This is a genomic window from Sphingomonas sp. CFBP 8765, assembly GCF_014841445.1.
Taxonomy (GTDB): domain Bacteria; phylum Pseudomonadota; class Alphaproteobacteria; order Sphingomonadales; family Sphingomonadaceae; genus Sphingomonas; species Sphingomonas aerolata.
Map to the genome: position 1 here is coordinate 280164 of NZ_JACYTY010000003.1, position 57671 is coordinate 337834.

General features: G+C 66.4%; 50 protein-coding genes and 1 tRNA gene (2 of these 51 cut by a window edge). 25 read left to right on the forward strand and 26 right to left on the reverse strand.

Annotated elements, in window-relative coordinates; genetic code table 11:
• The 5 genes from IFT87_RS09910 to IFT87_RS09930 form a co-directional block, all read left to right on the forward strand.
• Window positions 1-381, forward strand: partial view of a class I adenylate-forming enzyme family protein gene (locus tag IFT87_RS09910; protein ID WP_037527376.1) — the end only. 1185 nt of this gene lie to the left of the window's left edge; 381 of the gene's 1566 nt are visible here — the last part of the coding sequence; its start codon lies off the left edge, out of view; the stop codon is at window positions 379-381.
• The gene (locus tag IFT87_RS09915) at window positions 378-1154 is read left to right on the forward strand and encodes a thioesterase family protein (protein ID WP_031440979.1); all 777 of its coding nucleotides are present in this window, start codon (window positions 378-380) and stop codon (window positions 1152-1154) included. The genes IFT87_RS09910 and IFT87_RS09915 overlap by 4 nt, the downstream gene beginning before the upstream one ends.
• Before the next feature lie 148 nt (window positions 1155-1302).
• Window positions 1303-1953, forward strand: a complete 651-nt coding sequence (locus IFT87_RS09920; protein WP_192008347.1) for a hypothetical protein — start codon at window positions 1303-1305, stop codon at window positions 1951-1953.
• Window positions 1954-2037: 84 nt separating this feature from the next.
• A complete protein-coding gene (locus tag IFT87_RS09925; protein ID WP_031395033.1) occupies window positions 2038-2757 on the forward strand; it encodes a response regulator in 720 nt (239 codons plus the stop codon).
• A gap of 52 nt (window positions 2758-2809) precedes the next feature.
• The gene (locus IFT87_RS09930) at window positions 2810-4126 is read left to right on the forward strand and encodes a sensor histidine kinase (protein WP_192008510.1); all 1317 of its coding nucleotides are present in this window, start codon (window positions 2810-2812) and stop codon (window positions 4124-4126) included.
• A gap of 42 nt (window positions 4127-4168) precedes the next feature.
• Here IFT87_RS09930 and IFT87_RS09935 read toward each other — a convergent pair whose 3' ends face one another.
• The 4 genes from IFT87_RS09935 to IFT87_RS09950 form a co-directional block, all read right to left on the reverse strand.
• The gene (locus IFT87_RS09935; protein ID WP_056406182.1) at window positions 4169-5458 is read right to left on the reverse strand and encodes an MFS transporter; all 1290 of its coding nucleotides are present in this window, start codon (window positions 5456-5458) and stop codon (window positions 4169-4171) included.
• Window positions 5458-7527, reverse strand: coding sequence for a M3 family metallopeptidase (locus IFT87_RS09940; protein WP_249403293.1), 2070 nt, complete (start codon window positions 7525-7527; stop codon window positions 5458-5460). Before IFT87_RS09940 ends, IFT87_RS09935 begins: the two co-directional genes overlap by 1 nt.
• A 195-nt stretch (window positions 7528-7722) precedes the next feature.
• A complete protein-coding gene (locus IFT87_RS09945; RefSeq protein WP_037529014.1) occupies window positions 7723-7941 on the reverse strand; it encodes a hypothetical protein in 219 nt (72 codons plus the stop codon).
• Entirely contained in the window at window positions 7938-8726 is a 789-nt protein-coding gene (locus IFT87_RS09950; protein WP_446740631.1) for a Crp/Fnr family transcriptional regulator, read from the reverse strand. Before IFT87_RS09950 ends, IFT87_RS09945 begins: the two co-directional genes overlap by 4 nt.
• A 68-nt stretch (window positions 8727-8794) precedes the next feature.
• Between IFT87_RS09950 and gntA the strand changes: the two genes are divergently transcribed.
• On the forward strand, window positions 8795-9493 hold the full coding sequence (gene gntA / locus IFT87_RS09955) for a guanitoxin biosynthesis heme-dependent pre-guanitoxin N-hydroxylase GntA (protein ID WP_183936358.1): 699 nt from the start codon (window positions 8795-8797) through the stop codon (window positions 9491-9493).
• Complete coding sequence (locus tag IFT87_RS09960; protein WP_037529011.1) at window positions 9486-10067, forward strand: DUF1989 domain-containing protein; 582 nt, start codon at window positions 9486-9488, stop codon at window positions 10065-10067. Before gntA ends, IFT87_RS09960 begins: the two co-directional genes overlap by 8 nt.
• Before the next feature lie 39 nt (window positions 10068-10106).
• On the opposite strand, the gene IFT87_RS09965 is transcribed toward IFT87_RS09960, so the two are convergent.
• Window positions 10107-10517 carry a (deoxy)nucleoside triphosphate pyrophosphohydrolase gene (locus tag IFT87_RS09965; protein ID WP_192008351.1) on the reverse strand — a complete coding sequence of 137 codons (411 nt, stop codon included), beginning with the start codon at window positions 10515-10517 and terminating at the stop codon, window positions 10107-10109.
• A 31-nt stretch (window positions 10518-10548) separates the two neighbouring features.
• On the opposite strand from IFT87_RS09965, the gene IFT87_RS09970 reads away from it, so the two are divergent.
• The gene (locus IFT87_RS09970) at window positions 10549-10764 is read left to right on the forward strand and encodes a Flp family type IVb pilin (protein ID WP_409349158.1); all 216 of its coding nucleotides are present in this window, start codon (window positions 10549-10551) and stop codon (window positions 10762-10764) included.
• Window positions 10765-10884: 120 nt separating this feature from the next.
• The gene (locus IFT87_RS09975) at window positions 10885-11058 is read left to right on the forward strand and encodes a Flp family type IVb pilin (RefSeq protein ID WP_031396231.1); all 174 of its coding nucleotides are present in this window, start codon (window positions 10885-10887) and stop codon (window positions 11056-11058) included.
• Window positions 11059-11134: 76 nt separating this feature from the next.
• Here IFT87_RS09975 and IFT87_RS09980 read toward each other — a convergent pair whose 3' ends face one another.
• From IFT87_RS09980 to IFT87_RS20700, 4 genes are read right to left on the reverse strand one after another with little or no spacing between them, the layout of a single operon-like run.
• Window positions 11135-12082: an acetyl-CoA carboxylase carboxyltransferase subunit alpha gene (locus IFT87_RS09980; RefSeq protein WP_037529007.1), complete on the reverse strand. Its 948-nt coding sequence runs from the start codon at window positions 12080-12082 to the stop codon at window positions 11135-11137.
• Between the two features lie 31 nt (window positions 12083-12113).
• Entirely contained in the window at window positions 12114-13064 is a 951-nt protein-coding gene (locus tag IFT87_RS09985) for a tyrosine-type recombinase/integrase (protein WP_192008354.1), read from the reverse strand.
• A 13-nt stretch (window positions 13065-13077) separates the two neighbouring features.
• On the reverse strand, window positions 13078-14976 hold the full coding sequence (locus tag IFT87_RS09990) for a hypothetical protein (protein ID WP_192008356.1): 1899 nt from the start codon (window positions 14974-14976) through the stop codon (window positions 13078-13080).
• On the reverse strand, window positions 14960-15094 hold the full coding sequence (locus tag IFT87_RS20700; RefSeq protein WP_260171443.1) for a hypothetical protein: 135 nt from the start codon (window positions 15092-15094) through the stop codon (window positions 14960-14962). Before IFT87_RS20700 ends, IFT87_RS09990 begins: the two co-directional genes overlap by 17 nt.
• 104 nt (window positions 15095-15198) lie before the next feature.
• Between IFT87_RS20700 and IFT87_RS09995 the strand changes: the two genes are divergently transcribed.
• From IFT87_RS09995 to IFT87_RS10005, 3 genes are read left to right on the forward strand one after another with little or no spacing between them, the layout of a single operon-like run.
• Window positions 15199-15738 (forward strand): shikimate kinase, encoded by a 540-nt coding sequence (locus IFT87_RS09995; RefSeq protein ID WP_031395245.1) that lies wholly within the window; start codon window positions 15199-15201, stop codon window positions 15736-15738.
• Window positions 15735-16835 (forward strand): 3-dehydroquinate synthase, encoded by a 1101-nt coding sequence (gene aroB, locus IFT87_RS10000; RefSeq protein WP_031439606.1) that lies wholly within the window; start codon window positions 15735-15737, stop codon window positions 16833-16835. The genes IFT87_RS09995 and aroB overlap by 4 nt, the downstream gene beginning before the upstream one ends.
• Window positions 16835-16975 (forward strand): DUF2256 domain-containing protein, encoded by a 141-nt coding sequence (locus tag IFT87_RS10005; protein WP_081874135.1) that lies wholly within the window; start codon window positions 16835-16837, stop codon window positions 16973-16975. The genes aroB and IFT87_RS10005 overlap by 1 nt, the downstream gene beginning before the upstream one ends.
• Window positions 16976-16988: 13 nt before the next feature.
• Here the strand turns inward: IFT87_RS10005 and IFT87_RS10010 are convergent, their stop codons facing one another.
• From IFT87_RS10010 to radA, 5 genes are all read right to left on the reverse strand, one after another.
• The gene (locus IFT87_RS10010; protein WP_031439607.1) at window positions 16989-17318 is read right to left on the reverse strand and encodes a DUF423 domain-containing protein; all 330 of its coding nucleotides are present in this window, start codon (window positions 17316-17318) and stop codon (window positions 16989-16991) included.
• Entirely contained in the window at window positions 17315-19078 is a 1764-nt protein-coding gene (locus tag IFT87_RS10015; protein ID WP_031439608.1) for a cation:proton antiporter domain-containing protein, read from the reverse strand. Before IFT87_RS10015 ends, IFT87_RS10010 begins: the two co-directional genes overlap by 4 nt.
• Window positions 19078-19566, reverse strand: coding sequence for an iron-sulfur cluster assembly scaffold protein (locus IFT87_RS10020; protein ID WP_037529006.1), 489 nt, complete (start codon window positions 19564-19566; stop codon window positions 19078-19080). The genes IFT87_RS10015 and IFT87_RS10020 overlap by 1 nt, the downstream gene beginning before the upstream one ends.
• Window positions 19563-20129 carry a CvpA family protein gene (locus tag IFT87_RS10025; RefSeq protein ID WP_031439610.1) on the reverse strand — a complete coding sequence of 189 codons (567 nt, stop codon included), beginning with the start codon at window positions 20127-20129 and terminating at the stop codon, window positions 19563-19565. Before IFT87_RS10025 ends, IFT87_RS10020 begins: the two co-directional genes overlap by 4 nt.
• Window positions 20130-20239: 110 nt before the next feature.
• A complete protein-coding gene (radA, locus tag IFT87_RS10030; RefSeq protein ID WP_031439611.1) occupies window positions 20240-21610 on the reverse strand; it encodes a DNA repair protein RadA in 1371 nt (456 codons plus the stop codon).
• A 124-nt stretch (window positions 21611-21734) separates the two neighbouring features.
• On the opposite strand from radA, the gene IFT87_RS10035 reads away from it, so the two are divergent.
• Window positions 21735-22886, forward strand: a complete 1152-nt coding sequence (locus IFT87_RS10035) for a glycosyltransferase family 4 protein (protein ID WP_192008358.1) — start codon at window positions 21735-21737, stop codon at window positions 22884-22886.
• A 25-nt stretch (window positions 22887-22911) separates the two neighbouring features.
• On the opposite strand, the gene IFT87_RS10040 is transcribed toward IFT87_RS10035, so the two are convergent.
• Window positions 22912-23202: a DUF2218 domain-containing protein gene (locus IFT87_RS10040; protein WP_037529002.1), complete on the reverse strand. Its 291-nt coding sequence runs from the start codon at window positions 23200-23202 to the stop codon at window positions 22912-22914.
• The gene (locus IFT87_RS10045; protein ID WP_426290763.1) at window positions 23199-23810 is read right to left on the reverse strand and encodes a PadR family transcriptional regulator; all 612 of its coding nucleotides are present in this window, start codon (window positions 23808-23810) and stop codon (window positions 23199-23201) included. Before IFT87_RS10045 ends, IFT87_RS10040 begins: the two co-directional genes overlap by 4 nt.
• Window positions 23811-23986: 176 nt before the next feature.
• Between IFT87_RS10045 and IFT87_RS10050 the strand changes: the two genes are divergently transcribed.
• The 3 genes from IFT87_RS10050 (at window position 23987) to IFT87_RS10060 (ending at window position 26328) form a co-directional block, all read left to right on the forward strand.
• Window positions 23987-25306 (forward strand): replication-associated recombination protein A, encoded by a 1320-nt coding sequence (locus IFT87_RS10050; RefSeq protein WP_192008360.1) that lies wholly within the window; start codon window positions 23987-23989, stop codon window positions 25304-25306.
• Between the two features lie 74 nt (window positions 25307-25380).
• Window positions 25381-26235, forward strand: coding sequence for a hypothetical protein (locus tag IFT87_RS10055; protein ID WP_192008362.1), 855 nt, complete (start codon window positions 25381-25383; stop codon window positions 26233-26235).
• Between the two features lie 17 nt (window positions 26236-26252).
• Window positions 26253-26328: transfer RNA gene (locus tag IFT87_RS10060), tRNA-Thr, on the forward strand.
• A gap of 33 nt (window positions 26329-26361) precedes the next feature.
• Here IFT87_RS10060 and IFT87_RS10065 read toward each other — a convergent pair.
• Both IFT87_RS10065 and IFT87_RS10070 read right to left on the reverse strand, forming a co-directional pair.
• Entirely contained in the window at window positions 26362-29364 is a 3003-nt protein-coding gene (locus IFT87_RS10065; protein WP_426290760.1) for a glycosyl hydrolase family 28-related protein, read from the reverse strand.
• A gap of 82 nt (window positions 29365-29446) precedes the next feature.
• Window positions 29447-29659 carry a helix-turn-helix domain-containing protein gene (locus IFT87_RS10070; protein ID WP_037529849.1) on the reverse strand — a complete coding sequence of 71 codons (213 nt, stop codon included), beginning with the start codon at window positions 29657-29659 and terminating at the stop codon, window positions 29447-29449.
• Window positions 29660-30025: 366 nt separating this feature from the next.
• Between IFT87_RS10070 and IFT87_RS10075 the strand changes: the two genes are divergently transcribed.
• The 3 genes from IFT87_RS10075 (at window position 30026) to IFT87_RS10085 (ending at window position 35219) form a co-directional block, all read left to right on the forward strand.
• Complete coding sequence (locus tag IFT87_RS10075) at window positions 30026-31372, forward strand: GntP family permease (RefSeq protein ID WP_342211149.1); 1347 nt, start codon at window positions 30026-30028, stop codon at window positions 31370-31372.
• 39 nt (window positions 31373-31411) lie between these two features.
• On the forward strand, window positions 31412-32089 hold the full coding sequence (locus IFT87_RS10080; protein ID WP_037529848.1) for a FadR/GntR family transcriptional regulator: 678 nt from the start codon (window positions 31412-31414) through the stop codon (window positions 32087-32089).
• Window positions 32090-32219: 130 nt separating this feature from the next.
• Window positions 32220-35219 (forward strand): TonB-dependent receptor plug domain-containing protein, encoded by a 3000-nt coding sequence (locus IFT87_RS10085; protein WP_244654941.1) that lies wholly within the window; start codon window positions 32220-32222, stop codon window positions 35217-35219.
• 33 nt (window positions 35220-35252) lie between these two features.
• Here IFT87_RS10085 and IFT87_RS10090 read toward each other — a convergent pair whose 3' ends face one another.
• The 3 genes from IFT87_RS10090 to IFT87_RS10100 all read right to left on the reverse strand — a co-directional run bounded on the left by IFT87_RS10090 (window position 35253) and on the right by IFT87_RS10100 (window position 38472).
• Complete coding sequence (locus tag IFT87_RS10090) at window positions 35253-36653, reverse strand: methyl-accepting chemotaxis protein (protein WP_192008364.1); 1401 nt, start codon at window positions 36651-36653, stop codon at window positions 35253-35255.
• Window positions 36654-36658: 5 nt separating this feature from the next.
• Window positions 36659-38038 carry a sensor domain-containing diguanylate cyclase gene (locus IFT87_RS10095; RefSeq protein ID WP_192008365.1) on the reverse strand — a complete coding sequence of 460 codons (1380 nt, stop codon included), beginning with the start codon at window positions 38036-38038 and terminating at the stop codon, window positions 36659-36661.
• 122 nt (window positions 38039-38160) lie between these two features.
• A complete protein-coding gene (locus tag IFT87_RS10100; RefSeq protein WP_037529825.1) occupies window positions 38161-38472 on the reverse strand; it encodes a hypothetical protein in 312 nt (103 codons plus the stop codon).
• 525 nt (window positions 38473-38997) lie between these two features.
• Here IFT87_RS10100 and rplK point away from each other — a divergent pair.
• Both rplK and rplA read left to right on the forward strand, forming a co-directional pair.
• Window positions 38998-39429, forward strand: a complete 432-nt coding sequence (gene rplK / locus IFT87_RS10105) for a 50S ribosomal protein L11 (protein ID WP_031392847.1) — start codon at window positions 38998-39000, stop codon at window positions 39427-39429.
• Between the two features lie 4 nt (window positions 39430-39433).
• Window positions 39434-40126, forward strand: coding sequence for a 50S ribosomal protein L1 (gene rplA, locus IFT87_RS10110; protein ID WP_031439626.1), 693 nt, complete (start codon window positions 39434-39436; stop codon window positions 40124-40126).
• Window positions 40127-40210: 84 nt separating this feature from the next.
• Here the strand turns inward: rplA and IFT87_RS10115 are convergent, their stop codons facing one another.
• Both IFT87_RS10115 and IFT87_RS10120 read right to left on the reverse strand, forming a co-directional pair.
• Window positions 40211-41065, reverse strand: a complete 855-nt coding sequence (locus IFT87_RS10115; protein ID WP_037529824.1) for an oxidoreductase — start codon at window positions 41063-41065, stop codon at window positions 40211-40213.
• Window positions 41066-41160: 95 nt separating this feature from the next.
• Complete coding sequence (locus IFT87_RS10120; protein WP_192008366.1) at window positions 41161-43665, reverse strand: PhoX family protein; 2505 nt, start codon at window positions 43663-43665, stop codon at window positions 41161-41163.
• A 403-nt stretch (window positions 43666-44068) separates the two neighbouring features.
• Between IFT87_RS10120 and rplJ the strand changes: the two genes are divergently transcribed.
• Together rplJ and rplL are read left to right on the forward strand one after the other, a co-directional pair.
• A complete protein-coding gene (rplJ, locus tag IFT87_RS10125; RefSeq protein ID WP_031392843.1) occupies window positions 44069-44584 on the forward strand; it encodes a 50S ribosomal protein L10 in 516 nt (171 codons plus the stop codon).
• Between the two features lie 64 nt (window positions 44585-44648).
• Window positions 44649-45023 carry a 50S ribosomal protein L7/L12 gene (rplL, locus tag IFT87_RS10130; RefSeq protein WP_031392842.1) on the forward strand — a complete coding sequence of 125 codons (375 nt, stop codon included), beginning with the start codon at window positions 44649-44651 and terminating at the stop codon, window positions 45021-45023.
• Between the two features lie 207 nt (window positions 45024-45230).
• On the opposite strand, the gene IFT87_RS10135 is transcribed toward rplL, so the two are convergent.
• Together IFT87_RS10135 and IFT87_RS20870 are read right to left on the reverse strand one after the other, a co-directional pair.
• Window positions 45231-46574, reverse strand: coding sequence for a hypothetical protein (locus IFT87_RS10135; protein WP_192008367.1), 1344 nt, complete (start codon window positions 46572-46574; stop codon window positions 45231-45233).
• A 126-nt stretch (window positions 46575-46700) separates the two neighbouring features.
• Window positions 46701-47978 carry an EAL domain-containing protein gene (locus tag IFT87_RS20870; protein WP_192008368.1) on the reverse strand — a complete coding sequence of 426 codons (1278 nt, stop codon included), beginning with the start codon at window positions 47976-47978 and terminating at the stop codon, window positions 46701-46703.
• A gap of 550 nt (window positions 47979-48528) precedes the next feature.
• Between IFT87_RS20870 and rpoB the strand changes: the two genes are divergently transcribed.
• On the forward strand, window positions 48529-52710 hold the full coding sequence (gene rpoB / locus IFT87_RS10145; protein WP_031393738.1) for a DNA-directed RNA polymerase subunit beta: 4182 nt from the start codon (window positions 48529-48531) through the stop codon (window positions 52708-52710).
• Window positions 52711-52909: 199 nt separating this feature from the next.
• Window positions 52910-57196, forward strand: coding sequence for a DNA-directed RNA polymerase subunit beta' (rpoC, locus tag IFT87_RS10150; protein ID WP_031393739.1), 4287 nt, complete (start codon window positions 52910-52912; stop codon window positions 57194-57196).
• Window positions 57197-57309: 113 nt separating this feature from the next.
• Here the strand turns inward: rpoC and IFT87_RS10155 are convergent, their stop codons facing one another.
• On the reverse strand, window positions 57310-57671 hold the 3' end of the coding sequence (locus IFT87_RS10155; RefSeq protein WP_037530885.1) for a metallophosphoesterase family protein. It continues 403 nt past the right edge of the window; the window shows 362 of its 765 coding nt (coding positions 404-765); the start codon falls outside the window, past its right edge — the gene reads right to left on this strand; the stop codon is at window positions 57310-57312.

The following is a 57671-nucleotide window of genomic DNA, read 5'->3' on the forward strand; positions in this document are numbered from 1 at the left end:
TATATCCGCCACGGCGATGTCGGTCGGTTCGACGAAGACGGCTTTCTTATCTTGATGGACCGCAAGAAGGACCTGATCATCTCGGGCGGGTTCAACATCTACCCCTCCGACCTCGAGGCGGTGCTTGGGCAGCATCCCGACGTCGCCGATTGCGCGGTCATCGGCATGCCGTCCGAGGCGTGGGGCGAGACGCCGGTCGCTGTCATCGTCCCTCGCTCCCCAGCGGCGAACCCGGCGGAAATCCTGGCGTGGACCAACGCGCAGCTCGGCAAGACCCAGCGCCTGTCGGGCATCCATCCGGTGAGCGAACTCCCCCGCAGCGCGATCGGCAAGGTGCTCAAACGCGAGCTGCGCGATTCCCTGACGGGGACGGCGGCATGACCAGTCTGCGACAGGCGATCGAGGCGCTGCAGCCGATCGAGGGCGGCTGGCGCGGGACCGTGCCGGACAATTGGCTGCAGGGCCGCACCGCCTATGGCGGGTTCTCGGCCGCGCTCGCGCTGCATGCGGCGCAAATGTCGGACACCGATCTGCCACCGCTCCGCTCGGCGCAGGTCGCGTTCATCGGCCCGCTCTCGGGCGACATAACGATCCGCGCAACTCGATTGCGACGCGGCCGCAATGCCGCGTTCGTCCAGGCGGACGTCGAGAGCGCGGCGGGGCTCGGGCTGCGCGCGACCTTCGTCTTCATGGGGCCGATCGCCTCGCGCGTCGACCACCACACCGGCACCGCGCCCGCCTTCGCGGTACCCGACGCCGACACCGCGACCTATCGCGGACACAGCGCGGTCGCCTTCTCGCGCAATTTCGATCTGCTCGACCGCCGCGACGACAGCGTCGGCCCCGCCGAATGGCTGCGCTGGGTCCGGCTGGCGGAGCGCGACGGGCTCGATCCGATGGTCGAACTGATCGCGGTCGCGGACTGCCTTCCACCCTCCGCGCTCAAGCTGCTCGGCGGGCCGGCACCGCTCAGCTCGATGACCTGGCTGCTCAACATCCTCGGCCCGCAACCAGTGACACGCGATGGCTGGTGGCTGCTGCGCGCGACGACCGACTATGTCCGCGACGGCAGTTCGAGCCAGTCGATGGCGATCTGGAACGCGGAAGGCCTGCCGATCGCCGAACAGATGCAGAGCGTCGCGATCTTCGCCTGACCGCCACGTCAGGTCGGCCGCGCGCGGATGTGACGTGCACGATACAGATTGCGACAGTTTATCCGTCACCTGACAAAGCGTCGCGACAGCCGATCGTCATAACCGGGACATTCGATGGGGATCAGCCCCGTCCGACCGGAGATACGCGATGCGCAAGACCCTGCTCACGCTGGCGCTGACCGCCAGCAGCTTTGCCGCCACGGCATGCGGCGCACAGTCCGCCCCCGCCGACCGCGCCGACGCCGCCGCCACCAGCGCCGCCAACCGCGCCGCGCTGCAGACAACCATCGCCGGCCAGGCGCAGGCGGCGCCCGAGACTGCCCCCCGCGCATCCGGCCCGCAGCGCGCAGGCCGGATGCGCGGTGGGCCGATGATGCAGACCGATACCGATCGCGACGGCGTCCTCACCCGCTCCGAAGTCGTCGCGCAGGCGGAGGCGCAGTTCGCCCGATTGGACGCCGACGGCGACGGCATCGTGACGGCGGCCGAACGCCAGGCGGCTCGTGAAGCGATGCGCGACCGTCGCGAGGCCCGGATGGCGGCACGTGGCAAGACGCTCCCGCCCGAGCGGGCAGGCATGGCAGACGGCAGGAAGGGCCAGATGATGCGCGGCAGGCGCGCCGGCGGTGACGGCGTGCTCACACGCGCCGAGTTCATCGACCGTGCCGGGCAGCGTTTCGACCGGATGGACGCCAATCATGACGGACGGCTCGACGCCGGCGAGCGGCCCGATCGCCGTGCGATGCGCCATGGTCGCGGGCATCGGATGGACCGGCCGGGCGGCGATACCGATCAGTAATCCGCCTCCCTGCCCTCACGCGCCGGACGGTCTGCGATCGTCCGGCGCTTCCTTTGGACACGCACCATGCTAGACGTCGCCCCCATGGGAGACATGCCGCATCTGTTGCTCGTCGATGACGAGCGTTCGATCCGCGAGCCGCTGGCCGCCTATCTGACCAAGCAGGGATTTCGAGTCACGCAGGCGGGCGACGCGGAGGCCGCGCGGACGCGGCTGACCGCCTATGCGATCGACCTCGTCATCCTCGACATCATGATGCCGGGCGAGGACGGGCTCAGCCTGTGCCGCCACATCGCCGCGACCAGCGACGTGCCGGTCATCCTGCTGACCGCGCGCGCCGAGGAAACCGACCGGATCGTCGGGTTGGAAATGGGCGCGGACGACTATGTCGTGAAGCCCTTCTCGCCGCGCGAACTCGCGACGCGCGTAAAAGTCGTCCTGCGCCGCGCCACCGCGGGCGGCGCACGCCAGCATGCGCCCGAGGCCAATTCCTACGCCTTTGCCGGCTGGGTGCTGAAATCGGGCGAACGCGCGCTGGTCGACCGCGAAGGCGTGTCGGTGCCGTTGTCGACCGGCGAGTACAACCTGCTGCTCGCGCTCGTCACGCGACCGCGGCAGGTCCTGACCCGCGACCAGTTGCTCGATCTCACCCAGGGGCGCGAGGCCGCGGCGTTCGATCGCGCGATCGACAATCAGGTCAGCCGGCTGCGTCGCAAGATCGAGGCGGATGCGAAGACGCCCGAACTGATCAAGACGGTCTGGGGCGGCGGCTATACGCTGGCGGCAGAGGTCATCCGCCTGTGATCGCGCACCCGTGACGGCGTCCCGACCCTGGCCGCGCAGTCTGGCAGGGCAGATGGCGCTGCTGATTGCGCTCGCCCTGTTCGTCGCGCAGGCGATCAATTTCGGGCTCATCCTCCGCGACCGGACCGAATTTCGTCTCGCCCAGGCGACGCGACCGGTGGCGACGCGGATTGCCGACGCGCTCGAACGCGAGGCGCATGCCGGGCGACCGCTGACTGCCGACCGCGGCCGGGTCCGTCGCCTCACCGCCAATCCGCTCGCCCCCTTCGCCTATCAGCGGCATCCGGAGGTCGCGGCGGAACTCCGTCGCCAGCTTGCCGACCAAGGGCTGACGGTGGGCCGGATCGATACCGGTCTGCGCCCGGTTTCCGACGACGATGCCGGGTCCCGGCGGCGGGAGGGTCGTCGCAACGCCGACCGGCGGGGCGACCTGCAGGGCCCCACGCTGGTGATCGCGGTCGAACAGCCGGGCCGCGGGTGGCTGGCGATCACCGCGCCGTGGCCGCAGCCGGGCTGGCGGCTGCTGTTCGCACTGTTGAGCCAGACCGCGATCCTGTACGTCATCGTGCTGTTGCCGGTGCTGTGGATCGTCCGGCGGATGTCGCGCCCGTTGCGCGATCTGCGTGCTGCGGCGGAGGCGTTCCGGCCAGGCGAGCCGGGTATCGCGCTGTCGGTTCGCGGCCCCGACGACGTCGCCGCGCTGGTCGGCGCATTCAACGCGCTGCGGCTGCGCGTCACCGCGATGCTCGACGAGAAGGATCGGATGCTCGGTGCGATCGGCCATGACCTGCGCACGCCGCTGGCAGCACTGCGTGTTCGCATCGAGTCGGTCGAGGACGACACCGATCGCACCCGGATGGCGGACACGATTGCCGAGATGAACCGCACGCTCGACGACATCCTGTCGCTCGCCCGGCTCGGCCGTCCGAGCGAGCCGCCGACCGATGTCGATCTGGCGGCGCTGGTCGACGCGGTGGTCGAGGATTTCCGCGATATCGGTGACAATGTGACGTTCGTCGAGGCGGGGCGGCTCCGGATGCACCTGCGCCCCTCGCTGATCCGGCGAGCGGTGCGCAACCTGATCGAGAATGCGGTCAAATATGGTGTGTCGGCGGAGGTCCGCGTCGAGGCGGACGCGCGCCGCGTCGCGATCGTCGTCGCCGATCAGGGACCCGGGATCCCCGAGGATCGCATGGGCGACGTGTTCGACGCGTTCACCCGGCTGGAAACGTCGCGCAACCGCGAAACCGGGGGCATCGGACTAGGCCTTGCGCTCGCCCGCGCCATCATCCGCGAGGCCGGCGGCGAGATCCGTCTCGTCAACCGCACGGGCGGCGGCCTCGACGCGATCATCGAACTCCCGCGCTGACCGGTCTTCCCCCTCCCCACCGGAGAGGGGGACAATGCTCGCCTAGTCCTCGACGATCTGGCTGTTGGTCCGCGTATCCTTCATCCGCAGATACACGATCAGCGACACCGCGATCATCCCGGTCACATACCAGTAGAAGCCGCGCTCGAACCCGGAATCCTTGAACTTGAGCGCGACATATTCGGCGGTCCCGCCGAACAGCGTGTTGGCGAGCGCGTAGGGCAAGGCCACGCCCAGCGCCCGGATGTGTGCGGGGAACAGCTCGGCCTTCACGACCGCGTTAATCGAGGTGTAGCCCGTCACGATCAGCAGCGCCGCCATGACGAGCAACCCGGCATAGATCGGGTTGGTCGCGGTCTCGAGCGCGGTGAAGATCGGATAGGTGAACAGCACGCCTGCAATGCCGAACGCGATCATCAGCGGCTTGCGGCCGACCCGATCCGACAGCCCGCCCGCGATCGGCTGGAGCAGCATGAACACGAACAGCGTCGCGGCATTGATCTGGCTCGCGACCTCGCGGCTGAAGCCGCTCGTGTTCACCAGGAACTTCTGCATGTAGATCGAGTAGGCATAGAAGGCGAGCGTACCGCCTGCGGTCAGCAGCATCACCGTCATCGTCTCACGGGGATGCTTGGTGATCAGCTGGAGGAAGCCCGACTTGGGCTTGCCGTCGCCCGCCTCGGACTTGGCATTCTCGAAGCTCTGCGTCTCGGCCAGCCCGCGACGAATGTAGAACACGACCACGGCGAGGACCGCACCGATCGCGAACGGAATGCGCCAGCCCCAGGAATCGAGTGCCGCCTCGCTCATCGTCGACTGGAGCACCAGCAGCACGCAGATCGCGAGCAGCTGTCCGGAGATCAGCGTGACATACTGGAACGACGAGAAGAACCCGCGGCGATCCTTGCCTGCCATTTCGGTCAGATATGTCGCCGACGCGCCATATTCACCGCCGACCGACAACCCCTGCATCAGGCGTGCGATCACCAGCATGATCGGCGCGAACACGCCGATCGTCTCGTATCCCGGCGTGCAGGCGATGATCAGCGACCCCGCGCACATCAGCGTCACCGCGACGGTCAGCCCCGCCTTGCGGCCGTGGCGATCGGAATAGACCCCCATGATCCATGCGCCGATCGGCCGCATCAGGAAGCCGACGGCGAAAATCGCCGCCGCGCTCAGCAGCTGCGCGGTGCGATCCGTCGACGGGAAGAAATGCGGCGCGAAGTAGAGCGTGAAGGCCGAATAGACGTACCAGTCGAACCACTCGACGAGATTGCCGGTCGATCCGCCGATTATCGCTTTCAGGCGCGTTTTCTGATCGGGGGCCATTATTTCGCGTCCTGTGCGGCTTGAGTTGGGGCAAAGCCGCGCTTCTTGAGCAACGCGTTCACATCCGGGTCGCGACCGCGAAAGGCGCGATACGCCTCGGCACGATCGGTCTCGTTACCCGTCGACAGAAGGAGCCTTGCGAACTTGTCCGCGGTCGGCTTGTCCCAGGGGCTGCCCGCCTCCTCGAACGCGGCGAACGTGTCCGCGTCCATCGTCTCGGACCAGAGATAGCTGTAATAGCCCGCCGAATAGCTGTCGGACGAGAACAGATGCTGGAACTGCGGCACGCGGTGCCGCATCACCAGCTGCTTGGGCATGCCGATCTCGGCGAGCGTCGCCGCCTCGAACTTGTCCGGGTCGATCACGCCATTGGCCACGGTGTGGATCTTCATGTCGACGATCGCCGACGACAGATATTCCGCGGTGGCAAAGCCTTGGTTGAACGTCCGTGACTTCTCGATCTTGTCGAGCAGGTCCTGCGGCATCGCCGCCTTGGTCTGGTAATGCCGCGCATATTTGTCGAGCACGTCACGGGTCAGCAGCCAATGCTCGTTCACCTGGCTCGGATATTCCACGAAGTCACGCGGCGTGCCTGCAAGGCCCGGATACTGGACGTTCTGCAGCATCGCGTGGATCGCATGGCCGAATTCGTGGAACAGCGTCTGCGCATCGTCGAGGCTGATCAGGATCGGCTCGCCGGGTGCGCCCTTGGCGAAATTGTTGTTGTTCGACGACAGCACCAGCTGCGCCGGGGCCAACCCGCGCTGCCCGCGATAGGTGTTCGCCCAGGCGCCCGAGCGCTTGCCAGTCCGCGCGAAATCGTCGCGGTAGAACAGCCCGACATCCTTGCCGGCCTTGTCCGTCACGCTCCACACACGCATGTTCGGCTCGAACACCGGCACCGTGCCGGTGATCTCCTTGAAGTTCAGCCCGTATAGCCGGTTGGCGGCGTAGAGCGAGCCTTGGATGATGTTGCCGAGTTCGAAATACGGTTTGAGCTGCGCCTGGTCGAGATCGTAGCGGCTCTTGCGGACCTTCTCCTGATAGAAGCGGTAATCCCAGGGCTCGATCATCAGCGACGTGCCGGCGACCTTCTGCATGTCGGCGACTTCCTCGGCGACGCGTCCCTTGGCGGCGGGCCAGACACGCATCATCAGGTCCATCGCCGCGGCGGGCGTCTTGGCCATCGTGTCCTGCATCCGCCAGTCGGCATGCGTCTTGAACCCGAGCAGATGCGCGCGGTCGGCACGCAGCTTGACGATCTGCGCGATCGTCGCGTTCGTGTCGTTGGCATCGCCGTTATCGCCGCGATTGACGAACGCGCGCCACACCTTCTCGCGCAGGGCGCGGTCGGTCGCGTAGGTCAGCACCGGATCGACCGCCGAGCGCGTGTTGACGATCGCGAAGCCCGGCAGCTTGCGCTCGGCCGCCGCGGCCTTGGCGACGGCCTTCACGCTGTCGGGAAGCCCGGCCAGCTGCGCCTCGTTGGTGACCGAGATCGCCTTGCTCTCGTCGGCGAGCAGCTTCTCGCCAAAGGTCGAGAACTGCGTCGCGAGCTGCTGGTTATACTGGGACAGCTGCGCCTTCTGCGCATCGTTCAGTTTCGCGCCCTGGCGCACATAGCTGTCATAGATCCGCGTCACGAGCCGGATCTGCTGCGCGTCGAGGCCGCTCGAATTGCGTGCGTCGTAGATCGCCTGGATCCGCGCAAACAGCGGCTTGTCGAACGTGATGGCATCCGACGCGGCGGAGAATTTGGGCGACCATTCGCGGTCGAGCTTCTGATAGGCGGGCGTGTTCATGTTGCCCGTCATCACGCCGAACAGCGTCATCACCTGCCCGTAGCGCTTGCCCGCAAGCTGCATCGGCACGATCGTGTTCGCGAAGCTGGGCTTGGCCGGGTTGTCGGCGATCTTGCGATATTCGGCGGTGCGCTCCGCCAGCGTCGTCTCGAACGCCTGCGGGAACAGTTCGGGGCGGACCTTGTCCCAGGGCGGTACTCCGCCGGCGGGGCCGGTCCAGTCGGCAAGCAGCGGATTGGCGGAGGGCGCGACCGCGGTCTGCGCCATGGTAGATGCTGACGCCATCAATGCGGCTGCACTGATTGCGAGGGGTAGAAAATGCACATGGTTCTCCCGGACGATGTTGACGCCATCATAGAGACAATGTGCAGATGCGGAACCCCGCGTGCCGCGGCGGCAGCCCCCGGCCCCCGCTGGCAGGCCGTGTCCGGGGCGCCAAAGGACCGGTCAGGCTGCCGGGCCCTAGACGTCGTCAGACGCCTCTGAATGCCCATCCATAGCGTTTGAAGGCGGGGACTGCTGTTCAGCCAGACGTGCCGCCTCGATCAGCCGGCGGCCCGTTTCGGCCGCCGCCGCGGGCGTCATCGCGATCGCCAGGCCATTGGGACCATCGAGCGTCACCTGCCCCTGCTCGGCCGCCGCTACGCCCGGCTCGTCCTCCGGCTTCAACCTGTCGTTCATGCAAAGGCTCCGGCGGGGGTGGCGCTCGTCCCGTAAAGATAGTCGGGATGAAATTCCCCAACACTCGCCAGCCCGGCTGGATCCATGATCTCGACGGTATTTGCCCGGAATGTCACCAGCTTGCGCTCTCGCAGCAGGCGCAGCACGCGATTGACGTGGACGCCGGTGATGCCGCAGGCCTCCGCCAGATCGGGCTGGGTCATCGGCAGCGCGTAGCGGCCGTCCTTCGCCAAGCCGACCATCGCCAGTCGTGCGTAAATCTCGCAGAACAGATGCGCCACGCGGCCCTCGGCGCCGAGCCGCCCCATCCGGAAAATCCATTCGCGGTGCATCGCCGCATCGAGCAGCGTGCTGAACCAGAGCCGCTGCGTCAGATGCGGATGCCGTTCGGTGATCGTCTTCAGCGTCTCATGTTCGAACGTCGCGACCTTTACTGGCCCCAAAGTCGCGACGTCATGATCCAGCCGCTTCATCGGGAAGGCGTGAAGATCGACAAAATCCCCCGGGATATGGACGGCGACGAGCTGCCGCAGACCATCCCGATCATCCATGTAACGGCAGATGAACCCTTCGAGCAGCAGTGTGCTCGTCTGGACGGGCTGGCCGGCACGCACGAGGCGATGGCGCGGCGGCAGCGACCTTACCTCGGCGACGCTGTCCTCCAGGATCTGCTTTTCCTGTGCGCTCAGGTCCTCGCGGCCTCGGCCCAGCAAAAATTTTTCCGTCAGCATGCCTGTTTCCCCACCGCAATACCGCGCACGTGACGCGCTCATCAGCGGATTCATATTGATCGAGATGAGTCAATCGCGTCGAAGGCGAAACAAAGCCGCCGCCCATCTGTTCCTCGTCGACCATGTATCAGCCGCAATCCCAAAACGACCATCCGCTCGCACGCGCGTTCATCGCGACGATCAAGGACACTGCCTTCCCGTGTGTCGGCGCCAAGTCGGCGCTGGCGAAGGGGCAGATGGACATCATCGTCGCGCGCGACCTTCGATCGGCATGGGACGATCTGCGCATCCTGCCGATGCTGGGCGACACGGTCCGCAAATATCACCAGGATCGCGCGATTTTCCGTACGCTCGTGGTGTTGTTCGAAGGCCCGGCCGACAGTGCCACGCACCTGAGCGAAGAGGAATTCGAAGCGCACCTCTGGGCTCGGGCCCAGTCGCTGAGCGACAAGGACGCGTGGCTAGGCCATCGTCCCGATCCCTCGGTCAGCGCCGATCCCGACGATCCGCATTTTTCGTTGAGCTTTTCCGGCGAGGCGTTTTTCGTCGTCGGCCTGCACCCGCAGGCGAGCCGTCCCGCACGGCGTTTCGAGGCGCCGGCGATGGTGTTTAACCTCCACGACCAGTTCGAGGTGCTGCGGACGCAACAGCGCTACGACAAGCTGCGGACGTCGATCCTGGCGCGCGATCTCGAGCTGGCGGGGTCGATGAACCCGATGCTTGCGCGCCACGGCGAATCGAGCGAGGCACGCCAGTATAGCGGGCGGGTCGTCGATGATTCCTGGAAATGCCCGTTCAAGCGGAGCAGTGCACATGGTTGAAACGATCAGCCCCCGGTCGGGGACAGCCTTCACGCTCGATCGCGGCCAGACGCTGACCGTGATCGATCCCGAGGGCCGGCAGGTCGCCGATCTTCTGGCTTATAGCCGCGCCGACACGCGCGAGGTGATTTCGTCGGGGCGGACGCTGGACTATGCCAGCCGGCTCTATCTCACCACGGGCGACCGGCTCTATTCGAACCGCAGCACCGTGATGCTCGACATCATCGCCGATGATGTCGGCCGGCATGATTTCCTGCTGACGCCGTGTTCGAAGGAAACCTTCGCGATCATCTACGGCGACACCGATCCGCACCGGGGCTGCTTCGGCAATCTCGCGGCGGCGCTCGCGCCTTATGGTATCGAGCCGGATGCGATCCCGGTCGCGTTCAACTGCTTCATGAACGTGCCAATCGATGGCAAGACTGGGGCGTTCACGGTTGAACCACCGCTCAGCCGTGCCGGCGACACCGTCACATTCCGCGCGGAGATGGACCTGATCATTGGCTTAACGGCCTGTTCCGCGCTCCAGTCCAATGGCGGCGCGTTCAAACCGATCCAGTACCGGATCGACTGACGCCGTCTGCCCTTTGGCGCCGAAACGCTGAGGGTGCGCTTACAACAAGGCGTCGAGCAGTCCGATCAACGGCCGGTCGGCAGGTGGCATCGGCAGGTCGTGCATGTCCGCCGGGCGGACCCAGCGCAATGCGGATGCCTCCAGTGCGCGCGGCACGCCGGTCCATTTGCGCGTGATATACAGCAGCAGGAGCAGATGCCGGTCGTCGAGCGGCGCACTGGCGAAGGCGGCGGGGGCAAGACAGGCCTGCGGCACGGTTATCGCCAGTTCCTCTTCGAGTTCGCGGATCAGGGCGGCTTCGGGCGTCTCGCCCGGCTCGACCTTGCCGCCCGGAAACTCCCACAGCTCGGCGAGCGAGCGGCCCTCGGGGCGCTGCTGTAGCAGGACGCGGCCGTCCGCATCGACCAGCGCGGCGGCGACGACCGGCAACAAGTAAGCGACTTTGGTCATTCGTTAATCTCCGCGCTGTATAGGCCACGCCATGAAGCCGAAGCTGATCGTCGTAAAGACCATGCGTCGCAAGATCCGCGCCGCTGCGGCCGCGCTCATCACCGACCGGCGCGGCGCTACCGCAGTCGAATACGGCCTTATTCTTGCGCTCGTCGTTCTCGGCATGATTGCCGGACTCGTCTATCTTGCTGATGGCACCACGGCGCTCTGGGGTATGCTGCACAACCGAGTGGCTAACGCGCGCTAACCATAGCAAAAATCCGCCCGTTTAAGCTTTTCTCAATGGGTCACGTCTAGTCACGAAATTGCTGATCCGGTGTAGCCCCGGGCGGCCGGGTGACTGATGCTTTTAACGATGGAGACCGGAATGCAGACGCTTCGGAAAATTTTCAAGAATACCAAGGGCGCAACCGCAATCGAGTACGGCCTGATCGCCGCGCTGATCGCCGTCGCAGCCATCGCCGCGATGCAGGGCCTGGGTGGCAGCCTGAACAAGACGTTCAACAACGTCTCGACCAAGCTGAACGGCTCGACGACCTGATCTGCTCGGTCCCAGGATCGAAACGAAACGCATAGGGCGGCGGATCTTCGGATCCGCCGCCCTTTCGTTGTCGGGCTCAGAGACGGCCCATCTTGAGGAACTTGGCCTGGCGCTCCTTGCGCAGCTCGACCGGCGACAAAGGAACGAGCGAGTCGAGTGCATCCGTCAGCGCGCTGCCCAGCGCGTCGATCGCCACCGCGCGGTCACGGTGCGCGCCACCCAGCGGTTCGGGGACGATCGTGTCGATCACGCCGAACGCCTTTAGATCCTGCGCCGTGATGCGCATCGCCTCCGCGGCCTCGGCCGCCTTGTCCGCGGTACGCCACAGGATCGACGCACAGCCTTCGGGGCTGATCACCGAATAAATGGCATGTTCGAACATCAGCACGCGGTTGCCCGCCGCCAGCGCGACCGCGCCACCTGATCCGCCCTCGCCGACGATCGCCGAGACGATCGGCACGCCTGCGTTCAGGCAGGCTTCGGTCGACCGGGCGATCGCCTCCGCCTGTCCGCGCTCTTCAGCCTGGATGCCGGGAAACGCCCCCGACGTGTCGACCAGGGTTACGATCGGCAGGCCGAAACGGTCGGCGAGTTCGACGAGGCGGATCGCCTTGCGATAGCCCTCGGGCTTGCCCATGCCGAAATTGTGCCGCAGCCGGCTCGCGGTATCGTCGCCCTTCTCATGGCCGAGCACCATGATCTTGCGGCCGCGGAACGTTGCAAATCCCCCCAGGATCGCCTGGTCGTCGCCGAACGCCCGGTCACCGGCGAGCGGCATGAATTCCTCGAACAGCGCGGCCACATAATCCTTGAAGTGCGGCCGCTCGGGATGGCGCGCGACCTGCGTCTTCTGCCACGGCGTCAACCGGGCGAAGGTGTCCTTCAGCAGCTTGTCGGATTTCGCCTGCAACCGCATGATATCGGCGGACAGATCGAGATTGCCATCGCTGGCGGTCTCACGAAGTTCGTCGATCCGCCCCTGCAGTTCGGCGATGGGTTTCTCAAAGTCGAGGAAGCTTGGCATCCGCGTCGGTTACGGGGCGCGCGCCGGAACGTCAACGTGCGGTCGCGTGCTCAGGATCGGTCAGGGGGTGGCGGGTGTTGACGAGCTCGATCAGTTTGCTCGCCTCGACATGCGTATAGATCTCCGTCGTCGCGATATCGGCATGCCCGAGCATCGCCTGTAACGCCCTCAGATCGGCGCCCCCCGCGAGCAGATGCGTCGCGAAGGCGTGGCGCAGGACATGCGGGCTGACGCGGTCGGGGGGCACCCCCGCCTCTGCGGCCAGCGCCTTGACGATCTGGTACAGGCGAATCCGTGACAAATGCCCCTTGCCGGAGGGGAACAGCCAGGGCTGATCCGCCGCGACATGCGTGCGCCACAGCGCGACGGCGGCACGCGCCCGGTCCGAGATCGGCACGAGCCGCTCGCGCCCGCCCTTACCGCGCAGGATCAGGAACGGCCGGTCGGGATGCACTGCGGCGCGTGGCAGGCTGACGAGTTCGGTCGCTCGCAGCCCCGATCCGTAAAGCAGTTCGATCAGCGCGGAGAGCCGCAGGTCGGCCGGATCCATCGGATCGCGCGCCACGCGCTCGACGATCGCGGCGAACAACCGGTCGACATCGGCATGACTGAGGATCTTCGGCAAGGGCCGTGCCGTGCCCGGCCGCGGCAGTGCCTTGCCTGGATCGTCACTGCGATGCCCTTCGTCGGCGAGAAATCCGAAGAACCGTCGCAAGGCTGCAGACTTGCGGCCGACCGTCGCGCGCGACAGGCTGCTCCAGCTGTCGGCCAGCCGCCCCAGCGCATCGCCGTCCGCGCGGGCCAGCGCGCCCTCGACGACGCGTGATGCGAGCATGAGATCGCTGCGATACGCCGCGATCGTGTTCGGCGCAGCGCCCGATTCCGCCGCCATCATCTCGAGGAACCGCTCGATCAGCGCCCGGTCGCTCGCCGCCGGCGGCGCGCGCTCGACCGCATTTGCCCCGGCGACCGCATCGGTCATGATCGCAACCGCGTCACGCGCGCGCGATTGCCTCGGCCGCGATCATACGCGCCTCGCCCTCGAGACCCACGGCGCGCAACGCGGCGACGATCCGGTACAAGGCCTCGGGCGGCATGCCGTGCCAGCTGGCGGTCTGCATGCCCGTCGCCGCGAGCAGCGCGACCGTCCCCGTCTGGCCGGCACGCGCCGCCTTGTCGAGCGCGCGCGTCCAGCCATTCTCGGTGCCGATCGGAACCGCCAGCGCCTGCGCCGCGCGTTCGATATCGCCCGCGCTCAAACGGCCGAGACCGGCCAGTCCGGCGAACAGCAGACGCTGCTTCAGGGCCGAATCGCCCCGACCACCGCTATAGGCCGCAAGATCGCCATAGCTCAGGCGACCGGTCGCATCGGGATCCGCCAGCGCGATCATCGCCCAGCCATCGCCCCCCTTGGCGACCGTGCCACGCCAGCGCGCCGCCGTCCGGTCGAGCCCCGCGGACAGCATCGCGGCGACCATCCGGTCCGCATCGCGTTCGCCATTTGCGGGCGGGATCCGTGCCGCCGCCCGCGCGGTCAGCACCATCCGGGCATAGGACGGCCAAGCATCTTCCGCCTTGCCCCAGATCGATCGCAGCGCGGTCATCCGGCCTTCGGCATTGCGGTCGGCATAGGCGGTACGCAGGTCCTGCACGGTCGCGGCCACCGCGCTCTGCACGCTGTCGTCCGCCTCCGCCGCCGCATAGAGATCGACCAGCGCTGCGCTCGACAGCACGCCTTGCGCCGCGGCGGCATCCGCGGCGGGCAGGCGGTCGGCGATCGTCATCGCAGGCGACAGCGCGCGCCAATAGGTCGCCTGGACGCCCACGGTACGGTACAGCGCATCGGGAACGGCGACGCCGGTCGCCATCGCCAGGCCGAACCGCCACGAGGTCAGCTGGTCGACCGAATCCCATTCGATCGTGACCGCCTGACGCCCCTGCCCGCCCGCGCCGACGACCTTCTGCGCAAGCAGCATGTCGACGCCCGACGCGACGTTGCGGCGCCGTGCCGCGGTGATCAGCGTGCCGGCCTGGGTCGGCGATCCCGAAAGCCCCGCGCACATCGCCTGCGCCATCGTCCAGCCACGCGCTGGCGCGCGTTGCATCGCGCCCTCGACGAGCGGGCACAGTGCCCCCGGATCGCCCGCGGCGAGACCGGCATTCATCGCCACCTGATAGAGTTTGGGCGTGTAATTGCCGGTATCGACGCCCTGCACCACCGCACGCGCGGCGACGGATTCGCCCATGCGCAGCAACAGCCAGGCACGCTCGGCGGCGAAATCCGCGCCGTTGACACCGACCGGGGTCTCGACCCGCGACACGAGCGCCCGTCGCAACAGGATCGACATCCAGCGCGACGGGAGCGGCGCGCTCAACCGCCGCATCAGCGTCTCGAGATAGGGGCCCTCGGCATCACCGAACGCGTCGGCCGCAAGACCGCCCTCGCCGGGGCCGATCGGCCCCACACGGTCGAGTGAACGCCGCGCCGAGGCCGGCATCTCATATTGCGCGAGTACCGCCGGATCGATCAGTGGCGGCGTGTCAGCGGCAGGCGTCGCCGTCAGCGGCGCAATGCTGCCATCAGGTGCGGGTAGCGGCTGGATCGTCGCCATCCCGGCCGGCGGCGCCGGAACGGGAGCGCCGGGGGACGCGGTCGGGCCCGAAGACGGGGTCGTCGGTGCGGACCGGGCTGGTGCCTGTCCGGGCGGCTGGGACTGCGTCGGGTTGGCGGACGGGGGAGTCCGCCGCGGTGCAGGCGCCGGTGTTGGCGTCGTGTCACCGAAACCGGGCGGCAGAAGTGATTCCGGTCGGTCCTGCCCGATCGCCGGCGCGAGCGCGGCAAGGCTGCAGGCGGCGGCGAGCGCCGCCAGCGTGACCTTAGGACAGGTTCGCAAGCGTCACGGCCTTCTCGACTTGCGTCTGCGGGCGCTCCGTGGCGCGTCCGGCGAGCAGGAACAACCCACCGACGACGACGACCAGGATAACGACGACCGAGACTATCAGGCGGGACATACGCAAAACCTTGTAAAAGACTGATAGGACATTGGTGACGGATGCGAATAGGCATGCGGATGCCGTTTCCCCCCGCGCAGTGCCGCTGTATAGCGCGGACCGCGATGTTGCAAAGCCACAACCCGATTGCCCCCTGGAGCGGCCCCCCGATCGTGCTCGTCGGCCTGATGGGCGTGGGCAAGACCACCGTCGGCCGCCGCCTCGCGCACCGCTTGCGGCTGCCCTTCGTCGACGCCGATCACGAGATCGAGGCCGCGTCCGGCATGAGCGTGAGCGAGATCTTCGCCAAATATGGCGAAGCCTATTTCCGTGACGGCGAGCGCCGCGTGATCGCGCGGCTGATCGACGGCACACCGAAGGTCATCGCGACCGGCGGCGGCGCGTTCATCAATGACGAGACTCGCAGCCTCATCCTCGCCGAAGCCACCGCGATCTGGCTCAGCGCGCCGCCCGAGATCCTCGTCGAACGCGTCGGGCGTCGCAACACCCGCCCGCTGCTGCGCAACCGCGACGCGGGTCAGGTGCTTGCCGAGCTCGCTCGCGTCCGCAACCCGATCTACGCCAAGGCGCATATCCATATCGCGAGCAACAAGGCGCCGCACGAGGCGACCGTCGCCTCCATCCTGAAAGCCATCGGCCTATGACCGTCATCACCGTGAACCTGGGCGCACGGACCTATCCGATCCACATCCAGGCAGGGTTGCTCGAGGATGCCGGCGATCATCTGGCGCCGCTCGCGCGCGGTCGGACGATGGCGATCGTCACCGACGAGAATCTGAGCGGCCATCTGGCGACGCTGCAGGCGTCACTCACGGCGCACGGCGTCGCGAGCGAGGCGATCGTGCTTTCGCCCGGCGAGGGATCGAAGAGCTGGGCGACGCTGGAACGGCTGTGCGACCGCCTGCTCGACATCGGCATCGAGCGCGGCGATCACGTCGTCGCGCTTGGCGGCGGGGTGATCGGCGATCTCGTCGGCTTTGCCTGCGCCATCCTCAAGCGCGGCTGCCGCTTCGTCCAGATCCCGACCACGCTGCTCGCGCAGGTCGACAGTTCGGTCGGCGGCAAGACCGCGATCAACACGCGTGCGGGCAAGAACCTGATCGGCGCCTTCCACCAGCCGGCGATGGTCCTGATCGATCCGCAGGTGCTCGACACGCTGCCGATCCGCGAGCTGCGCGCGGGCTATGCCGAGGTGGTGAAATACGGGCTGATCGACGACCCCGCCTTCTTCGCCTGGTGCGAGACGAACGGCGCGGCATTGCTCGCCGGCGACATCGCACTCCGCGAATACGCCATCATCCACAGCGTGTCGGCAAAGGCGCGCATCGTCGCGGCCGACGAGCATGAGACGACCGGCACGCGCGCGCTGCTCAATCTGGGTCACACCTTCGGCCATGCGCTCGAGGCCGAGACGGGCTTCTCGCAGACGCTGATCCACGGCGAGGGCGTCGCGGCAGGCTGCGCATTGGCATTCCGCTATTCGGCGGCCCACGGACTGTGCCCGCGCGACGAGGCCGATCGGGTGGCGGCGCATTGGCGCGCGGTTCAGCTGCCCGACGGATTGGCCGGCGCGCATGTCGCCGCGGATGGCGCGACGCTCGTCGATCACATGCGCCACGACAAGAAGATGGCGGCGGGCACCCTGCCCTTCCTGCTCGCCCGCGGGATCGGCCGGACCTATCTCGACACGACCGTCGACCTCGCCGACGTCGCCGCCTTCCTCGACGCGGAGCCCCGCTGATGCCCAATGGCGTCGCCAAGCAGAACCTGCCGACGAAGATTTGCCCAGCCTGCGAACGGCCGTTCACCTGGCGCAAGAAATGGGCGCGAGACTGGGATTCGGTGATCTACTGCTCGGATGCCTGCCGCAAGAAGCGATAGCACAGCAGCACCGTCAGCTGCGCGCTGCGCTCCACGCCAGCCACAGCCAGCCGCCAATCAGCAACGCGCCGCCGATCGGCGTAATCGCACCCAACCAGCGCGGCGCCCCCAGCGCCATGGCGTAGAGCGTCAGCGCAAAGATCGCCGCACCGATGACGAACAGCCATGCCGGCCCCCGCGCCTCCGTTCGCACCGCGACCAGCGCCGCGACGACATGGATCAGCTGATACTGCGCGCCCGTCTTCAACCACTCCACCGCGGGACCGCTTGCACCGTGCGCACCGAACGCGCCCGCCGCGACCGCGATGGCGCCCGACAGCGCCGCCAGAACTGCGAGCATCATTGTGGATCATTCCCCCATGGAAAGCGCTGCGCGGTCTCGGTGCGCGCCGCACGAATGTCGCCGGCGGCGATCTGGATGCGCAACCGCTCCTTGTCGCGCGCCCGGTACGCTTCCTCCGCGCGATCGATCTCGGCCGGCGCAACGCCGAGCCCACGTAGCGCCAGCCGCGCCATCTTGACCGCCGATTCGAGAACCTCGCGAACGACATAGGTCGCCGGGCCGTTCTTCAGCTTGACGAGCGTGCGGCGATCGAACGCGCGGACATAGATCTCGGCCTTGGGAAACGCCTCGTGAATCGCCGCTATCGTCTCCGGCTCGATCTGATCGCCGTCGATGCACATGCAGATGAGTTCGGCGTCCGCCGCCCCCGCCTGGCGCAACAGGTCGAGCCGGGTGCCGTCGCCGTAATAGACCTTGGCGCCGAACTCGCCTGCAATGTCGATCATCTCGATATCGGTATCGATCAGCGTGACCGGGATGCCCTGTGCCAGCAGCATCTGACCGACCGTCTGCCCGAACCGGCCATAGCCGACGATGATCGCATTGGCGCCATCGGCGACCGGACCCTCCCGATCGGTGCCCGGTGCAATCGGCTCGGTCCGGAACCGGCGGGTAATCCCCATCAGGAACGGGGTCGTCGCCATCGACAGCGTGATGATCGCGCCGAACAGGCTCGCTGCTTCCGGATCGATCAGCAGCCCCGCCTGGGCCTGTGCGAACAGCACGAAGCCGAATTCGCCGCCCTGGCTCAGCAACAGGCCGAGCGCGAAGGCCTGCCGCCAGGTCATCTTGAACGCCATGCCGATCGCCATGATCACGCCGGTCTTCGTCGCGATCAGCGCCGCGGCCATCGCCAGCACGAACAGCGGCCGCTCGGCGATCGCGCCGAGATCGAGCAGCATGCCGACCGCGAGGAAGAACAGTCCGAGCAGAATCGATCGGAACGGCTCGACATCGGCCTCAAGCTCATGCCGGTACGGACTGTCCGCGAGCATCACGCCGGCGATGAACGCGCCGAGCGCGGTCGACAGGCCGAGCCATTCCATCACTGCGGCGCTGGCGATGACCGTGAACAGGCCGGCGAACACGAACATCTCGCGCTCGCCCATATTGCCGATCAGCCGGAAGAACGGCCGCAACAGGAACCGCCCGGCGATGATCAGCCCGACGACCGCGGCGACCGTGTAGAGCGCTAGCAGCCATCCAGGCGGCGCATTCGCATCGGCGGGATTGCGGCTCATCGCCGCAACGATCGTGATCAGCGGGACGATCGACAGATCCTGAAACAGCAGGATCGAGAAGGCGCGCTCGCCAAAGGGCGTCCGCATCCGCCCCGAGGATTGCAGCATCGGCAACACCTGCGCGGTCGACGACAGCGCGAGCGGCAGTCCTAAGGCGAGCGCGGCGGGCAGCGAGAAGCGCGCGCCGAGCCACACGATCGCGGTGATCGCCAGACCGCAGGCAACCACCTGCATCAGGCCCAGACCGAAGATTTCATGCTTCATCCGCCACAGCCGGCTCGGGTTGAGCTCGAGCCCGACGATGAACAGCAGCAACGTGATACCGAGTTCGGCAAACCCGAGCTTGGCCTCCGCGTCACCCACCAGCCCCAGGACATGCGGCCCGACGACCGCCCCCGCGACGAGATAGCCCAGCGTCGCGCCGAGGCCGATCCTTCGGAACAGCAGTACGAACACCAGCCCGAAGCCGAGCAGGACCACCCCGTCGCGCAAGAGCGACGTCGGCGTGCCGTCATGCATCAGACATCGGTCCCGGCAGACGCGCTCGCAGGTGCCGTGACCGACACCTCCGCATGACCCGACGCATTGTTAGCCGCGGCCTCGGCCGCCTCCGCCGCCGCTTCGAAAGCGAGGCGGATCGACGGATGCCGCGCGGTATAGTCGAGTGCGGGTGCGAAGACATCCATCCCGGGCCAGTCGGGCGCATCGCCGGTGCGCGCGAGCCAAGCGGTGATCGCATCGCGTGCCGCCGCCAGCTCCGCAGGCGTCCGCCCGACGATGCTCGAGGCGAGCAACGACGAGGACGCCTGACCCAACGCACAGGCGCGCACCAGCAACCCAACCGCGGCGACGCGCCCATCCGCGCCCATATCAACGTCCACCGTCACGCGGCTGCCACAGATCGGCGAGCGGCGTTCCGCAGTCGCCATCGGCGCGGTCAGGCGCTCATGATACGGAATCGACGCGGCAAGACGCAGGATCTCGGCATTGTAGAGTGGGGCGTTCATGGGGTCGGCTCACTTGCGGTATCGGATCGGGAAACGTTCGGCTTCGTGCCGAACACCGGTTTGCCGCGACGGCGGCGATCGACGAAATCGGCAATGCTCGCGCTCGTCGCATTGAGCAGCGGATAGGTGCGCGAGCGGGTCATCCATTCGGGCCGCCGCGCCGCACCGCCACTCATCGTGTCGATCACCAGCGTCGCCAGCAGGAAGACGAGGCTTGCGAGGATCAGTCCCTTCAGCGCCCCGAACCCGAATCCGAGCGCGCGATCGACCGGTCCCAGGATCGAAGTCCGCGTCCGCGCGCCGATCGCGTTGGCGACGAGCCGCCCGCCGATATAGGTCAGCCCGGTGATAAGCGCGAAGGCGAGGACCGCTGCGCCGCTGACCGTCCCGATGACCGGCGTCAGCGCGGCCGCGACGGGGATGTGGAACAGCTTGAGCATCGCCACCATCGCGACCCAGGCGAACATCGAAAGCACCTCGGTCACGAACCCGCGAATCAGGCCGAGTACGGCGGCGCCGGCAACCGCGAGCAGGACGATGACATCGAGGGCGGTGAGGTTCATGATCTCTGGAATAGGGACGAGCGCCGCGAACCGCTAGTGCAGCCGCACGAACCGCCCGTTCATCGCCACCCCGCGGTCGCCCGCCCCGACGCCGGACGCCTCGCCCCGCCTCATCCCCGCCCGAGCATGTGGTCGACGAACGCGGCGAGCGTCTTGAACCCCGATAGCCGCATGCCGCTCTTCTCGTCGCTCATCGACGCGGGGACCAGCGCGCGCTCGAACCCAAGTTTGCTCGCTTCCTTCAGCCGCAGCGGACCGTGCGCGACCGGCCGGATCTCGCCCGACAAGGCCACCTCGCCGAACGCGACCGCATCGACCGGTACGGGACGCTCCGCCATCGCCGATATCAGCGCCGCGGCGACCGCGAGATCGGCGGCGGGATCCTGCACGCGGTACCCACCGGCAATGTTGAGATAGACCTCGGCCGACGAGAAGCTCAGCCCGCACCGCGCCTCGAGCACCGCGAGGATCATCGCCAGCCGCCCCGAATCCCATCCGACCACCGCGCGCCTGGGCGTCGCGCCGCTCGCCAGCCGCACCGTCAACGCCTGGATCTCGACCAGCACGGGTCGCGTCCCCTCCAGCGCCGGGAACACCGTCGCGCCGGTCATCGCGTCGTCGCGCGTCGTCAGGAACAGCGACGATGGGTTGCCGACCTCGGCCAGCCCCTCGGTCTGCATCGAGAAGACGCCGATCTCGTCGGTGCCGCCGAAGCGGTTCTTGATCGCGCGCAGGATCCGGTACTGGTGACTGCGCTCGCCTTCGAAGCTCAGCACCGTGTCAACCATATGCTCGAGCACGCGCGGCCCCGCGATGCTGCCGTCCTTGGTCACATGGCCGACCAGCACGACCGCGGTCCCGCGCTCCTTGGCGAACCGGATCAGCTCCTGCGCCGATGCCCGCACCTGGCTGACCGTACCGGGTGCGCCTTCGATCAGGTCGGAATGCATCGTCTGAATCGAATCGATCACCAGCATCGCCGGCGGTCTTGTCTGCAATGTCGTCAGGATGTCGCGCGTCGAGGTCGCCGCCGCGAGTTGCACGGGCGCATTGCCGAGCCCGAGACGCCGCGCGCGCAGCCGGACCTGGTCCGCCGCCTCCTCGCCCGAGACATAGGCCACCGACTGGCCGGCAAGCGCCATCTTCGCTGCCGCCTGCAACAGCAAGGTCGACTTGCCGATCCCGGGATCGCCGCCGATCAGCGTCGCCGATCCTTCGACAAATCCCCCGCCCAGTGCGCGGTCGAGCTCGGCGATACCGGTCGCCATCCGGTCCGGCAGCTTGATCTCCGCATCCAGCCCGACAAGCTGGATCGCACGGCCGCCGGTCTGCAGATTGTGCTTCGAATGAAACGGCGTCGCGGCGGTATTAGCCTCCTCGACCAGCGTGTTCCACTCGTGGCAGTCGGCGCATTGCCCGGCCCAGCGCGATGCGACCGAACCGCACGCCTGACACACATACCGTTTCTGAATTTTCGCCATCGCCGCGGTGTAGCCAGATAGGAACGATAAGGGAACAGCGATCACCCGCGCCGCGAAACGCCACCGCCTCGGCGACAGAGGATTGTCTGGCGCTAACCGACGGGCAACGCTATCCGCCCGAGCGATGCAGCCGACCGACCTCCGCGTGGCCCTGTTTAGCGGCAACTATAATTACGTCCGCGATGGTGCGAACCAGTCGCTGAACCTGCTCGTCGGCCATTTGCTGTCGCGTGGCGTCAAGGTGCGGGTCTATTCGCCGACGGTCGCGGAGCCCGCCTTCCCCGCGATCGGCGATCTGGTCGACGTGCCCGCGATCCCGCTGGTCGGCGGACGCGGCGAATATCGCGCCGCACTCGGGATCACGCCGCGCGTCCGCCGCGACATTGACGCGTTCGCCCCCAATATCGTCCATGTCTCGGCGCCCGAGTTTCTCGGCCATGCCGCGGTCGCCTATGCGCGCAAACGCGACATCGCGACCGTCGCCTCCTTCCACACCCGGTTCGAGACCTATTTCCGCTATTACCGGCTCGGCTTCCTCGAGCCGATCGCGAAGAAGCGGCTGACGCGCTTCTACAATCGCGTGGAAGAGGTCCTGGTGCCTGGACCCAGCATGGCCGAGCTGCTCCGCGGCTGGGGCGTGAAGTCGTCGATCGGCATCTGGTCACGCGGTATCGATCACGCGCGGTTCGACCCGGCGCGCCGCGACACGGCCTGGCGCCGGTCGCTCGGCATCGCCGACGACGAGATGGTGGTCGGGTTTCTCGGCCGGCTGGTCAAGGAAAAGGGCCTCGACGTCTTTGCGGACGTGGTCACTGAACTGCGCCGCCGCGGCGTGCCGCACCGTGTCGTCGTCGTCGGCCAGGGTCCTGCGCGCGACTGGTTCGCGGGCCATGTCCCCGAGGCTGTGTTCGCCGGCTTCCAGTCGGGCGACGCGCTCGGACGCGCAGTCGCGTCGATGGACGTGTTCTTCAACCCGAGCATCACCGAGACCTTTGGCAACGTGACGCTCGAGGCGATGGCGGCGGGCGTGCCCGTGGTCGCCGCGCGCGCGACCGGCGCGGTCGACCTGATCGAGGACGGCACGACCGGCTTCCTCGTACCACCCACCGATATCGGCGCCTATGCGGATGCGATCGGCCGGATCGTGTCGGATCCCGCGCTCCGGCAGTCGATGGGCGAAGCCGGGCACGCCAAGGCCGCGGGCTATCGCTGGGACACAATTAACCAGACGGTGCTCGACACCTATTCCGCGGTGATGGCGCGCCGGCACCGGTGATTGAATGCGACGCGCGGCCGTCCGGTTACGCGTCTACCCAATCGAACGTCAGCGGCGCCTCGCGAAACGCGAACCGGTCGAGATGGCTCGACACCACGTCGCGCATCCGTTCGACATCCCCGCCCTCGGGCACCGTCAGCGCGACGTCGAGCGTCTGGCTGTCCGCGCGCATTTCGAGCACCGCGCCACCCGGAAACGCGATACGCCCCTCCTCTTCGGTGAAGCGCACCTCCATCTTGTGGCTCCAGTGCTTGGCGAGCTGCTGGAGATACCGGCTGGCCGATTGCGTCGGCACGCGTGCGACCGACACGCTCACTTCACGCGCTCGATCTTCTGGACGACCTCGTCGATCAGCGCCGCCACCTGGTGCGCCGCCTCTTCCGAGAACCCGTCGCCGAGCAGCCGGTCCTGCACCGCATGGCGCAGATTGCCCATCGCGCGCCGGATCGGAGCGCGATCCGCACGTTCGCGATGCTCGCCGACCGCCGCCAGCCGCGCCATCAACGCCGCGACCTGCTCAGCATTCTCGTCGAGATGCGTGGTGCCGGCCGGCGTGATCGCAAAACGCTTCTTCGCGCCTTCGGACTGCTGCTCCTCGATCAGCCCCATCTCGTCGAGCAGCGTGATCGTCGGATAGACCACGCCCGGACTCGGCGCATAGGCCCCCCCGGTCAGATCCTCGATCGCGCGGATCAGGTCATAGCCGTGGCGCGGTGAGTCGGCGATCAGCCTGAGCAGGACGAGGCGCAGTTCGCCCGCGTCGAACATCCGCCGCTGCCGTCCGCCCCCCGGCCGCTCACCCTCACCCGGCCCCCAGGCGAAGGCGAAGCGCCCGCCGCCCCGGCCGCCGCCATAGCCGCCGCCCATCGCGGCATGGTGTCCGTCACGATGACCGCATCCACGGCCGTGCATGTGCATGAACATTCGAATCTCCTGTCGAGCGCATCTCGATACGAACAAGATATATCTTATACAGCGCTTGGCAAGATCCCTCAAGATATATCTTTTGCATGTCTTGGGCAGGAGACGCGTCATCAGCTAGCGGAACGGGAGGCCAGGCCCAGGGTGGCACAGTCGTCCGTATCGACTACATTGCGAGCATGGCCGACCTTTTCGCGGGTTTCGAACCCGCCGCCCCACCCGACGCGCATCCCGAAAACGCACCGCTCGCTGATCGCCTGCGTCCGCGGACGCTCGACGAGGTCGTTGGGCAGGATCACATCACCGGCGCAGGCGGGGCGATCGGGCGGATGGTGGCGGCGGGACGGCTGTCGTCGATCATCCTCTGGGGACCGCCCGGCACCGGCAAGACGACGATCGCGCGCCTGCTCGCCGACGCGGTCGATCTGCGGTTCGTCGCGATCTCCGCGGTCTTCTCGGGCGTGGCCGATCTGAAAAAGGCGTTTGCCGAAGCCCGCGACCACGCGCGACTGGGCAAGCGTACGCTGTTGTTCGTCGACGAGATCCACCGCTTCAATCGCGCGCAGCAGGACGGGTTTCTTCCTTATGTGGAAGACGGCACGGTGACGCTGGTCGGCGCGACGACGGAAAACCCGTCCTTCGAGCTCAATGCAGCACTGCTCAGCCGTGCGCAGGTGCTGATCCTCGAGCGACTGGGACGCGGCGCGCTTGAGCTGCTGCTGACCCGCGCGGCGACGCTGATGGACCGCCCGCTCCCACTCACGCCCGAGGCGACCGATGCGCTGATCGCCAGCGCAGACGGCGATGGACGGTTCCTGCTCAACCAGGCCGAGACGCTGTTTTCGGTCGACCTGCCCGAACCGCTCGATCCGGCGGGGCTGTCGAACTTTCTCCAGCGCCGCGTCGCGGTGTACGACAAGGATCGCGAAGGGCATTACAACCTCATCAGCGCGCTGCACAAATCGATACGCGGCAGCGATCCGCAGGCGGCGCTCTATTATCTCGGGCGGATGCTTACCGCGGGCGAGGAACCGCTGTTCCTGCTGCGCCGCCTGACGCGCGCCGCGGTCGAGGATATCGGCCTCGCCGATCCCCAGGCGCTGGTCCAGTGCATCGCCGCCAAGGACACCTATGATTTCCTCGGCAGTCCCGAAGGCGAACTCGCGATCGCCCAGGCCTGCGTCTATCTCGCCACCGCGCCCAAATCGAACGCGGTCTACAAGGCGCAGAAGGCAGCCTGGAAATCGGCGCGCGAGACGGGGTCGCTGATGCCGCCCGCCGCAATCCGCAACGCCCCCACCAAGCTCATGCGCGATATCGGCTATGGCAAGGGCTATGCCTATGACCATGATGCCGAGAATGCCTTTTCGGGGTCGGACTATTGGCCCGATGAGATGACGCCGCAGACCTTCTACGCGCCGACCGACCGCGGGTTCGAAAAGCGTATTGCCGAGCGCCTCGCCTGGTGGGACGAACGCCGGCAGGCCAAGGACGCCTAGCCCCGCATGAGTGACTGGAAGACGATCGAATCCCCCGCGCCTCGCCGGGTCGATGCGCCCTGTTTGCGTCTTCGATGACCCCCGATCACTTCGCGCAGTTCGTCGCGATCGACTGGTCCGGCGCGAAGGGACAGCGGCACAAGGGGATCGCCGTTGCGATCTGTGGCCGTGATCACGCCGCCCCGACGCTTGTCCCCGCGCCGGACGGGATCTGGTCACGCCAGGCGGTGCTCGACTGGCTGGTCGCACGCCGCGATTTGCCGTTGCTTGCCGGCTTCGACTTCAGCTTTTCCGCCCCCTTCGTGACCCGTGGTGCGCATCTGCCCGGTGAACCGCCGACCGCCGATGCCCGCGCGCTCTGGGCGATGGTCGACGCGCAGAGCGACGATGCCGATCTCGGCGCGGCATCGTTCATCGAGCGCCGCCGCGGCACGCATTTCTATCTCGGCGCGGCGGACGGGACCAAGGCGGATTTCCTGCACTGGCGTCGGTGCGAGATGCCGGACGACGGCAGCCGCAAACCTTCGACCGTGTATGACGCGATCGGCGCGGCGCAGGTCGCCAAGGCGAGCTTTGCCGGGATGCGCCTGCTGCACCGTCTCGACGGGCGGATCCCGGTCTGGCCGTTCGATGCCCCGCCGCGATCGGGCGCCGCGATCGTCGAAATCTATACCAGCATCGCCGCGCGCGCCGCGGGGCGCCCCGTCGGCCGCAGCAAGATGCGCGACGGCGCGACGCTCGACGCCGCGCTCGCAGCGCTCGGCTCCGCACCGCACCGCCCCCTCGCGCGCTATGACGACCATGCGACCGACGCGATCCTGACCGCGGCCTGGCTCCGCGCCAATGCGAAGAATGCCGATTTCTGGTGTCCTCGGGCGATGACTTCGCTTATTGCTGCAACCGAAGGCTGGACGTTCGGCGTCACCTGACGCATGAGGCGCCCGCTGCCGGTTTAGCTCAGTTGGTAGAGCGCCAGTTTTGTAAACTGGATGTCGCGGGTTCGATTCCTGCAACCGGCACCACTCCTCCACCCGACCGCACCACCACCCGCGCCCTCAGATCGCTGTGGCGTACAGCGCGTGGTGGGTGAGAATGAACAGCGTGTGGTTGTCGGGGCCGCCGATCACCAGCTGCAGCGGACGGTCGGGCACGTCGATCCGCCGGACCAGCGCGCCGCCGGCATCATAGACGAACACTTGCCCATTGGCGACATAGAGCCGGCCCGCGGCATCGCGCGCGACGCTTTCGCCACCGCGATCGGCGACCGGCTTCAGGTCGGTGACCCTGCCCTGCGCCCCGACCAGACCACTATAGGTGCGATTCTCCGACGCATTCGTCAGGACGACGCGCTCGCCGGGCCGCGCGGCGACGAAGCCGTTCGCGTTCAGCGTATCCGACCAGCGCCATCCCTGATGATCGTCCGGCCCCTGATTCCACACGCGAAAGGCGGGCAGCGCGAGCGAACCGTCGGGCGACACATATTGCGCCGCCTTGGCCTCGCCCATTTTCGCCGCGAACAGGTCCGCCATCGTCGGATACTGATAGCTGACGGGATCGATCCGGTCCGCGAATTCACCGTTTTCCCAAACGTTGACCGGCAGCACGGTAGCGGCATCCCTGTTCGCCGGGCCGGACTCGGCGATCGCGGTCGGCGCGATGACCTGGACGTTGGCGGGCTTTGCCGGATCGATGCTATAGACCGTGGCATCGCGCCCTGCCGACGACAGGACCAGCAGCCGCCCCGATCGATCGACCATCAGATTGACCGGATCGAGTGGTGCCTCTGCGACGATCGACAGACCTTCGCGCTTCGACCAGCCGTGGATGCGCTGGAAATGGCGGTCTATGAAGTAGAGTTTGCCGTTCGCGTCGACCGCACCGCCGGCGATCGAATAGAAGCCGTCGGCGAGCTTCTCGACCGTCGCCGGAGCCGGCGCCTTGGGCGCGGGAGTCGCAGGCACGTCGAGCCGGGCGAATTCGCGCTCGCGGACCTCCTGTCCGCCGGTGATGTCCTTGATCGCGTTCTCGAAGGGATATTTGCTCGCCCGCACGAAGGTGCCACAACCCTTGGCATCGCAGCTCGCAAAGCCGCTCTCCGCGTTCACATGGACGTTGCGGAAGCGGATATCGCCCGACTCGTAGAGCTTGATCGCCGCATCCATCGGCTTGATCGAGCGGGTGACGCGGTAGCCGTGATAATTGGCGAACAGGATGTTGCGCGAATGGCGGATCTCGGTCGAAATCGCGTCGACGCCGTCCCGAACCTCCTGCTCGGTCTGCGGCGCGAGGAATTCCCAGTTCGCGACATGATCGAGCACGATTTCGGCGCGATAATGATGCTCGGCCGACAGCTGGTAGACATGGCCCGGCGTGCTGGTGTTCGACACGTGAAACCCCGCCGATGCCAGCGTGTTGGGGGACCACAAGGCGGCAAAGGTGCCGCCGCCGCCGTCCGTCACCCATATGCTGGGATATTGCCCGTCGAAGCGCGCGCGCGGATCACCGAAGCCGATCGGACTTCCCTTGGTCAGCGCGGTGCCGCCGCCGCCCTGGATCTTGACGTCGTTGACCATCGACGCCTCGCCCGCCTTCCACAGCAATGCGGTCGCGCGCGGGTTGACCCCACCGGTCCACAGCCCCAGCCCGGACACGATCGCATCGCCCCCCTTGGCGCTTTCGATCAGCGCCTTGGGTCCCCCAACCGCCATGAAGGCCGGTGTCGAATCGGCCAGATAGAGATGCGTGAGGCCGGGATGGAGCGCGATCAGCACGGTGTCGGGCCGGAGGCGGATGGTGTCGGTGACCCGGTAGCGCCCGGTCGGGAAATACAGCACGCGGTGCGTGTCGACCGCGCGCTGCAGCGCGGCGGTATCGTCGGTCTCGTCGTCGCCTTTGACGCCGAGATCATGGACATTGGCCCAGTCCTGAACCGGCGGCATGGCCCGGATCGCGCGCGCGGGCCGAGCGGGCGAGCGAGCGAGCGGCGTCATCGCGACGTCGGTCGCATAGGCGCCGATCGCACCCAGCGCCGGCAGCTTCAGGCCATAGGAGAAGTCGCTGACCCGGTAGCGCGCGCCCGATCCCGCCACCGTCTTGCCGCTGTCGCGAAACCGCACGAAGACCGGGGTGTCGACCGCCACCGCATTGTCGAACCCGATCTGTGTGAAGACGCTGCCCTCGTTCGAGACGACAATGCCGGCGCGCGTCACTTTCTCGAACCGGACGCCCTTCCCCCACAGCGAATCCGAATAGCCGCGATCGATCTCGATACCGACCGGCGTGTCGCGGATGACGACGTTGACCAGAGTCAGATCGACCTCATGCTCGCGGATCGCGGCATCGCGCTGCCCCGAGAATTCCGAATCGAGCAGCGTGAATTGCCATGCGGGCGACGTCTTTTCCGAGATGATGCCATAGCGCCCACCGAAGAAGCGCAGGTTCTCGAAGGCATTGCCCGCCTGATAGACGCCCGCCAGGCCCGATCCGATATGAAAGTCGGCATGCCGCAGATAGCCATGCTGCGCGACGCGAAAGCGCACCGCGACCGCGCCAGCATTGCCCGCGCCGATCCGGAAGTCGATGTTCGACAGCGCCGAATAGAAGGTGCTCGACGTTGCGTCGAAGATGCTCGGATCGAACGGCACGCTGGTCCGCGGCGGCACCGGCGCCTTGCCGACCCGGTATTGATCCTCGCCGGTAAAGCTGACCATCGCGGCCACCCCGGATGCGAAGCCCGCACTGTTATCGGCGAGCATGATCTCGGGCCGGGTCGGTCCCACCCCGAACAGGCGAACCGCCGAGCGGACGAAGATCGTCCGGCTGATCCGGTACCGCCCCGATGGCAGGAAAACGACGCCGCCCTTGCCGCCCGCCGCCGCCGCGTCGATCGCCTGCTGGATCGCGGCGCTGTCATCGGCACGGCCATCGCCGACACCGCGGACCGTGATCGCGCGCGGATCGGCCGGCGCGGTACGATAGACCGACGTCGTCCCGGCGAACGCCGGGGTCGCGAGCAGCAGCAGCAGCGCCGTGCCCGCCAGCCATTTCACGTCCATCATTCATCTCTCCGTGAGTGCCGCCCGGGTGCCGGCCTAATGCAGGCCGCTGATCACTTCAGGCGCGACAAAGGTCGTAGCCGGGTCAGGCCGCCTGCAGCATGAGCGTATGCGCGAGCACCGCGACCTGCGTGCGGTTGCGCACGTTGAGCTTGCGCATCAACGCTGTCATGTGCGCCTTCACCGTCGCTTCCGCGATGCCGAGATCGAAGGCGATCTGCTTGTTGAGCAATCCCGAATGCACCCCGCGCAGGACCTTGATCTGCGTCGGCGTCAGCCGCGGCAGCGGCGCGCGCATGGCAAGCGCCTGGCCCGCGTTCGAGATCGCGTTCGAGGTCGCGGGGGCGTGCTGGATTTGCCGTGCGGTCTGGGCAGTCCCGTCCATGGTCATCCTCCTCTGCTGTCGGCTTTTCACGCCCCGGTCGATCGCCGCGGTCAAAGGCTTCTCAGTGTCAGCCCATCGATCTCTCTTGCGGAGTCGGTTGGACAGGTCTTGACTATGCCTCCGTATTTTCGCGGTGATCAAGCCTTTTCGGTGTCTTCAGACAGAAACCTGTCCTACAGCTGCTATCAAACCGGCAGACGAACGCGTCGTCGGATCATTGGGAGTGATGTCGATGATGCAGTCACAGCGCGGTCGCATGCGAACGAACGGCACCCATCCGTGATCGGCGGCGACCTGAGGCTAGTGATCGCGGCGCTGGCGGGCATCGCCCTGGCCGTCGTGATGATCGTCCGCGGCCGGCTGCATCCCTTTATCGGCCTGTTGTGCGGCGCGTTCACCGTCGGGCTGCTGGCCGGCCTGCCGCTGCCCGACGTCGCCAAGGCGGTGCAGAAGGGGGTCGGCGACATCATCGGCGGGACCGGGCTCGTCGTCGCGCTCGGCCTGTCGCTTGGCGCGGTGCTGCATCTGTCGGGGGCCGCGGCGTCGCTCGCCCGGGGTGCGCTGCAGATGACCGGCGCACGCGCCGCCCCCTGGGCGACGCTGGGCATCGCGATCGTCGTCGGCCTGCCGCTGTTCTTCGAAACCGGGCTGGTCCTGCTGCTGCCGATCGTCGTCGCCGCCGCGGAGGAGATGACGGGCGAGGACGGCCCGGCACGCGATGCCGCCAAGCTCCGGCTGATCATGCCCGCGCTGGCAGGGCTCGGCGTCGTCCATGCGCTCGTCCCGCCGCATCCGGGTCCGTTGCTGGCGGTCGAGGCGCTGGGCGCGGATCTGGGGCGGACGATGCTGTACGGCATCCTGATCGCGATCCCCACCGCGGTGATCGCGGGTCCGCTGCTGGCGAAGATCACGACGCGCGGCGTCCGGCTGGCGTCACCGGTCGCGACCGACGCCGGGCTCGCCATCACGCCGCCGCCGCGGCTCTGGTCGCTGCTGATCGTGCTGCTGCCGGTGCTGATGATCGCGACGGGTGAGCTGGGGCAGATGATGCCCGCGCTGAAGGGGGCGGGATGGCTCGTCGCGGCGAGCAACCCGGTCGTTGCGCTGCTGCTGACCAACCTCGTCGCGCTGCCGCTGCTGTTCGGGCGACGGCTGCGCGAGGCAGCGATCCAGGACGCGGTGTGGCATGAAACGATGGGCGCGGCGGGGGCGATCCTGCTGGCGATCGGCGCGGGCGGCTCACTGAAACAGGTGTTGGTGACCGCCGGGCTGTCCGACCTGCTCGCCCGGACGGTGCTGATGCATGCGATCTCCCCGCTGCTGCTGGGCTGGCTCGTCGCGGTCGCGATCCGGCTCGCGGCGGGGTCGGCGACGGTCGCGACGATCACTGCGGTCGGGATCATGCCCGGCGTCGTCGCGAACTCGGGCGTCTCCCCCGAACTCGTCGTGCTCGCGATCGGCGCAGGCTCGGTCTTCTTCAGCCATGTCAACGATCCCGGCTTCTGGCTCGTCAAGAGCTATGTCGGCACGAGCACTGCCGACACCTTCCGCACCTGGTCGCTGCTCGAGACCGCGATCTCGGTGGTCGGCCTCGTCCTCGTCCTGGCACTGAGCTATGTCGTCTGAGATGGGACAGGATGCGGTGACGAGAGGGGGCGGGTGCTCGTGAGCGAGGGGCGGCTGGCGGATCGCGCCTATACCGCGATCGTGCGGATCATCACCGACGAAGAACTCGCGATCGGCGACCGGCTGCCATCGGAGGCGAAGCTCGCGGCGATGTTCGGTATGTCGCGGACGATCGTCCGCGAAGCGCTGGCCCGGCTTGCCTCGGACGGCATCACCCAGGCACGGCTCGGCGCCGGCTCCTATGTCAAGCGGCGGCCGTCCGCGCGGCTCGGCACGCACATGCCGATGGATGCGCTCGCCGCGACGCTTGGCACCTATGAGGTCCGCTTCGTGCTCGAGGCGGAGGCGGCGCGGCTGGCGGCGCAGCGACGCTCGGACGAACAGCTCGCGGCGATCGAGCAGGCGCTGGAGGCGTTGCGCGCGGCGCTGCTGTCGAACGCCCCGGCGCATGACGAGGACTGGCTGCTCCACCGCGCGATCGTCGAGGCGACCGCCAACGCGGCGTTCCTGCCGGTGTTCGAGCATCTCCAGGATGCCGTGATGCGGATCCTGCGCGCCGGCGTGGACATATCGCGGTCGCGCGCGCCAGAGGTGATCGGCGCGATGATGGACGAGCATGACGCGATCGTCGAGGCGATCCGGGCGCAGGATGCCGACGGTGCCGCGCTGGCGATGCGGTGGCATTTGTCGCAGGGCCGCAAGCGTCTCATGCCCTGATTGCACTCCGAACGTTGCGACGATGGTCGTAGATGTTCCCCCCGCCGGTCCACGATAGGATCGCCGCATAACGGATTGCGGACCCGGACCGGACAGACGGCCTGGGCCATGACCGAAAGGGGATGAGATCATGGCGAAGGCCAGGCACGACCGAGATTTTGCCGCACGCATCAGCGGCACCGCGACCGGGATGATGGTGTCGGCGATCGCGCTGATCGGGACACCCGTTCTCGCCCAGACCGCCCCCCCGGCCCCGCCCCCGACCGTGACGCCGGCGACGCCGCTTGCCGAGGACAGCCCGCCGCCGGCGTCCGCGGCCGACATCGTCGTCACCGGCACGCGCATCACCACCAGCGGGTTCAACGCGCCGACGCCGACGACCGTGATCGGCGAGGAGCAGATCCTCAAAAATGCCCAGCCGAATATCTTCAACGCGATCGCGCAGTTGCCGTCGCTGCAAGGCTCGACCGGTGCGGCGACCGGCACGTTCAGCACGTCAAGCGGGACGCAGGGGCTCAGCTCGTTTTCGCTGCGGGGTCTCGGACCGATCCGGACGCTGACGCTGCTCGACGGGCAACGCGTCGTCGGCGCGAACGTGACGGGCGTTCCGGACATCAGCATGTTCCCGCAACTGCTCGTCAAGCGCGTCGACGTGGTCACAGGCGGTGCGTCCGCTTCTTACGGCTCGGACGCGGTCGGCGGCGTGGTGAACTTCATCACCGACACGCGGTTCACCGGGTTCAAGGGCAATATCCAGGGCGGCATCACCAATTACGGCGACGATCAGCAGGCGCTGGTCCAGGCGGCGTTCGGCAAATCGCTGCTGGGCGACCGGCTGCACCTGATCGTCAGCGCCGAATATGATCATGAGGACGGCGTCGGGCCCGGCGATTTCGGCACCGATCTCGCCAAGGGGCGCGACTGGTACCGCGCGACGACGCTGGTCAATACGGGCCAGGCGAATAACGGCCTGCCGCAGTTCAACTATCGCGACTATGCGCAGCCCTATCAATATGCGCGGTTCGGGCTGATCAACAACGGCCCGCTACAGGGGATCGCGTTCGACCAGAACGGTGCGCCGTTCAACTTCAACTATGGATCGAACGGACGCCCGACCGGGACGGGTGGCGTGACCGGCTGCTTCCCAGGCAACAGCTTCTGCGTCGGCGGCGACCTGTCGGGTGCACCCGGCTCGGGCGCATCGCTCAAATCCTCGCTCGAACGCCTCAACGGCTTCACCCGCGTCGGCTTCGACTTTGCCGAGAACAACGAAGCCTATGTCACCGTCAACCTCGCGCAGGTGAAGACCAGCAACCAGCCGAGCCCGGGCTATAATCGCCCCAGTCTGACCGTGCAGTGCGCCAATCCGTATCTGCCGCAGCTGATCCGCGATCGCTGTGCGACCGCCGGGATCACGCAGTTCGGCTTCGGCACCAGCAACGGCAATTTCCCCGATCCGCTGGTGCAGACCGACCGCCGCCAATACCGGTTCGTGGGAGGGCTTAAGGGGCGGTTCGATCTGGCCGGCACCGACTGGAATTATGACGGCTATTACGAACATGGCATCACGATCGCGCATATCGATGTCGAGAACACCGTGTTGCAGAACCGCTATGTCGCGGCTGCCAACGCGATCACGCTGAACGGCGCGATCGTCTGCGCCGACGCCGCCGCTCGCGCTGCCGGGTGTCAGCCGATCAACATCTTCGGCGGGTCGCCGCCCTCCGCCGCAGCGCTCGCCTATGTCACGCCGGTCAACGGACCGATGCAGCGGACCAAGCTGACGCAGGACGTCGCCAGCCTGAACTTTTCAGGCGAGCCGCTCGGCCTGTGGGCGGGGCCGCTCGCGGTCGCGTTCGGCGGCGAATATCGGCGGGAATATTACCGCGTCCACGGCGATCCCTATGGCGCCGGCGTCACTGCGCTCAGCCCCAACAGCGCCGACTATCCCGCGGACCCGCTGCTCAACTCGACTTTGGGCAGCAACTGGGCGGCGGGCAACTACAAGAACGGTGGCGGCAAATACGAGGTCTATGAAGGCTTTCTCGAGCTGAACCTGCCGCTGTTCAAGGGCGATGCAATCGGTCGCGCGAACCTGAACGGTGCGGGTCGCGTCACGCATTACAGCACGTCGGGGACGATCTGGGCGTGGAAGATCGGCGGCACCTGGGAGACGCCGCTCGACGGCATCCGCCTGCGCGCGGTGACGTCGCGCGACGTCCGCGCACCCAATTTGTCCGAACTGTTCGCCGCGCCGACCGTCACGACGCTGCCCAACTTCACCAACCCCTTCCCCCCCGGCGGCGGCGTCCAGGCGTTCCAGAACACCATCGGCAATCCGGACCTGAAGCCCGAGATCGCGCGCAATACCGAGGCCGGCATCGTCCTGTCGCACCCGTCCTGGCTGCCCGGGCTCGGCCTGTCGTTCGACTATTACAGCATCAAGCTTGACGGCGTGATCTCGACGCTGTCGGCGGACCAGATCGTGCGCTTCTGCTTCGAGGGCAATCAGGCGTTCTGCGGCGGCTTCGTCCTGAACAGCCCGACCCAGGGCGGCAATTTCATCAACGTCCAGCCATTCAACCTCGCCTCGTGGAAGACCAGCGGGTTCGACATCGAGGCGAGCTACCAGTGGAAGCGGCCGCTCGGCCTGCCGGGCAATTTCACCCTCCGCGCGCTCGGCACCAATGTCCGCGAGTTCCTCGTGAAGGCAGGCATCGCCGGTGTCGCGACGGTCGACCAGGCGGGCGCCAACAATGGGGCGACACCCGACTGGAAATGGCTCGCCACGCAGAGCTACGACAATGATCTCTTCAGTCTGACGTTGCAGGAACGCTGGTTCTCCGACGGAAATTTCGGCAACCAGTATGTCGTGTGCACGACCGCCTGCCCCGCTTCGACCGCCAATAACCCGACGATCGATTACAACACGATGAAAGGCGCCTTCTACGTCGATCTTGGCGGGTCGGTGAACCTGTCCAAGCAGGTCAGCCTGTTCTTCAAGGTCGACAACATGTTCGATCACGATCCCGAACCCGCGCCGCAGACCAATACCGGCCTCGACGTGAACCCCGCGCTCTACGACACGCTCGGCCGTATCTACCGGGTCGGCATGCGCGCCCGCTTCTAGACCAGGACCCGCCCCCGACCCGGCTGGTCGGTCCTACCAGCTCGGCCGGGTCAGCGCGGTGATCGCGGAGGCGGGCAGCCGCCGGGTATCGCTCGCCAGCGTATAATGGTCGCGTCCGCCCGTTGCCGGCTGCGCCGCCGAGGCCGGTGCCGCCTGCCGGACCCCGCCGCCATCGACGACGAAGCGTTGCGCGTGCTGTGCGAGCAGCTGGACCTCCTGCGCGAGCTGCCGCGCCGCGGCGGACGTCTGTTCGACCATCGCCGCGTTCTTCTGCGTCGCCTGATCCATGCTGCCGACCGCGGCGCTCACCTCGGTGATCGCGAGCGCCTGCGCTTGGTTGTCGGTCGCGATCTGCCGCGAAATATCCGCCGCCTCACGCCCCGAGGCGACGATCCCCGACAGCGCCTGATCGACCAGCTGCACCGCGTCGACCGCCGCGCCGATATCGACCTGCGTCACGGTCAGCTGGTTACGCGCACGCTTGGCCTCCTCCTCGGCCCGCATCGCCAGCGCGGACACCAGATCGGCGACCACCGCAAAGCCACGTCCGGCATCGCCCGCGCGCTCCGCCTCGACGGCCGCGTTCATCGCCAGGACGCGGGTCTGGAACGCGATCTTGTCGAGTCCCTCGATGACGCTGTCGATCCCCTTGGCGCTGTCGCTGACGCGCTCCATCGCCTGGACCGCCGTGTCGGTCTTGTGGCGTCCATGATCGAGCGCGCTCAGCGCCTGCTCGGAGGTCGCCACCGACCGCGTCGCGCCCTGCGCGGTATCCTTCAGGCGATTGTCCATCTGATGGATCGCCGCCGACGTCTCCTCCAGGCTCGCCGCGGTGCTCTCGGTTCGCCGCGCCAGATCCTCGGACGCCTGCGCAATCTCGCCCGAGCCGATCTGGATCCTGGAGGCGCCCTGCGCGACCGAGCGGATCAGGTCGCGCAAGCTGGCAAGCGCGATGTTGAAGTTCGCTTTCAGGTCCTCGTAGATCGCGGGATAGTCCTCGATGATGTCGACAGTCAGATTGCCCTCGGCCACCTGCTTGAAATTCTGCGCCATGCGGTTGACCACATCGGCGTTGCGTGACGCCTCGACGTTCAGCGCAATCTGCACCCGCGCATTCTCCTGGAACGTTCCCATCGCCTTGGTCATGCGGCCGACGCAGTCGCGAAAGTTCGTGAACTCGATCGGGCTTTCGAGATCACCCGCGGCCAGCGCCTCCATACGAACGACGGTGGTGACATAGGGCACCGCGATCATCTCGCGATAGGTATAGCCGAGCCCAACCGCGATCAGCGTTGCCGCGACGCCCGCGCCGATCAGCGCGGTGCCCTTAAGGACCAATCCCGCAATTGCGGTGCAGGCGACCAGAACGACGAAACTGGAAAAGGCGATCAGCAGTTTCAGGCGGATAGGCGCGTCGGCCTTGAACCATAGCATTCGGATTATCCTTTGGGAGAGATCGAGCGGGAAAATGGCGCGCGGAACGGCGGCGTCACGGAGCCCTCGGGATGGATGGCGCGGTCGTCGCACACGGTGTTGCGGCCGGCTTCCTTGGCCCGGTAGAGCGCACGGTCCGCGCGCTCGACGAGATCATCGGCGAGGACGTCGGCGCTGCGGTGATCCCGGCTGAGCGATGCGTGACCCACGCTGACGGTCAGCACCGGGCGAGTCCCGTCCTGATGGTCGACGCGCAACGTCTCGACCGCCGCACGGATCGTTTCCGCCGCGGTCGCCGCAACATCGGCACCGGCACTGGGCAGCAGCACCGCGAATTCCTCGCCGCCGAAACGCGCGACCAGATCGTTGGCGCGCCGCACCGCTGACCGGATGGCGGTCGCGACGATCCGCAGGCACGCATCGCCCTGCTGATGACCATGATTATCGTTGAACCGCTTGAAATGATCGATGTCGATGAGGATCAGCGACAGGTCGTCACCCGACCGGATCGCGCGGCGGACCTCCTCCGCCAGCGTCCGGTTGAACCGTCGCCGATTGGCGAGCTGGGTCAGCGCGTCGCTGAACGCGTGATGCGCGTTTTCGAGACGCAGCTCGACCGATTCGGTGATGTCGGTCGCGATCTTGACGATCCGTGTCGGCTTGCCGCACGCGTCGAGGATGGGGTTGTAGCTCGCCTGCAGCCAGATCGGCCGCCCGTCCCGCCCGATCCGCCGGAATTCCGATCGTATGAACTCCCCCTCGCGCAGCCGTTCCCAGAATCGGTCATAGCTGGGATCGCAGGCGTCCTCGGGGGTCACGAACATGCGGTGATGCCGGCCGCGAATGTCGGTCTCGGTATAGCCGGTGATTGCGAGATAGAGCGGATTGGCGGACAGGATCGTCCCGTCGAGCGCGAATTCGATCATCGCGGTCGATCGCGAGATCGCCTCGAGCATCTTGATATGGTCCGCGGCGTGCTGATGCTCATGCGTGATATCATTGGCGAGCTTGAACACGCGCTGCGGGACGCCGTTGCTGTCCAGCACCGGCATATAGGTTGCCTGCAACCAGACTTCGCGACCATCCTTGGCGACGCTGCCGAACTCGGTCTGGATCAGACGCCCCTTGCGCAGCGTGTTCCAGACGGTCGCATAGTCCGCCGCCCCCGCCGCGGTCAGCCGGACGAAGCTGCTGTGATGGCCGCCGATCAGGTCTTGCGCCTCGCGACCGAAAATGCGCAGATAGCGATCATTGACCGCAAGCACCTCGCCTTCCATCGAGAATTGCACCGTCGGGATCGACCTCGCCAGCGCGTCGACGACGAACGGGGCGTTCGCCATATCCCATCTGCCGCCGCCGTCCGCGACGTTGATCATCGTATCCATGCCGAAACTCTCGGAGTGACGGGCGTGCAACGACACGTCCGGCCTCCATTATAGGCCGGCACCATGGGGCCCCGGGCGTGTCGGCGCTTTTTTGGCGCGGTCCGGGCGACGAACCGTGCGGCCTAGCGCGAGACGGCGCGCCCGGCGATCATGCAGAGGATACAGCCAGACCCGATGAGCATGCCGGGGAGGAACAGCATCGCCGCGGCGATATGGGGCATGTCCCGGTAGAGAAGATAATGCGGCCGGTCGGACACATAGATGCTGAACCCGCAGACGATCAGCGCCGTCGCCAGGCAAATCATGGCAAGCGAGACCTTGGGAACGGCGTCCCCGACATGCTCCTCGTCATGCTTCGACGGCCGCATCAGGATCACCGACAGGGCATAGGTTGCGGATATTCCAACGATAATTCCGACGATAAGTATCGTCACCGGCCGGTCAAGTATAAGCGAGCATGCCAATATGAATCCAAGCGGGATCATCAGACCAAGCGCAAGCCCTAGCGCTATTGTAAGGAATCTCAATGTTCCGCTGTCATGATCAAAGGCCGCTCTCATGGCTGTCCTAATATCTCCTCGTGCAGGACTTGCCACATTTGCTGTGTTTTCGCTCATGATTTAGATCATCTTGTACGAATAACTTGGAATTTGCTGATCTGGATCATTGCGGTAACGGTGAAGACTTTTGGACTGCAATCGGTTGCATACTCGGCGCCAGCCGTTGCTGTGACCGGTCGGGTGATCCCGACGCCGGGACATGGCCGGCGCCTGCGCCGCGATCGCCAATGGTCGGTGCACGGGCTTGCACGAGCGGCACGCCTCGGCTATGCGCGCCAGCTTCCAACATCTGATGATGGAACCTGCGGGAGACGCGCGTCGAGCGTGCGTCGTTCGTACCGCTAGACTCGAAACCGGGCTGTACGCGCTTGTGCGGGCGGCCCCTATCAAGAGAGTGACATGGCTAAAAAGATTACCGGATACATCAAGCTGCAGGTCCCTGCAGGCGAGGCAAAGCCCGCGCCGCCGATCGGGCCTGCGCTGGGTCAGCGCGGCGTGAACATCATGGAGTTCTGCAAGGCGTTCAACGCCGGCACGAGCGAACTGAAGAAGGGCATGCCGATCCCGACCGTCATCACGGTCTATGCGGATCGCTCGTTCTCGTTCGAGACGAAGACCCCGCCGGCATCGTACCTGATCAAGGAGGCCGCCGGTCTCAAGTCGGGTTCGAAGGAGCCGGGCAAGGTCGTCGCTGGCAAGATCAAGCGCTCGCAGCTGAGCGAGATCGCCACGACGAAGATGAAGGACCTCAACGCCAACGATATCGACGCTGCGACGAAGATCATCGAAGGCAGCGCCCGCGCAATGGGCCTCGAAGTGGTGGAGGGCTGATATCATGGCAAAGCTGACCAAGAAGCAGAAGGCCGTCACGGTCGACACCGTCAAGCTTCACGCAATTGACGAAGCGATCGCGCTCGCACGCTCGGGCGCCACGTCGAAGTTCGACGAGACGATCGAAGTCGCGCTGAACCTGGGCGTCGATCCGCGTCACGCAGACCAGATGGTCCGCGGCGTGGTGACGCTGCCCAAGGGCACCGGCAAGACCGTCCGCGTCGGCGTGTTCGCCCGCGGCGCGAAGGCTGAAGAGGCTCTCGCAGCAGGCGCAGACGTCGTCGGCGCGGAAGACCTGATGGAGACCATCCAGGGTGGCACGATCGATTTCGATCGCTGCATCGCGACCCCGGACATGATGGGCATCGTCGGTCGTCTCGGTAAGGTGCTGGGCCCCAAGGGCCTGATGCCGAACCCGAAGCTCGGCACGGTGACGATGAACGTCGCGCAGGCGGTCAAGGACGCCAAGGGCGGCCAGATCGAATATCGCGTCGAGAAGGCCGGCATCATCCACTCGGGCATCGGCAAGGCGTCGTTCCCGGCAGAAGACCTGCGCGCGAACTTCGATGCGCTGGTCGACGCCGTGGTCAAGGCCAAGCCGTCGGGCGCGAAGGGCAAGTATGTCCGCAAGATTGCGGTTTCGAGCACCATGGGTGCCGGGATCAAGGTCGACACGACGGAAGTCGCCGGCGCCTGATCGGCGTTCGCGCTTTTGAGTGTTAGGAAAGGGGCCGGGAGAGCGATCTCCCGGCCCTTTCTGCGTCAGGGCCGCCTGATGCGCTCAGGTCGCATCGGCTGGAAAGTCCGCACCCAGGCTGATGTCGCGCGCCGCTTCAATCGCGGCCAGCCGTTCGCGCAGCTTTGCGGTCACGGCCTCATAGCCGAATGCGCCGAGCACCAGATGGCGCGGCGGCACGTCCTGGCTGACCGCGGCGATGATCGCCTCGCCTGCCCGGACCGGATCCCCGGCCTGCGTCCCGCTGACGTCCTTCGTTCCCGCCATCCGCGCGCCCGCGGTATCGGCATAATCGGCAATCTGGCTCGGCGTCTGGCGGAGTGATCGCCCCGCCCAGTCGGTGCGGAACGGCCCCGGCTCGACACAGGTCACGCCGATGCCGAGTGGCCCGACCTCGGCAAGCAGCGCGTCGGACCAGCCCTCGACCGCATGTTTCGATGCCGCATAATAGCCCGATCCCGGAAACCCGATGAGCCCGGCGACCGAGGTGAAGTTGACGATGTTGCCGCTGCCCTGCGTGCGCATGATCGGCAGGACCGCGCGGGTGATCGCGAACAGCCCGAATACATTGGTGTCGAACTGGGCACGGATCTCGGCCTCGTCCCCCTCTTCGGCGGTCGCCTGATAGCCATAGCCCGCATTGTTCACGAGCACGTCGATCTGGCCGAACCTCGCCTTGGCCGCCGCGACCGCAGCCTCGACCTGCGCCTGGTCGTTGACGTCGAGCGCAAGGGCGAGTGCGGTGTCGTCATGTCCCTCGACAAGGTCGGCGACCCGGTCGGCGTCCCGCGCGGTGACAACGGCGCGCCACCCGCGATCCAGGACCAGCCTGGCGAGATCGCGACCGAAGCCGGTGGAGCAACCCGTGATGAACCAGACGGGCGATGCGGGGAGAGTCATGGACGAACCTTTCCGGATACGCTGGATATGCGTTCGCAGGAGGTAACGCCGAAAGCCGGGGACGGGTCCGTTATGCGACCCGCCCCCTGCCCTGCTTACAGCCCGATGATACCGCCATCGTTCTTGGTGATGACGATCGTCGACGAGCGCGGACGCGACGGGGTCGCGACCGCGCCGGCCTGGTTCGCGGGCCAGCTGCTGGTGATGTTGGTGGGACCACCATTCTCACCGGGATGCTGGATGTTGACGAACAGCGAGCGGCCATCCGGGGTCGAGTGGATGCCGGTGATCTCGCATTCCTTCGGCCCGACCAGGAATCGCCGCAGCGTCGTGGCCGGCGCCTTGCCGATCCGCGTCGTGACCGTGTTGCTGGTCCCGCCGAGCGTGCTCGTCACGGCGCGCGTGCCGCCGTCGCCGACACGGCCCGGGATTGCCGCGAGCAGCATGCAGTTGGTGACGTCGGTATAGGCGCCGTCATCGGTCTCGATCCACATCACCGGGGTGACATTGCCGGTCGGATTGCTCGGCAGGCCGAACCACAGGCCATCGGGCGACGAGAAGTCGTTCGTCGCGTCGAGCCCCGACAGGTTGATGTTGGTTGCATCGAGATCGCTGCCCGCACCGAATGCGTAGATGTCCCACGTAAAGGCGGTCGCCTCCGACGTGTCGCCGGTCTCGCGCAGACGGATGACATGGCCGTTGGCGTTGCCCGTGGTCTGGCCACCGGTGGTCTTGGGATCGGTATAGGCACGCGGGTTCGACGCATCGACATTCGCCGCGGTGCGCGACGAGTTGTTGGTCAGCGTGCAGTACATCTCGCCCGTCGCCGGGTTCACCGCGGTCCATTCGGGACGATCCATCTTGGTCGCGCCCAGGACATCGCCCGCCAGACGCGCATTGATCAGCACATCGGCCTGATCCGCAAAGGGATAGGTCGTATTGGCGCTGGTGAGCGGCCCCTGACCGAACACCAGCGGCAGCCACTGGCCCGAACCGTCGGCGTTGAGCTTGGCGACATAGAGCGTGCCCGAGTCGAGATATTTGTCGCCGATCGCAAGCCGGTTGGTCGCGTTCGCGTCTGCCGCCGACCAGGGCGTGGCGGACACGAACTTGTAGATATATTCGTTCTGCGCATCGTCGCCCATGTAGAAGGCCGGCTTGACGCCCGCGATCGTCCGGCCGATCTCGCAACCCTCATGGTTCATGCGGCCGAGCGCGGTGCGCTTGCGCGGGGTTGAGGCGGGATCGAACGGATCGATCTCGACCACCCAGCCAAACTGGAACGCCTCGTTGCGGAAATCGCCCGTGGCATCGGTCGCGGCGGTCGTGGTGACGTTCCAGCGCGCATAGAGCGTGTTGGCGGAATCGGCCGGCACGACCGACGCCCAGCCGTAATTGCCGTTGAACGTCGTGGCATTGGCAGTCTCGCGGATGCCGTAGCGGGCGAGCGAGACATTCTGCTTGGCGGTCGACCCGCCGCGTGCGGCGACGTCACCGAACTGGCGACGGAAATAGCCCGCCCAATTCTCCTCGTTGGTCAGATAGGTGTGCCACGGCATCGTGCCGTTCGCACAGTTGTTGATCGTCCCGCGGCCCGCCGTGCCATCGGTCGAATAGCGAGTCCTGAGCAGCGCGTTGCCGCGGACCGGACCACTGAAGCTCATCGGCGTCAGCGGCGTGATACGGCGGTTGAGCGCCGAGGCGGGGACATAGCTCCACGCGGTCGCCGACCGGCTGATCTCGATCACCGAGACGCCGTGGCATTCCATTTCCTTCAGCGCTTCGGCCTCGGGGCGGACACCGCCCGCACCGATCGCGCCGCCGGTGGTCGTCGCGCCGTTGACGTGCAGATAGGCCTGGGTGATATTCTCGTGGTTGAGCACGAGCAGGCCGCGCGTGTTGCCGTTGGCGTCGGGGGTGCTGCCGGTCGCGGCCAGCCCGAAATAGCTCATGCCGTCGTGATGATCGCCCGCACGGCGTGCGAAGTTCGTGTCGCTGCCGTCATTGGCATAGGCGCCGACACCGCTCGCGATCGGATCGCCCAAGCGGTAGAGGACGGTGACACTGTAGCCGGCCGGTACCGAGACGACGTCGGCAAGGCTCTTGGGAACCGCGGTGAAGTCGAGCCGCGCCGGGCTGACGGTGACGCTGGTCGAGGTCTCGCTGCGGATATTGTCGGTGCTGGTGCCGGTGAAGGTGAAGGTGAGCGTGGTGTCGGCAGCGACGCTTGGCGCGGTGAAGGTCGCGGTCGCGGTGTTCGCGTTGGCGAGCGTCACGGCCGGGCCGCCGGTCTGGGCCCAGGCGACGCCCGTCGCGCTGCCCGACGCTACCGTGCCCGTCAGCGTGACCGTCTTGCCCGCCGAGGTCGCGCCCGATGCACCGGCCTGCACGGTGACCGCACGCCGCGGGTCATCCTCGTCGCAACCCGCGAGCAGCATGCCGCCGAACACCGCGGCGGTCGCGGCGGACAGGCCGCCCATCAGCGTCTGGCGACGGGAATAGCGCACCGCGATCAGATCGTTCAGATGCGGATTGGCGCTGGTGTTCGTGTCGATATCGCCATCGTGATAGGCCATCGTCATGTTCGTCGGAATTTTCATACGTCCCCCCGGGATCGGCCGATCTGACCGCTAGGCTGAGCTTTGGCCGGGTAAAGCGGCAGTGCGGTGAAGGAACGGAGACACCTTCGCGTCAGTCACGTGACGGTTCCGCGACACGCACCGGACCGCATCTGAGCGATTGACTTCGCGACCGATTCGGCTATGCGGCGGCTTCGTTCGGCGGGTTCGCCTGCCGAACTCCGTCCGAGACAGTGGGTGCACCGGGTTTGCCGGCGCTTAATCTCCCACCTAGACGGGGAATGAGATTTTGCGGAGCGCTTCCGGCGCCTGCCCTCTCCCATGCCCCATCGACGAGACACCCGGAAGCGCGGGCTTGTCTGCGCCTCCGGTTAGTAACCGGGTCCACCGTGCAAACGGTGAACCTGAAAACGTGGAGAATGGCATGGATCGTGATCAAAAGACCGCGGCCGTAGCCGAGCTGAACCGCACCTTCTCCGAGGTCGGCGTCGTCGTTGTGACGCGCAACCTCGGCCTGACCGTCGCACAGTCCACTGTGCTGCGGAACAAGATGCGCGACGCCGGCGCGACCTACAAGGTCTCGAAGAACAAGCTTGCCAAGATCGCCATGGACGGCACCGACTACAGCTCGCTGGGCGACATGCTCACGGGTCCGGTCGGCCTGGCCAGCTCCATCGATCCCGTCGCGGCCGCCAAGGTGGCCGTGGAATTCGCGAAGACGAACGACAAGTTCGAAATCGTGGGTGGGGCGATGGGCGCGACGACCCTCGACGTCGACGGTGTGAAGGCGCTCGCAACGCTGCCCTCGCTGGATGAACTGCGTGCCAAGATCCTCGGCCTCATCGTGGCACCTGCCACGAAGCTGGCGACGATCACGCAGGCTCCGGCAGCGCAGCTCGCGCGCGTGCTTTCCGCCTACGCGGAGAAGGAAGCCGCCTGATCTTGCAGGCTCTTTCGTTACTTTTTGAACTGATGGGGCACATGCCCCGAGATGGAGATTTATCATGGCAGACCTGAACGCGCTCGTTGAGAGCCTGAGCGAACTGACCGTTCTCGAAGCAGCTGAGCTTTCGAAGCTGCTCGAAGAGAAGTGGGGCGTTTCGGCCGCAGCAGCGGTCGCAGCACCGGCAGCTGGCGGCGGCGCAGCCGCACCGGCCGCTGAAGAGCAGACCGAATTCGACGTCATCCTGACCGGCGACGGTGGCAAGAAGATCAACGTCATCAAGGAAGTCCGCGCGATCACGTCGCTCGGCCTGACCGAAGCAAAGACGCTGGTCGAGTCGGCTCCCAAGGCCGTCAAGGAAGGCGTGTCGAAGGACGAAGCCGCCAAGATCAAGGCACAGCTCGAAGCAGCTGGCGCGACCGTCGAGGTCAAGTAAGCCGCAGCGGGAGAGACGGACCATATTGGTCCGCACTCCCCGCAAGGCCGGCCGGCGGTGCTTGCACCGACCGACGCAGCAGGGGCTCCGCCCCTGCTGGCCGCAGCTAAAAAAGGGCGGCCCCAGCGATGGGGTCGCCCCTTTTTTATGCCTGATAGAACGCAACCGGGCCGGATCGATGCGACCCGGCCCCTCGCCTGCGCCCGCCTAGACTTCGATAGCGGGCGCATGGGGACGCGCGGCGATCCCGTCATACATGCGCGCAGGGATATCGAGCCAGAACGGCGCAAGCTTGGCCGAGTCGACCCGCTCGACACCGATCGCCCAGGCACGCGCGGTCTGACCGGCAATCGCCCCGCTGGCATAGCGGATGTTGACCGCGACGATCGGCACGAACATCGGCCGGTCGGCCGCGGTCATGCTGTGGATCGCCTCGCGCGACATGGCCGAGACCGTCCGGATCGTGCGTGACTCGCCCGGCGCGAGCGTGAACGGCGCGGTCGCCGGACGCGCGACCTGACCCGCATTCACCGCCGTCAGATCGGCGTCCTGTCCAGCATGCGCGCTCAGCAGGACCGCCTGGACCCGGATCGCCTCCGCCACGCCCGCACCAACGTTCGTCACCACGAGCTCACACTCGGCCGTCGCGCTGAGCAGGTTCAACCCAGCACGAAGCGGGCGCAGCTCGACCGACAGACGCGCCCGCTCCGGCTCGCGCGCACGCCGGTCGAGAAATTGCGGGGTTGCCGACGTCGCGGGCTCAGGCGCTGACGGCGGTACGATTGCCGGGGTCGGCGTCACCACCCGCGCGGGGCTCGGCGGGACCGGCGCCGGCGTGGGTAGCGGGGGAAGCGGCCTTGCCGGCGGTGCCTCGGCTTCAATCAGCGGTTCGGGCTCGTGATAGTCCAGCCGATCATGCCGTTTACGCGGCCCCCTGCGCAGCAACCACAGTGCGATGACGACGATCGGGATGACCGCCAGCCAGAGCCAGAACGGCATCGCCCTGCCCTGCTCCGGCGCGGCGATCGTGCGTTCGACGGGGGCGGAGGACGACGCGGCGGCGGGTGCGACTTCGGGGCTCGCGGTGGTTGCCGGAACGGCTGGTGCCGGAGTCGTCGGCGCCGTGGTGGCGGTCGATGCGGGCGCCGGATCCGTCCGAACGTCCGCCGCGTCGCGCGGTGCGGCGGCCGGCAGGGGCTCCGCTGCGCGCCTGGACGTCGTCGCGGCATCGACCCGCCCGGCTCGCGGCGTATCCGGCTCTGAACTGCGTGTCGCCGGCGCCCGCGCGGGGGTGCGGCTGCGCGGCGGTGCGTCCGCGGTCGTCGGAGCCGGCAGAACCAGTCGCGGCGTATCGGGTACGGGAACCGCTGCCGTCCCCGTGTCGCGGGCCTGTAGCGGCTCGAGCCCGCGAACCGTCCCGGCGGGCGCCGGTGGGGTCGACTGCTGCGACGCGGCGTCCGACGTCTGGCCCGCCTCCTGCGCGACCGCGGGCGGCGCCAGCGCCAGGCCGGCCGGCACGATCAGAAGCGCGCGGCGCCATTGTATGCTCATCGTCGAAAATTCCCTCCTGCAACGCTAGCGCGGGGAGGCCGAACGGGTCGCGGCGGCAAGCCGCCATGCGATGAGCCGCGCCGCGAGGGCGACCAGATGAACGTCCGCATCGCGAACTGCTGGCCTTCAGATCACGCGGACGTGCGCGAAGCTCCCCGCCGCCATCGGCCGGCCCCAGTAGAAGCCCTGCGCACAGCGAGCGCCCAGGTCGCGTGCGATCGCGAGATGCTCTTCGGTCTCGACCCCCTCGACGACCGTGCTCAGCCCCCGCGCGTGGCAGGACCGGACGACCTCGCGCAGGATGCCGAGTTCGTGCACGTGCCGTGCGCAATGGCCGAAAAAGTCTTTGTCGATCTTCAGCTCGGCGATCGGCAGCGTGAAGACGCGATCGAAATTCGTCGCCCCCTTGCCGAAATCGTCGAGCGAGAACACCACGCCCAGATCGCGCAACCCGTTCATGTCGCGGACCAGCCGCTGGGTATCGACCGGCCGGGCATCCTCGGTGATCTCGATGATCAGGACGCCCCGTCCCGGCCCGTTCGACGCGACGCCCCGCCGCCGCAGTTCATCGCCCAGCGCCGCCTGGAACAGCGGATCGGCCAGCACCGCCTGGCTGCAGTTGATCGCGACCGGCGCGGACCGTTGCTCGACGCTCAGCGCAAGCCAGAGGTCGAGCGCGGCGGTGACCGCCTTCATCGTCGCTGCCGCCTCGATCCCCGCGTCGGTCATCGCGGCGAACAGCCATTCGGGGTTCACACCCGGGATGTTGCGCAGCCGGGCGAGCGCTTCATAGCCGGCAACCTGGTCGGTGGTCAGGTCGATCTTGGGCAGGAACTCGTAATGCAGGTTAGGCAGCAGCCGCGATCCTGCAAGCAGCGCCGAGATCATGCGCCGATCGCCCGCAGCGTCATCCGAACGGCCCGTCCCGGTCGCGAGCGACGCGAGGATCGCGGTGAGGGCGCCGATCTTGTAGGTCCGTTCGAGCGACCCGACGAGCGGATGCTCGCCGATCATCGCCTCGCCGAGGACGGCGGACGGATATTCGCCCGGCCGCCGCAACTCGATCACCGGGCAGATCCGGCCCTCGTGCCCGATCTGATCGAGCACGGTGATCAGATCGTCGCCACGCGATTGCGCGTCGGCAATCACGACGTCAGGCGCGAACGCCGTTCCCGCCGCGATCTCCGCCGCATGACCGATCCAGGCGACGGCATAGCCACGGGACCGCAGTTCCGCGTGCGCCTGGCACGATGCCGCGTCGGCGGCATGGACGAACAGCAGTCGCGGCAGAACCGCGCTCCCGTCCCCCGCCACAGGCAGACAAGCGGAGGCCGGGCTTGCCAGCCCCGGGCCGAAACCTGCTGCCGCACCCGGTGGGGGCGCCAGACTGGGATCGGCGCTCACGCGGACGGGTCCGACCGGGCGGCTATCGACATGGGCGTGAACTCGGCAATAGGGTGGACGCTGACGAATGACGGCTGAACGCCACCGGCAAGGCCCGCCGTGCGGCGGATTCAATCCCGGTAGCCAATTGGTATCTACTAATCCTGATCAGCACTGTCATCCCCGCGAACAGCGCCGCACCCGCACCAGGTCGCTCGTCGCCCAATAAGCCGTTGCGTGGCATTGTGATTTTATTACAAATATTTTTCCACGGGCCGTTGCGCCGCGCTCGCCTGGCCGCGAGGGCATCCCGTCTTCGACATTTACCACGCGCGACCGGACCGCTTTGACAAGCGCCGGCCACCGTCCTATATGAGCCTCTCACCACAGCATCCGGGAAATGACAGGCCGTCGCGCAGCATGTCGATCGTATTGGATGCCGGGGTTTCATTCGCCGAAAGCCGCCGCAGGTGATTGCGCGCGGCCTTTTTGCGTTACTGCACGCCCCGTCCGGGGGTTCCCGGGCACGAAATTACGGCTGACCCGTCAGTTTATTGAGGGCAAATAACCTATGGCTTCCAAGGCGATCAACGAGGGCGCTGCCAAGCAGCGTCGCGACGGCGGCACCGCAAAGCGTCGCATCCGCAAGGTCTTCGGCAACATCCACGAAGTCGTGCAGATGCCGAACCTGATCGAGGTCCAACGCGAGAGCTACGAGCAGTTCCTGCGCTCCGACAAGTCGATCGGCCATGTCTCGGGCCTCGAGAAGACGCTGCGTAGCGTGTTCCCGATCCAGGATTTCGCTGGCACCGCCTATCTTGATTTCGACGACTACGTCCTTGAACCGCCAAAGTTCGACGTCGAGGAATGCCGCCAGCGCGGGATCACCTATGCCGCGCCGATGCGCGTCACGCTGCGCCTGACCGCGTTCGAGGTCGATCCCGATACCGAGGCCAAGTCGGTCATCGATATCAAGGAGCAGGACGTGTACATGGGCGACATGCCGCTCATGACCGAGAACGGCACCTTTTTCATCAACGGCACCGAGCGCGTCATCGTCAGCCAGATGCACCGTTCGCCGGGCGTCCTGTTCGACCACGATCGCGGCAAGACGCACGCATCGGGCAAGTATCTGTTCGCGGCCCGCGTGATCCCGTATCGCGGCTCGTGGCTCGATTTCGAGTTCGACGCGAAGGACATCGTCAACGTCCGCATCGATCGCAAGCGCAAGCTGCCGGTCACGGCGCTGCTCTACGCGCTCGGCATGACGTCGGAAGAGATCCTCAACTACTTCTACAACCGCGTGACGTTCGTCCGCGGCCAGGGTGGCTGGATCGTTCCGTTCCAGGTCGAGAACTGGCGTGGCCAGAAGCCGATGTTCGACATCGTCGATGCGAAGACCGGCGAAGTCGTGTTCCCGAACGGCCAGAAGATTTCCCCACGCGCCGCAAACAAGGCGTTCAAGGACGGTCTGACCGACCTGCTGATCCCGACCGAGGAAATCTTCGGCCGCTATTCGGCCTACGATCTGATCGACGAGTCGACCGGCCGCATCTACATCGAAGCCGGTGACGAAGTGACCGCCGAGAACCTCGAATTGCTCGACCAGGCAGGCATCGAGCGTCTCGACCTGCTCGACATCGATCACGTCGCGACCGGCCCGTGGATCCGCAACACGCTCAAGGTCGACAAGGCCGAGGAGCGCGAGCAGGCGCTGTCCGACATCTACCGCGTGATGCGCCCCGGCGAGCCGCCGACGCTGGAGACCGCCGAGGCGCTGTTTTCGGGTCTGTTCTTCGATCCGGATCGCTACGACCTGTCGGCCGTGGGCCGCGTGAAGCTCAACATGCGTCTCGACCTCGACGTCGAGGACACCGTCACGACGCTGCGTACCGAGGACATTCTCGAGGTCATCAAGACGCTCGTGAACCTCAAGGACGGCAAGGGCGAGATCGACGATATCGACAACCTCGGTAACCGTCGTGTCCGTTCGGTCGGCGAGCTGCTCGAGAACCAGTATCGCGTCGGCCTGCTCCGCATGGAGCGCGCCGTGAAGGAGCGCATGTCGTCGGTCGACGTCTCGACCGTCATGCCGAACGACCTGATCAACGCGAAGCCGGCGGTTGCCGCGGTCCGCGAATTCTTCGGCTCGTCGCAGCTGTCGCAGTTCATGGATCAGACCAACCCGCTGTCGGAAGTCACCCACAAGCGTCGCGTGTCGGCACTTGGACCAGGTGGTCTGACGCGTGAGCGCGCCGGCTTCGAAGTTCGCGACGTTCACCCGACGCACTATGGCCGCATCTGCCCGATTGAGACGCCGGAAGGCCCGAACATCGGTCTGATCAACAGCCTTGCGTCGTTCAGCCGCGTCAACAAGTACGGCTTCATCGAGACCCCGTACCGCAAGGTCGTCGACCACAAGGTGACCGACGACGTCGTGTACCTGTCGGCGATGGAAGAGGCCAAGCACACGATCGCGCAGGCCAACGCCGATCTGACCGGTGACGGCGGCTTCACCGAGGAACTCGTCTCGTCGCGTCAGGCGGGAGAATTCCTGATGGCGCTGCCCGACAACATCACGCTGATGGACGTCAGCCCCAAGCAGCTCGTCTCGGTCGCCGCATCGCTCATTCCGTTCCTGGAAAACGATGACGCCAACCGCGCGTTGATGGGCTCGAACATGCAGCGTCAGGCCGTGCCGCTCGTCCAGGCCGAGGCGCCGTTCGTCGGCACCGGCATGGAAGAGACGGTCGCACGTGACTCGGGCGCCGCCATCTCGGCCAAGCGTGCGGGCATCGTCGACCAGGTCGACGCGGCGCGTATCGTGATCCGTGCAACCGGCGAAATCGATGCCGGCAAGTCGGGCGTCGACATCTACACGCTGATGAAGTTCCAGCGCTCGAACCAGTCGACCTGCATCAACCAGCGTCCGCTGGTGAAGGTGGGCGATGTGGTCCGTGCCGGCGACGTGCTCGCCGACGGTCCGTCGACCGAATTCGGCGAGCTGGCGCTGGGTCGCAACAGCCTCGTCGCGTTCATGCCGTGGAACGGCTACAACTACGAGGATTCGATCCTGATCTCCGAGCGGATCGTGAAGGACGACGTGTTCACGTCGATTCATATCGACGAGTTCGAGGTGATGGCCCGCGACACGAAGCTCGGGCCTGAGGACATCACGCGCGACATCCCGAACGTCGGCGAGGAAGCGCTTCGCAACCTCGACGAAGCGGGCATCGTTTACATCGGCGCAGAGGTCGAGCCGGGCGATATTCTCGCGGGCAAGATAACGCCCAAGGGTGAATCGCCGATGACGCCGGAGGAGAAGCTTCTCCGCGCGATCTTCGGCGAGAAGGCTAGCGACGTGCGCGACACCTCGCTTCGCCTGCCGCCGGGTGTGTCGGGTACGGTCGTCGATGTTCGCGTCTTCAACCGCCACGGCATCGACAAGGACGAGCGCGCGATGGCGATCGAGCGCGAGGAGATCGAGCGCCTGAAGAAGGATTCGGACGACGAGCGTTCGATCCTGAACCGTGCGACCTGGTCGCGTCTTCGCGAGATGCTGCTCGACCAGACGGCCACTTCGGCGCCCAAGGGCGTCAAGAAGGGCGTCGTGATCGACATGGATCTGCTCGACAGCGTCGACCGCCACGAGTGGTGGAAGTTCGCGGTCGCCGACGACAAGATCCAGAGCGATCTGGAAGCGGTCAAGATCCAGTATGACGATGCCGCCAAGCTGATCACGGACAAGTTCCACGATCGTCGCGAGAAGCTGGAGCGTGGTGACGAGCTGTCGCCGGGCGTGCTGAAGATGGTCAAGGTGTTCGTCGCGGTGAAGCGCAAGCTGCAGCCGGGCGACAAGATGGCCGGCCGTCACGGGAACAAGGGCGTCATCAGCCGCATCCTGCCGGCGGAGGACATGCCGTTCCTCGCCGACGGGACGCCGGTCGATATCGTGCTCAACCCGCTGGGCGTGCCGTCGCGCATGAATGTCGGGCAGATCTTCGAGACGCATCTGGGCTGGGCCGCACGCGGTCTGGGTCAGCAGATCACCCACGCGCTCGAAACCTGGCGCGAGGAGAATCCGGAGGCCAAGGCCGGCGCGATGCCGGAGGCGGTCCGCGATCGTCTCAAGACGGTCTATGGCGAGCAGTATCACGAAGAGATCGACGCCCGTTCGGGTGACGAGATCATCGAGCTGGCCAAGAACCTGAAGGGCGGCGTGCCGATGGCGACGCCGGTGTTCGATGGTGCGCGCGAGGCGGATGTGTCGGCGATGCTGGAACTGGCGGGTCTCGACCCGTCGGGCCAGTCGGACCTGTTCGACGGACGTACCGGCGACAAGTTCGATCGCAAGGTGACGGTCGGGTACATCTACATGCTCAAGCTCCACCATCTGGTCGACGACAAGATCCACGCACGGTCGATCGGGCCGTACTCGCTCGTCACGCAGCAGCCGCTGGGTGGTAAGGCGCAGTTCGGTGGTCAGCGCTTCGGCGAGATGGAAGTCTGGGCTCTCCAGGCCTACGGCGCGGCGTACACCTTGCAGGAAATGCTCACGGTGAAGTCGGATGACGTGGTCGGCCGCACCAAGGTCTACGAGGCGATCGTCAAGGGTGACGACACGTTCGAGGCGGGCATTCCGGAGAGCTTCAACGTGCTCGTCAAGGAAATGCGCTCGCTGGGCCTGAATGTGGACCTGAAGCAGTCGGAGCCCGGCTTCGACAGCGACGGCATCCAGATCGCGGCGGAGTAACGCGGTTGAACTAGCTCCCCTCCCGCGACGGGTTCCCATCAAAGTAATACTTTGATGGGGCCCTTCCGGGAGGGGCCGGGGGTGGGCTCCCGGCCGGTGATGGAGCGCCAAGATCGAACCGGGTGCCCACCCCTTCCCAAGCAAGAGCTTGGGCCCCTTCCCCTCCCGCTCGCGGGAGGGGAGTTGGAAGGATCAATATATGAACGAAATGACCCCCTTCGCCAATCCGGTCGCCAAGGCCGAGACGTTCGACCAGATCCAGATCGGCATCGCATCGCCGGACAAGATCCGCAGCTGGTCGTTCGGCGAGATCAAGAAGCCCGAGACCATCAACTATCGCACGTTCAAGCCCGAGCGTGACGGCCTGTTCTGCGCGCGCATCTTCGGTCCGATCAAGGATTACGAGTGCCTGTGCGGCAAGTACAAGCGCATGAAGTATAAGGGCATCGTCTGCGAGAAGTGCGGCGTCGAGGTCACCGTCTCGAAGGTCCGCCGCGAGCGCATGGGCCATATCGAGCTGGCCGCCCCGGTCGCGCATATCTGGTTCCTGAAGTCGCTGCCGTCGCGCATCGGCCTGCTGCTCGACATGCAGCTGAAGCAGCTCGAGCGCGTGCTGTACTTCGAGGCGTACATCGTCATCGAGCCGGGCCTGACCCCGCTCGAGAAGTATCAGCTGATGACCGAGGACGAGCTCCTCGACGCGCAGGACCAGTATGGCGAGGACGCGTTCTCGGCCGGCATCGGTGCCGAGGCGGTCCGCATCATGCTGGAGTCGCTCGATCTCGAGGGTGAGCGTACCACGCTGCTCGAAGAGCTCGCGGTCACCAAGTCCGAGCTGAAGCCCAAGAAGATCATCAAGCGGCTGAAGGTCGTCGAGAGCTTCATCGATTCGGGCAACCGCCCCGAATGGATGATCCTCGAGGTCGTGCCGGTCATCCCGCCCGAGCTGCGCCCGCTGGTGCCGCTGGACGGTGGTCGTTTTGCGACGTCGGATCTGAACGATCTGTATCGCCGCGTGATCAACCGCAATAACCGCCTGAAGCGCCTGATGGAGCTTCGCGCGCCGGACATCATCGTCCGCAACGAGAAGCGCATGCTGCAGGAGGCCGTCGACGCACTGTTCGACAATGGTCGCCGCGGTCGCACGATCACGGGCGCCAACAAGCGTCCGCTCAAGTCGCTGTCCGACATGCTCAAGGGCAAGCAGGGCCGCTTCCGCCAGAACCTTCTCGGCAAGCGCGTCGATTACTCGGGTCGTTCGGTCATCGTGACCGGGCCTGAGCTCAAGCTTCACCAGTGCGGCCTGCCGAAGAAGATGGCGCTCGAGCTGTTCAAGCCGTTCATCTACGCGCGTCTCGATGCGAAGGGTCTGTCGATGACCCTGAAGCAGGCGAAGAAGTGGGTCGAGAAGGAGCGCAAGGAAGTCTGGGACATCCTGGACGAGGTGATCCGCGAGCATCCGGTCATGCTGAACCGTGCGCCGACGCTTCACCGTCTCGGCATCCAGGCGTTCGAGCCGGTGCTGATCGAGGGTAAGGCGATCCAGCTTCACCCGCTGGTCTGCTCCGCGTTCAACGCCGATTTCGACGGCGATCAGATGGCCGTCCACGTCCCGCTGTCGCTCGAAGCGCAGCTGGAAGCGCGCGTCCTGATGATGTCGACGAACAACATCCTGTCGCCCGCCAACGGCAAGCCGATCATCGTGCCGTCGCAGGACATGGTGCTGGGTCTCTATTATCTGTCGATGATGAAGGAGAACGAGCCGGGCCAGGGCATGCTGCTCGGCGACATGGCCGAAGTGCATCAGGCGCTGAACGCACAGGCCGTGACGCTGCACAGCAAGATCATCAGCCGCGTTCCGCAGACCGATGAGAACGGCAAGCAGTATCTCAAGCGTTACGAGACGACGCCGGGCCGCATGCTGCTCGGCGAGTGCCTGCCGCACAGCCACAAGGTGCCGTTCGACACCGTCAACCGCCTGCTCACCAAGAAGGACGTGGGCGACGTGATCGACGAGGTCTATCGTCACACCGGCCAGAAGGAGACCGTGCTGTTCGCCGATGCGATCATGACGCTCGGCTTCCGTCACGCCTTCCGCGCCGGCATCTCGTTCGGCAAGGACGACATGATCATTCCGGACGCCAAGGTCGGTCTGGTCGACGATACCAAGGCGCTCGTGAAGGACTTCGAGCAGCAGTATCAGGACGGTCTGATCACGCAGCAGGAGAAGTACAACAAGGTGATCGACGCCTGGAGCCGTTGCGGTGACCAGGTCGCGAACGCCATGATGGACGAGATCCGTGCGGTGAAGGTCGATACGGAGACCGGCCGTGAAAAGCCGATCAACTCGATCTACATGATGGCCCATTCGGGTGCTCGTGGTTCGCAGGCGCAGATCAAGCAGCTTGCCGGTATGCGTGGCCTGATGGCCAAGCCGTCGGGCGAGATCATCGAGACGCCGATCATCTCGAACTTCAAGGAAGGTTTGACCGTCCTTGAATACTTCAACTCGACCCACGGCGCTCGTAAGGGCCTCGCGGATACGGCATTGAAGACGGCGAACTCGGGGTACCTCACGCGTCGTCTGGTCGACGTGTCGCAGGATTGCGTTATCATCGAACCCGATTGCGGCACCACGCGCGCACTCGAAATGAAGGCGATCCTTCAGGGTGGTTCGACGATCGCAAGCCTCGGCGAGCGCATCCTCGGCCGTACGACCGCGGAGGACATCACCGATCCGAAGACCGGCAAGGTCATCATCCCGTCGGGAACGCTGCTCGACGAGCCGATGATCACGACGATCGAGGGCCTCGGCACGCAGTCGTGCAAGATCCGCAGCCCGCTGGTCTGCGAATCCAAGATCGGCGTCTGCGGCAAGTGCTACGGGCGCGATCTCGCCCGCGGTACGCCGGTGAACATCGGTGAAGCTGTCGGCGTCATCGCCGCGCAGTCGATCGGTGAGCCGGGCACGCAGCTGACGATGCGTACGTTCCACATCGGTGGTGCAGCGCAGCTCAACGAGACGTCGAACCTCGAGGCGCATGCCGACGGTACGGTGCAGTTCCGCGATTTGCGTATCATCGTCGACCAGCGTGGCCGTCGCGTGGTGCTCAGCCGCTCGGGTGAAATCGCGATCGTCGACATGGACGGCCGCGAGCTCTCGGTCGATCGTATCCCTTACGGTGCGTACGTGCTGTTCGACGATGGCCACATCGTGTCGCGCGGCGACCGGATGGCCGAGTGGGATCCGTTCACCATGCCGGTGATCACGGAGAACCCGGGCACGATCAAGTATGTCGACCTGATCGAGGGCAAGACGCTCACCGAGCAGACCGACGAAGCCACGGGCATCGCCCAGCGCGTCGTGATCGAATATCGTGCGGCGACCAAGTCGAAGGAGGATCTGCGTCCGCGCATGACCCTGCTCGACGAGACCTCGGGCGAGACCGGCCGCTACATGCTGGCGATTGGTGCGACCTTGTCGGTCGAGGATGGTGCACAGGTGTTCGGCGGCGACGTCGTGGCCCGCGTCAGCCGCGAGAGCGCCAAGACGCGCGACATCACCGGTGGTCTGCCGCGCGTTGCCGAGCTGTTCGAGGCGCGTATCCCCAAGGACTCGGCGATCATCGCCAAGATCTCGGGCCGCGTCGTGTTCGGCAAGGATTACAAGGCGAAGCGCAAGATCGGCATTCAGCCCGAGGATGGCGGCGACGTCGTCGAGTATCTGGTGCCGAAGTCGAAGGTCATCGACGTGCAGGAAGGCGATTACGTCAAGCGCGGCGACAACCTGATCGGCGGCTCGCCGGATCCGCATGACATCCTCGAGACGATGGGTATCGAGCCCCTCGCCGAGTATCTCGTGTCGGAAATCCAGGAGGTCTATCGACTCCAGGGCGTGAAGATCAACGACAAGCACATCGAGACGATCGTTCGTCAGATGCTGCAGAAGGTCGAGATCACCGATGGCGGCGACACCACGCTGCTGAAGGGCGAGCAGGTCGATCGCGAGGAGATGGACGCGACGAACGAGAAGCTCGACAAGAAGCAGACCCGTGCACAGGGCAAGCCCATCCTGCTCGGTATCACCAAGGCGTCGCTGCAGACCCGCAGCTTTATCTCGGCGGCATCGTTCCAGGAGACCACCCGCGTTCTCACCGAGGCCGCGGTCCAGGGTAAGCAGGACATGCTGATGGGTCTGAAGGAGAACGTGATCGTCGGCCGGCTCATCCCGGCAGGCACCGGCGCAGGGCTCAACCGCCTGCGGGTCGTGGCGAACAGCCGCGATGCGTCGATGCGCGTCGCCCAGCGCAAGATGGCCGAAGCCTCGATCATCGCGCCGAAGTCGGCGAAGGAAGAGCATGATGCCGAACTCGCCCGCTCGCCGCGCGATTCCGGCGGCACGGGGGACGACGCGCTTGGCGAAGTCGTGACCTCGGGCACCGGCACCGATGCGGATGCCGGCGAGTATCTGAACAAGCCCGAGTAATCGGGCCCATCAGACGCCAATAAAAAGGACGCCGTCCGGATATCCGGGCGGCGGCCTTTGTCGTTTCAGGCGACTGGCGGGGCGGGCGGGTCAAACCAGGCCCCGTGGCGGGTTCAGCCGGTGTCGTCACCCATGGTTCGCGGGATCGTCCGGAGCTGCTGGCCGGTGACGCGCAGCTCGTTGAATGCGGGCGGACTGCCGCGCGTCCGCTTGGACAGGGTGCCGGCACCGATCATGCGGATCTCCCGGCCGCTGCGTTCGACGGGAATGTCGAAGGGGTCGTGGACATGACCTGACAGCACGGCATGCGCTCCCGCATCGGCCAGTGCGGTCAATGCGCTGTCGCCATGGCGGGTCTTTGCTGTCCCGGTCGTACCGCCTTCGATCAGCGGATGATGCGCCGCGACGAAGACCAGATGATCCTTCGGTACATCCTCGATCATCGCCAGCGCGCGCGACAGCGACCCCGGGCTGA

Bases quoted from the DNA above. Each gene is read 5' to 3' on its own strand.
- IFT87_RS09920 (WP_192008347.1), top strand. From the start codon at position 1,303: ATGCGCAAGACCCTGCTCACGCTGGCGCTGACCGCCAGCAGCTTTGCC.
- IFT87_RS09975 (WP_031396231.1), top strand. From the start codon at position 10,885: ATGCAGACGCTTCGGAAAATTTTCAAGAATACCAAGGGCGCAACCGCA.
- IFT87_RS09995 (WP_031395245.1), top strand. From the start codon at position 15,199: ATGTTGCAAAGCCACAACCCGATTGCCCCCTGGAGCGGCCCCCCGATC.
- IFT87_RS09950 (WP_446740631.1), bottom strand. From the start codon at position 8,726: ATGAATCCGCTGATGAGCGCGTCACGTGCGCGGTATTGCGGTGGGGAA.
- IFT87_RS09980 (WP_037529007.1), bottom strand. From the start codon at position 12,082: ATGCCAAGCTTCCTCGACTTTGAGAAACCCATCGCCGAACTGCAGGGG.
- IFT87_RS10120 (WP_192008366.1), bottom strand. From the start codon at position 43,665: ATGAAAATTCCGACGAACATGACGATGGCCTATCACGATGGCGATATC.
- rpoC (WP_031393739.1), top strand. From the start codon at position 52,910: ATGAACGAAATGACCCCCTTCGCCAATCCGGTCGCCAAGGCCGAGACG.
- aroB (WP_031439606.1), top strand. From the start codon at position 15,735: ATGACCGTCATCACCGTGAACCTGGGCGCACGGACCTATCCGATCCAC.
- IFT87_RS10045 (WP_426290763.1), bottom strand. From the start codon at position 23,810: ATGTTCATGCACATGCACGGCCGTGGATGCGGTCATCGTGACGGACAC.
- IFT87_RS10135 (WP_192008367.1), bottom strand. From the start codon at position 46,574: ATGAGCATACAATGGCGCCGCGCGCTTCTGATCGTGCCGGCCGGCCTG.
- IFT87_RS09915 (WP_031440979.1), top strand. From the start codon at position 378: ATGACCAGTCTGCGACAGGCGATCGAGGCGCTGCAGCCGATCGAGGGC.
- IFT87_RS10115 (WP_037529824.1), bottom strand. From the start codon at position 41,065: ATGACTCTCCCCGCATCGCCCGTCTGGTTCATCACGGGTTGCTCCACC.
- IFT87_RS09970 (WP_409349158.1), top strand. From the start codon at position 10,549: ATGAAGCCGAAGCTGATCGTCGTAAAGACCATGCGTCGCAAGATCCGC.
- gntA (WP_183936358.1), top strand. From the start codon at position 8,795: ATGTATCAGCCGCAATCCCAAAACGACCATCCGCTCGCACGCGCGTTC.
- radA (WP_031439611.1), bottom strand. From the start codon at position 21,610: ATGGCGAAAATTCAGAAACGGTATGTGTGTCAGGCGTGCGGTTCGGTC.
- IFT87_RS09985 (WP_192008354.1), bottom strand. From the start codon at position 13,064: ATGACCGATGCGGTCGCCGGGGCAAATGCGGTCGAGCGCGCGCCGCCG.
- IFT87_RS10020 (WP_037529006.1), bottom strand. From the start codon at position 19,566: ATGAACGCCCCACTCTACAATGCCGAGATCCTGCGTCTTGCCGCGTCG.
- IFT87_RS09930 (WP_192008510.1), top strand. From the start codon at position 2,810: ATGGCGCTGCTGATTGCGCTCGCCCTGTTCGTCGCGCAGGCGATCAAT.
- IFT87_RS10025 (WP_031439610.1), bottom strand. From the start codon at position 20,129: ATGAACCTCACCGCCCTCGATGTCATCGTCCTGCTCGCGGTTGCCGGC.
- IFT87_RS10065 (WP_426290760.1), bottom strand. From the start codon at position 29,364: ATGATGGACGTGAAATGGCTGGCGGGCACGGCGCTGCTGCTGCTGCTC.
- rplK (WP_031392847.1), top strand. From the start codon at position 38,998: ATGGCTAAAAAGATTACCGGATACATCAAGCTGCAGGTCCCTGCAGGC.
- IFT87_RS10090 (WP_192008364.1), bottom strand. From the start codon at position 36,653: ATGCTATGGTTCAAGGCCGACGCGCCTATCCGCCTGAAACTGCTGATC.
- rplA (WP_031439626.1), top strand. From the start codon at position 39,434: ATGGCAAAGCTGACCAAGAAGCAGAAGGCCGTCACGGTCGACACCGTC.
- IFT87_RS10050 (WP_192008360.1), top strand. From the start codon at position 23,987: ATGGCCGACCTTTTCGCGGGTTTCGAACCCGCCGCCCCACCCGACGCG.
- IFT87_RS10085 (WP_244654941.1), top strand. From the start codon at position 32,220: ATGGCGAAGGCCAGGCACGACCGAGATTTTGCCGCACGCATCAGCGGC.
- IFT87_RS09945 (WP_037529014.1), bottom strand. From the start codon at position 7,941: ATGAACGACAGGTTGAAGCCGGAGGACGAGCCGGGCGTAGCGGCGGCC.
- IFT87_RS09925 (WP_031395033.1), top strand. From the start codon at position 2,038: ATGGGAGACATGCCGCATCTGTTGCTCGTCGATGACGAGCGTTCGATC.
- IFT87_RS10095 (WP_192008365.1), bottom strand. From the start codon at position 38,038: ATGGATACGATGATCAACGTCGCGGACGGCGGCGGCAGATGGGATATG.
- IFT87_RS09960 (WP_037529011.1), top strand. From the start codon at position 9,486: ATGGTTGAAACGATCAGCCCCCGGTCGGGGACAGCCTTCACGCTCGAT.
- IFT87_RS10055 (WP_192008362.1), top strand. From the start codon at position 25,381: ATGACCCCCGATCACTTCGCGCAGTTCGTCGCGATCGACTGGTCCGGC.
- IFT87_RS09940 (WP_249403293.1), bottom strand. From the start codon at position 7,527: ATGGCGCAGACCGCGGTCGCGCCCTCCGCCAATCCGCTGCTTGCCGAC.
- IFT87_RS20700 (WP_260171443.1), bottom strand. From the start codon at position 15,094: ATGTCCCGCCTGATAGTCTCGGTCGTCGTTATCCTGGTCGTCGTCGTC.
- IFT87_RS10015 (WP_031439608.1), bottom strand. From the start codon at position 19,078: ATGCATGACGGCACGCCGACGTCGCTCTTGCGCGACGGGGTGGTCCTG.
- rpoB (WP_031393738.1), top strand. From the start codon at position 48,529: ATGGCTTCCAAGGCGATCAACGAGGGCGCTGCCAAGCAGCGTCGCGAC.
- IFT87_RS10070 (WP_037529849.1), bottom strand. From the start codon at position 29,659: ATGCGCGCGCCGCTGCCGCGGCTGACGCCGACGCAGATCAAGGTCCTG.
- rplJ (WP_031392843.1), top strand. From the start codon at position 44,069: ATGGATCGTGATCAAAAGACCGCGGCCGTAGCCGAGCTGAACCGCACC.
- rplL (WP_031392842.1), top strand. From the start codon at position 44,649: ATGGCAGACCTGAACGCGCTCGTTGAGAGCCTGAGCGAACTGACCGTT.
- IFT87_RS10035 (WP_192008358.1), top strand. From the start codon at position 21,735: ATGCAGCCGACCGACCTCCGCGTGGCCCTGTTTAGCGGCAACTATAAT.
- IFT87_RS09935 (WP_056406182.1), bottom strand. From the start codon at position 5,458: ATGGCCCCCGATCAGAAAACGCGCCTGAAAGCGATAATCGGCGGATCG.
- IFT87_RS09965 (WP_192008351.1), bottom strand. From the start codon at position 10,517: ATGACCAAAGTCGCTTACTTGTTGCCGGTCGTCGCCGCCGCGCTGGTC.
- IFT87_RS10005 (WP_081874135.1), top strand. From the start codon at position 16,835: ATGCCCAATGGCGTCGCCAAGCAGAACCTGCCGACGAAGATTTGCCCA.
- IFT87_RS10010 (WP_031439607.1), bottom strand. From the start codon at position 17,318: ATGATGCTCGCAGTTCTGGCGGCGCTGTCGGGCGCCATCGCGGTCGCG.